This is a genomic window from uncultured Sphingopyxis sp. (assembly GCF_900078365.1).
Taxonomy (GTDB): domain Bacteria; phylum Pseudomonadota; class Alphaproteobacteria; order Sphingomonadales; family Sphingomonadaceae; genus Sphingopyxis.
The window spans coordinates 3,471,603-3,526,182 of the sequence record NZ_LT598653.1 but is presented as its reverse complement, the minus strand read 5'-3'; the positions used below and the strand labels follow the sequence as shown (position 1 = coordinate 3,526,182).

61 protein-coding genes (2 of these 61 only partly in view) are annotated in these 54,580 nt (G+C 66.8%); 21 read left to right on the top strand and 40 right to left on the bottom strand.

The genetic code is table 11. The features are described 5' to 3' along the window. The 3 genes in view from QZL87_RS16450 to ectA are tightly spaced (at most 17 nt apart) and all read right to left on the bottom strand, a layout consistent with a single transcriptional unit that may run on beyond the window. On the bottom strand, nt 1-256 hold the 5' portion of the coding sequence (locus tag QZL87_RS16450) for an ectoine synthase (RefSeq protein WP_295321482.1). Its footprint begins 146 nt before the window's first position; the window shows 256 of its 402 coding nt (coding positions 1-256); the start codon lies at nt 254-256; the stop codon falls past the left edge of the window. Between the two features lie 17 nt (nt 257-273). Next, nucleotides 274-1,578, bottom strand: coding sequence for a diaminobutyrate--2-oxoglutarate transaminase (gene ectB, locus QZL87_RS16445; protein ID WP_295321481.1), 1,305 nt, complete (start codon nt 1,576-1,578; stop codon nt 274-276). Nucleotides 1,579-1,582: 4 nt separating this feature from the next. Continuing rightward, nucleotides 1,583-2,086, bottom strand: coding sequence for a diaminobutyrate acetyltransferase (gene ectA / locus QZL87_RS16440; protein ID WP_295321480.1), 504 nt, complete (start codon nt 2,084-2,086; stop codon nt 1,583-1,585). Nucleotides 2,087-2,364: 278 nt separating this feature from the next. Here ectA and QZL87_RS16435 point away from each other — a divergent pair, with 278 nt between their 5' ends. Beyond that, on the top strand, nt 2,365-2,844 hold the full coding sequence (locus QZL87_RS16435; RefSeq protein WP_295321479.1) for a MarR family transcriptional regulator: 480 nt from the start codon (nt 2,365-2,367) through the stop codon (nt 2,842-2,844). Here QZL87_RS16435 and QZL87_RS16430 read toward each other — a convergent pair. Further along, on the bottom strand, nt 2,841-3,383 hold the full coding sequence (locus QZL87_RS16430; protein ID WP_295321478.1) for a winged helix-turn-helix transcriptional regulator: 543 nt from the start codon (nt 3,381-3,383) through the stop codon (nt 2,841-2,843). The genes QZL87_RS16435 and QZL87_RS16430 overlap by 4 nt on opposite strands. 109 nt (nt 3,384-3,492) lie before the next feature. Here QZL87_RS16430 and QZL87_RS16425 point away from each other — a divergent pair, with 109 nt between their 5' ends. The 3 genes from QZL87_RS16425 to QZL87_RS16415 are packed head-to-tail and all read left to right on the top strand — an operon-like array spanning nt 3,493 to nt 4,345. After that, nucleotides 3,493-3,867 (top strand): VOC family protein, encoded by a 375-nt coding sequence (locus QZL87_RS16425; RefSeq protein WP_295321477.1) that lies wholly within the window; start codon nt 3,493-3,495, stop codon nt 3,865-3,867. 14 nt (nt 3,868-3,881) lie between these two features. Then, a complete protein-coding gene (locus QZL87_RS16420; RefSeq protein WP_295321476.1) occupies nt 3,882-4,040 on the top strand; it encodes a hypothetical protein in 159 nt (52 codons plus the stop codon). A gap of 14 nt (nt 4,041-4,054) precedes the next feature. Continuing rightward, nucleotides 4,055-4,345, top strand: coding sequence for a hypothetical protein (locus tag QZL87_RS16415; RefSeq protein ID WP_295321475.1), 291 nt, complete (start codon nt 4,055-4,057; stop codon nt 4,343-4,345). Nucleotides 4,346-4,575: 230 nt separating this feature from the next. On the opposite strand, the gene QZL87_RS16410 is transcribed toward QZL87_RS16415, so the two are convergent. From QZL87_RS16410 to secB, 14 genes are all read right to left on the bottom strand, one after another. Next, nucleotides 4,576-6,969 carry a TonB-dependent receptor gene (locus QZL87_RS16410; RefSeq protein WP_295321474.1) on the bottom strand — a complete coding sequence of 798 codons (2,394 nt, stop codon included), beginning with the start codon at nt 6,967-6,969 and terminating at the stop codon, nt 4,576-4,578. 245 nt (nt 6,970-7,214) lie between these two features. Beyond that, on the bottom strand, nt 7,215-8,573 hold the full coding sequence (locus QZL87_RS16405; RefSeq protein WP_295321473.1) for an ammonium transporter: 1,359 nt from the start codon (nt 8,571-8,573) through the stop codon (nt 7,215-7,217). Nucleotides 8,574-8,590: 17 nt separating this feature from the next. After that, nucleotides 8,591-8,929 carry a P-II family nitrogen regulator gene (locus QZL87_RS16400; RefSeq protein ID WP_033074080.1) on the bottom strand — a complete coding sequence of 113 codons (339 nt, stop codon included), beginning with the start codon at nt 8,927-8,929 and terminating at the stop codon, nt 8,591-8,593. Nucleotides 8,930-9,130: 201 nt separating this feature from the next. Next, nucleotides 9,131-9,832, bottom strand: a complete 702-nt coding sequence (locus QZL87_RS16395) for an endonuclease/exonuclease/phosphatase family protein (RefSeq protein WP_295321472.1) — start codon at nt 9,830-9,832, stop codon at nt 9,131-9,133. A 128-nt stretch (nt 9,833-9,960) separates the two neighbouring features. After that, complete coding sequence (locus QZL87_RS16390) at nt 9,961-10,173, bottom strand: DUF2007 domain-containing protein (RefSeq protein ID WP_295321471.1); 213 nt, start codon at nt 10,171-10,173, stop codon at nt 9,961-9,963. After that, nucleotides 10,173-10,739 carry a pyridoxamine 5'-phosphate oxidase family protein gene (locus QZL87_RS16385; RefSeq protein WP_295321470.1) on the bottom strand — a complete coding sequence of 189 codons (567 nt, stop codon included), beginning with the start codon at nt 10,737-10,739 and terminating at the stop codon, nt 10,173-10,175. Before QZL87_RS16385 ends, QZL87_RS16390 begins: the two co-directional genes overlap by 1 nt. A gap of 28 nt (nt 10,740-10,767) precedes the next feature. Further along, nucleotides 10,768-11,334, bottom strand: a complete 567-nt coding sequence (locus QZL87_RS16380) for a DUF924 family protein (protein ID WP_295321469.1) — start codon at nt 11,332-11,334, stop codon at nt 10,768-10,770. A gap of 137 nt (nt 11,335-11,471) precedes the next feature. Continuing rightward, nucleotides 11,472-11,873 (bottom strand): hypothetical protein, encoded by a 402-nt coding sequence (locus QZL87_RS16375; RefSeq protein ID WP_295321468.1) that lies wholly within the window; start codon nt 11,871-11,873, stop codon nt 11,472-11,474. Nucleotides 11,874-11,954: 81 nt separating this feature from the next. Then, entirely contained in the window at nt 11,955-13,190 is a 1,236-nt protein-coding gene (locus tag QZL87_RS16370; RefSeq protein WP_295321467.1) for a hypothetical protein, read from the bottom strand. Between the two features lie 135 nt (nt 13,191-13,325). Further along, nucleotides 13,326-14,768 (bottom strand): metalloprotease TldD, encoded by a 1,443-nt coding sequence (tldD, locus tag QZL87_RS16365; protein WP_295321466.1) that lies wholly within the window; start codon nt 14,766-14,768, stop codon nt 13,326-13,328. 425 nt (nt 14,769-15,193) lie between these two features. Beyond that, nucleotides 15,194-15,886, bottom strand: a complete 693-nt coding sequence (locus QZL87_RS16360) for a DUF4136 domain-containing protein (protein ID WP_295321465.1) — start codon at nt 15,884-15,886, stop codon at nt 15,194-15,196. Between the two features lie 276 nt (nt 15,887-16,162). Further along, on the bottom strand, nt 16,163-17,170 hold the full coding sequence (gene trpS, locus QZL87_RS16355; RefSeq protein WP_295321464.1) for a tryptophan--tRNA ligase: 1,008 nt from the start codon (nt 17,168-17,170) through the stop codon (nt 16,163-16,165). A 20-nt stretch (nt 17,171-17,190) separates the two neighbouring features. Next, nucleotides 17,191-18,768 carry a murein biosynthesis integral membrane protein MurJ gene (murJ, locus tag QZL87_RS16350; RefSeq protein WP_295321463.1) on the bottom strand — a complete coding sequence of 526 codons (1,578 nt, stop codon included), beginning with the start codon at nt 18,766-18,768 and terminating at the stop codon, nt 17,191-17,193. 230 nt (nt 18,769-18,998) lie between these two features. Further along, nucleotides 18,999-19,514 carry a protein-export chaperone SecB gene (secB, locus tag QZL87_RS16345; protein ID WP_295321462.1) on the bottom strand — a complete coding sequence of 172 codons (516 nt, stop codon included), beginning with the start codon at nt 19,512-19,514 and terminating at the stop codon, nt 18,999-19,001. 241 nt (nt 19,515-19,755) lie between these two features. Here secB and QZL87_RS16340 point away from each other — a divergent pair, with 241 nt between their 5' ends. From QZL87_RS16340 to QZL87_RS16330, 3 genes are read left to right on the top strand one after another with little or no spacing between them, the layout of a single operon-like run. Next, nucleotides 19,756-20,418: a Tim44/TimA family putative adaptor protein gene (locus QZL87_RS16340; protein WP_295321461.1), complete on the top strand. Its 663-nt coding sequence runs from the start codon at nt 19,756-19,758 to the stop codon at nt 20,416-20,418. Nucleotides 20,419-20,422: 4 nt separating this feature from the next. Further along, a complete protein-coding gene (locus tag QZL87_RS16335) occupies nt 20,423-21,781 on the top strand; it encodes a murein transglycosylase A (protein ID WP_362987769.1) in 1,359 nt (452 codons plus the stop codon). A gap of 7 nt (nt 21,782-21,788) precedes the next feature. Beyond that, nucleotides 21,789-22,364 carry a Smr/MutS family protein gene (locus QZL87_RS16330; protein WP_295321460.1) on the top strand — a complete coding sequence of 192 codons (576 nt, stop codon included), beginning with the start codon at nt 21,789-21,791 and terminating at the stop codon, nt 22,362-22,364. A gap of 177 nt (nt 22,365-22,541) precedes the next feature. Here QZL87_RS16330 and dapE read toward each other — a convergent pair whose 3' ends face one another. Then, a complete protein-coding gene (gene dapE / locus QZL87_RS16325) occupies nt 22,542-23,678 on the bottom strand; it encodes a succinyl-diaminopimelate desuccinylase (protein ID WP_295321459.1) in 1,137 nt (378 codons plus the stop codon). Nucleotides 23,679-23,777: 99 nt separating this feature from the next. On the opposite strand from dapE, the gene QZL87_RS16320 reads away from it, so the two are divergent. The 4 genes from QZL87_RS16320 to sdhA all read left to right on the top strand — a co-directional run bounded on the left by QZL87_RS16320 (nt 23,778) and on the right by sdhA (nt 27,200). Further along, a complete protein-coding gene (locus tag QZL87_RS16320) occupies nt 23,778-24,245 on the top strand; it encodes a cupin domain-containing protein (RefSeq protein WP_295321458.1) in 468 nt (155 codons plus the stop codon). 289 nt (nt 24,246-24,534) lie between these two features. Beyond that, the gene (sdhC, locus tag QZL87_RS16315) at nt 24,535-24,984 is read left to right on the top strand and encodes a succinate dehydrogenase, cytochrome b556 subunit (protein WP_295321457.1); all 450 of its coding nucleotides are present in this window, start codon (nt 24,535-24,537) and stop codon (nt 24,982-24,984) included. After that, nucleotides 24,977-25,384 carry a succinate dehydrogenase, hydrophobic membrane anchor protein gene (gene sdhD, locus QZL87_RS16310; RefSeq protein WP_295321456.1) on the top strand — a complete coding sequence of 136 codons (408 nt, stop codon included), beginning with the start codon at nt 24,977-24,979 and terminating at the stop codon, nt 25,382-25,384. Before sdhC ends, sdhD begins: the two co-directional genes overlap by 8 nt. 1 nt (nt 25,385) lies before the next feature. Beyond that, complete coding sequence (gene sdhA / locus QZL87_RS16305) at nt 25,386-27,200, top strand: succinate dehydrogenase flavoprotein subunit (protein ID WP_295321455.1); 1,815 nt, start codon at nt 25,386-25,388, stop codon at nt 27,198-27,200. A 24-nt stretch (nt 27,201-27,224) separates the two neighbouring features. Here the strand turns inward: sdhA and QZL87_RS16300 are convergent, their stop codons facing one another. The 5 genes from QZL87_RS16300 to leuC form a co-directional block, all read right to left on the bottom strand. After that, nucleotides 27,225-27,518, bottom strand: a complete 294-nt coding sequence (locus QZL87_RS16300; RefSeq protein WP_295321454.1) for a hypothetical protein — start codon at nt 27,516-27,518, stop codon at nt 27,225-27,227. Between the two features lie 71 nt (nt 27,519-27,589). Continuing rightward, entirely contained in the window at nt 27,590-27,802 is a 213-nt protein-coding gene (locus QZL87_RS16295) for a DUF167 domain-containing protein (RefSeq protein ID WP_295321453.1), read from the bottom strand. Between the two features lie 65 nt (nt 27,803-27,867). Then, on the bottom strand, nt 27,868-28,863 hold the full coding sequence (locus QZL87_RS16290; protein ID WP_295321452.1) for an NADPH:quinone oxidoreductase family protein: 996 nt from the start codon (nt 28,861-28,863) through the stop codon (nt 27,868-27,870). A 31-nt stretch (nt 28,864-28,894) separates the two neighbouring features. Next, nucleotides 28,895-29,485, bottom strand: coding sequence for a 3-isopropylmalate dehydratase small subunit (gene leuD / locus QZL87_RS16285; RefSeq protein WP_295321451.1), 591 nt, complete (start codon nt 29,483-29,485; stop codon nt 28,895-28,897). After that, entirely contained in the window at nt 29,482-30,912 is a 1,431-nt protein-coding gene (gene leuC / locus QZL87_RS16280; protein WP_295321450.1) for a 3-isopropylmalate dehydratase large subunit, read from the bottom strand. The genes leuD and leuC overlap by 4 nt, the downstream gene beginning before the upstream one ends. Nucleotides 30,913-31,073: 161 nt before the next feature. On the opposite strand from leuC, the gene QZL87_RS16275 reads away from it, so the two are divergent. Further along, on the top strand, nt 31,074-31,589 hold the full coding sequence (locus QZL87_RS16275) for a sterol desaturase family protein (RefSeq protein WP_295321449.1): 516 nt from the start codon (nt 31,074-31,076) through the stop codon (nt 31,587-31,589). A 93-nt stretch (nt 31,590-31,682) separates the two neighbouring features. Here QZL87_RS16275 and QZL87_RS16270 read toward each other — a convergent pair whose 3' ends face one another. From QZL87_RS16270 to QZL87_RS16245, 6 genes are all read right to left on the bottom strand, one after another. After that, complete coding sequence (locus QZL87_RS16270) at nt 31,683-32,363, bottom strand: glutathione S-transferase family protein (RefSeq protein WP_295321448.1); 681 nt, start codon at nt 32,361-32,363, stop codon at nt 31,683-31,685. Further along, the gene (locus QZL87_RS16265) at nt 32,351-33,328 is read right to left on the bottom strand and encodes an NAD(P)-dependent oxidoreductase (RefSeq protein ID WP_295321447.1); all 978 of its coding nucleotides are present in this window, start codon (nt 33,326-33,328) and stop codon (nt 32,351-32,353) included. The genes QZL87_RS16270 and QZL87_RS16265 overlap by 13 nt, the downstream gene beginning before the upstream one ends. Nucleotides 33,329-33,397: 69 nt before the next feature. Next, nucleotides 33,398-34,678: a serine hydrolase domain-containing protein gene (locus QZL87_RS16260; protein ID WP_295321446.1), complete on the bottom strand. Its 1,281-nt coding sequence runs from the start codon at nt 34,676-34,678 to the stop codon at nt 33,398-33,400. A 10-nt stretch (nt 34,679-34,688) separates the two neighbouring features. Further along, a complete protein-coding gene (locus tag QZL87_RS16255) occupies nt 34,689-35,345 on the bottom strand; it encodes a CoA transferase subunit B (RefSeq protein WP_295321445.1) in 657 nt (218 codons plus the stop codon). Nucleotide 35,346: 1 nt separating this feature from the next. Next, nucleotides 35,347-36,210 carry an HAD family acid phosphatase gene (locus tag QZL87_RS16250; RefSeq protein ID WP_295321443.1) on the bottom strand — a complete coding sequence of 288 codons (864 nt, stop codon included), beginning with the start codon at nt 36,208-36,210 and terminating at the stop codon, nt 35,347-35,349. Further along, nucleotides 36,210-36,920, bottom strand: coding sequence for a CoA transferase subunit A (locus QZL87_RS16245; RefSeq protein WP_295321440.1), 711 nt, complete (start codon nt 36,918-36,920; stop codon nt 36,210-36,212). The genes QZL87_RS16250 and QZL87_RS16245 overlap by 1 nt, the downstream gene beginning before the upstream one ends. Before the next feature lie 90 nt (nt 36,921-37,010). Between QZL87_RS16245 and QZL87_RS16240 the strand changes: the two genes are divergently transcribed. Both QZL87_RS16240 and QZL87_RS16235 read left to right on the top strand, forming a co-directional pair. Further along, the gene (locus QZL87_RS16240; RefSeq protein WP_295321438.1) at nt 37,011-37,922 is read left to right on the top strand and encodes a LysR family transcriptional regulator; all 912 of its coding nucleotides are present in this window, start codon (nt 37,011-37,013) and stop codon (nt 37,920-37,922) included. A gap of 57 nt (nt 37,923-37,979) precedes the next feature. After that, nucleotides 37,980-38,783, top strand: coding sequence for a universal stress protein (locus QZL87_RS16235; protein ID WP_295321436.1), 804 nt, complete (start codon nt 37,980-37,982; stop codon nt 38,781-38,783). Here QZL87_RS16235 and QZL87_RS16230 read toward each other — a convergent pair. The 3 genes from QZL87_RS16230 to QZL87_RS16220 are packed head-to-tail and all read right to left on the bottom strand — an operon-like array spanning nt 38,780 to nt 41,039. Next, nucleotides 38,780-39,439, bottom strand: a complete 660-nt coding sequence (locus QZL87_RS16230; RefSeq protein WP_295321434.1) for an HAD-IA family hydrolase — start codon at nt 39,437-39,439, stop codon at nt 38,780-38,782. The genes QZL87_RS16235 and QZL87_RS16230 overlap by 4 nt on opposite strands. 55 nt (nt 39,440-39,494) lie before the next feature. After that, nucleotides 39,495-39,884 carry a hypothetical protein gene (locus QZL87_RS16225; protein WP_295321432.1) on the bottom strand — a complete coding sequence of 130 codons (390 nt, stop codon included), beginning with the start codon at nt 39,882-39,884 and terminating at the stop codon, nt 39,495-39,497. 48 nt (nt 39,885-39,932) lie between these two features. Then, on the bottom strand, nt 39,933-41,039 hold the full coding sequence (locus QZL87_RS16220; RefSeq protein ID WP_295321430.1) for a DUF2855 family protein: 1,107 nt from the start codon (nt 41,037-41,039) through the stop codon (nt 39,933-39,935). Between the two features lie 57 nt (nt 41,040-41,096). Between QZL87_RS16220 and QZL87_RS16215 the strand changes: the two genes are divergently transcribed. Beyond that, complete coding sequence (locus QZL87_RS16215) at nt 41,097-41,480, top strand: DUF488 family protein (RefSeq protein WP_295321429.1); 384 nt, start codon at nt 41,097-41,099, stop codon at nt 41,478-41,480. A gap of 118 nt (nt 41,481-41,598) precedes the next feature. Here QZL87_RS16215 and QZL87_RS16210 read toward each other — a convergent pair whose 3' ends face one another. Continuing rightward, nucleotides 41,599-42,288 carry a VIT family protein gene (locus tag QZL87_RS16210; RefSeq protein WP_295321427.1) on the bottom strand — a complete coding sequence of 230 codons (690 nt, stop codon included), beginning with the start codon at nt 42,286-42,288 and terminating at the stop codon, nt 41,599-41,601. An 11-nt stretch (nt 42,289-42,299) separates the two neighbouring features. Beyond that, on the bottom strand, nt 42,300-43,220 hold the full coding sequence (locus tag QZL87_RS16205) for an SMP-30/gluconolactonase/LRE family protein (protein ID WP_295321421.1): 921 nt from the start codon (nt 43,218-43,220) through the stop codon (nt 42,300-42,302). A gap of 111 nt (nt 43,221-43,331) precedes the next feature. On the opposite strand from QZL87_RS16205, the gene QZL87_RS16200 reads away from it, so the two are divergent. Both QZL87_RS16200 and QZL87_RS16195 read left to right on the top strand, forming a co-directional pair. Beyond that, entirely contained in the window at nt 43,332-43,931 is a 600-nt protein-coding gene (locus tag QZL87_RS16200; protein WP_295321418.1) for a TIGR02466 family protein, read from the top strand. Nucleotides 43,932-44,104: 173 nt separating this feature from the next. Next, the gene (locus QZL87_RS16195; RefSeq protein WP_295321416.1) at nt 44,105-45,538 is read left to right on the top strand and encodes an NAD-dependent succinate-semialdehyde dehydrogenase; all 1,434 of its coding nucleotides are present in this window, start codon (nt 44,105-44,107) and stop codon (nt 45,536-45,538) included. A gap of 202 nt (nt 45,539-45,740) precedes the next feature. On the opposite strand, the gene QZL87_RS16190 is transcribed toward QZL87_RS16195, so the two are convergent. Beyond that, entirely contained in the window at nt 45,741-46,502 is a 762-nt protein-coding gene (locus QZL87_RS16190; protein ID WP_295321413.1) for an SDR family oxidoreductase, read from the bottom strand. Further along, a complete protein-coding gene (locus tag QZL87_RS16185) occupies nt 46,499-46,882 on the bottom strand; it encodes a dihydroneopterin aldolase (protein ID WP_295321411.1) in 384 nt (127 codons plus the stop codon). The genes QZL87_RS16190 and QZL87_RS16185 overlap by 4 nt, the downstream gene beginning before the upstream one ends. Before the next feature lie 90 nt (nt 46,883-46,972). Here QZL87_RS16185 and QZL87_RS16180 point away from each other — a divergent pair, with 90 nt between their 5' ends. The 4 genes from QZL87_RS16180 (at nt 46,973) to QZL87_RS16165 (ending at nt 50,080) form a co-directional block, all read left to right on the top strand. Further along, complete coding sequence (locus QZL87_RS16180; protein ID WP_295321408.1) at nt 46,973-47,476, top strand: N-acetyltransferase; 504 nt, start codon at nt 46,973-46,975, stop codon at nt 47,474-47,476. A 242-nt stretch (nt 47,477-47,718) separates the two neighbouring features. Continuing rightward, nucleotides 47,719-48,303, top strand: coding sequence for a DUF1285 domain-containing protein (locus QZL87_RS16175; RefSeq protein ID WP_295321406.1), 585 nt, complete (start codon nt 47,719-47,721; stop codon nt 48,301-48,303). Further along, nucleotides 48,303-48,887, top strand: a complete 585-nt coding sequence (locus QZL87_RS16170) for a CoA pyrophosphatase (RefSeq protein ID WP_295321404.1) — start codon at nt 48,303-48,305, stop codon at nt 48,885-48,887. The genes QZL87_RS16175 and QZL87_RS16170 overlap by 1 nt, the downstream gene beginning before the upstream one ends. Beyond that, entirely contained in the window at nt 48,884-50,080 is a 1,197-nt protein-coding gene (locus QZL87_RS16165) for a CCA tRNA nucleotidyltransferase (protein ID WP_295321403.1), read from the top strand. The genes QZL87_RS16170 and QZL87_RS16165 overlap by 4 nt, the downstream gene beginning before the upstream one ends. Here QZL87_RS16165 and QZL87_RS16160 read toward each other — a convergent pair. The 3 genes from QZL87_RS16160 to QZL87_RS16150 form a co-directional block, all read right to left on the bottom strand. After that, nucleotides 50,053-51,735: an EAL domain-containing protein gene (locus QZL87_RS16160; protein WP_295321402.1), complete on the bottom strand. Its 1,683-nt coding sequence runs from the start codon at nt 51,733-51,735 to the stop codon at nt 50,053-50,055. The two genes, QZL87_RS16165 and QZL87_RS16160, sit on opposite strands and share 28 nt — an antisense overlap. Nucleotides 51,736-51,824: 89 nt before the next feature. After that, entirely contained in the window at nt 51,825-54,137 is a 2,313-nt protein-coding gene (parC, locus tag QZL87_RS16155; protein ID WP_295321401.1) for a DNA topoisomerase IV subunit A, read from the bottom strand. A gap of 287 nt (nt 54,138-54,424) precedes the next feature. Beyond that, a protein-coding gene (locus QZL87_RS16150) for a PspC domain-containing protein (RefSeq protein WP_037554940.1) crosses the window boundary here: on the bottom strand, nt 54,425-54,580 show its 3' portion. It continues 24 nt past the right edge of the window; 156 of the gene's 180 nt are visible here — the last part of the coding sequence; its start codon lies off the right edge, out of view; it ends in the stop codon at nt 54,425-54,427.

Sequence of the window (54,580 nt, the reverse complement as noted above, 5' to 3'; positions counted from 1 at the left end):
CGTACATCACGCCGGGTTCCAGCCGGTGGATTTCACCCGTTCCCAGATCTTCGATGGTGCCGGTGCCCTTGAGCACGAAGACCGCTTCCAGATGATTCTGATAGTGCATCTTGAGCTCGGTGCCCGCGAACATCGTGGTGATGTGGAAGGAAAAGCCCATGCCGTCGTCCTTGAGCAGCATGCGGGCGCTCGCCCAGCCATCCGAGCGGACGTTGCGGTCGGATTTGCGGATGTCAGTGAGGTTGCGAACGATCATGTGAATATCTCCTGTGACTATTCGGCGGCGACGGCGTAATCGGCGGCCATCGCTTCGCGGATCTTGGTTTCGAGGATGTCGAGCCCGGTGCCGAGGACCGCGTCGTCGATCACGAGCGGTGCCAGCACCTTGATCACCTCGTCGTGCGCGCCGCTCGTTTCGATGATGAGGCCGGCGTCGAAGCAGGCGGCGGTCACCGCCGCGGCCAGTTCGCCCGATCCGACATTGACGCCGCGCATCATGCCGCGGCCGCGCACCTCGAAGCCATGCTCGGCGGCGATGCGGGCGATCCGGGTTTCGAGCAGCGCGCCGCGCCGTTCGACGTCGCGCTGGAAGTCGCCGCCGCTCCAGAAATGGCGGAGTGCGGCGGTCGCGGTGACGAAGGCGTGGTTGTTGCCGCGGAAGGTGCCGTTGTGCTCGCCCGGCGACCATCGGTCGAGTTCGGGGCGCAGCAGGGTCAGCGCAAAGGGCAGACCCATGCCCGACAGCGATTTCGCGAGCGTGATGATGTCGGGCGTGAAGCCCATATCCTCGAAGCTGAAGAAGCTGCCGGTGCGGCCGCAGCCGGCCTGAATGTCGTCGACGATCAGCAGCGCGCCGTGCGCCTTGGCGATCTCCGCGATCCGGCGCAGCCATTCGGGCGACGCGGCGTTGAGTCCGCCCTCGCCCTGCACCGTCTCGACCAGGATCGCCGCGGGGGCATCGAGTCCGCTCGACGGGTCGGCGAGCCGTTGTTCGAGCAGGTCGGCGGTGTCGACGTCGGGGCCGTAATAGCCGTCATAGGGCTCATGTGCGACGTGCGACAGCGGCACGCCCGCGCCGCCGCGCTTGGCGGCGTTGCCGGTGCAGGCGAGCGCGCCCAATGTCATGCCGTGGAAACCGTTGGTGAAGGCGATCACCATTTCGCGGCCCGTGACCTTGCGCGCGAGCTTGATCGCGGCCTCGACCGCGTTCGTGCCCGTCGGTCCGGTGAACATCACGCGATGGTCGAGCCCGCGCGGCTTCAGGATCAGGTCCTCGAAGGTCGCGAGGAAATCCTGCTTGGCATCGGTGTGGAGGTCGAGCCCGTGCGCGATGCCGTCGGCGGCGACATAATCGAGCAGCGCCTGCTTCAGGATCGGGTGGTTGTGCCCATAGTTGAGCGTCGAACAGCCCGAGAGGAAGTCGAGGTAACGCCCGCCCTGATCGTCGTGCATCCACACGCCTTCGGCGCGGCCGAACTGGCGCGGCATCGAGCGGGAATAGCTGCGCACCGCGGATTCGCGGCGCTCATAGATCGTCCGGTCCGGAATCGCGCCGGACGGCTGGGGTGTCGTAATCATGTGTCTATCCCTGTTCTGCGTCTATCTTCGTGCGGTCGACCGGCCCGATCCGGGCCAGATATTCGGTGGCGTGGGCGCCCGCGAAATGGGTTTCGCGCTCGAACAGCGCGCTGCGTTCCAGTTCGGCGTCCCATTTGCGGGCAAGGCCGCGGAACAGCCCCCATGACGCCTGATTGTCGGCGGTGATCGTGGTGATCATGTGGGTCACGCCGTCTTGTGCCGGCCTCGTGAGCAGCTCCGCGATCATGCGGCTCGCAAGTTGCTTTCCGCGTCCCTCGCTGGAGACGGCGACCTGCCACACGAAAAACGCCGTTGGATCCGATGGCGGGCGATAGCCCGACACCCAGCCGACGATCCGTCCCGCCTTCTCGGCGATGACGCAATGGTCGGCGAAATGTTCGCACTGGAGCAGGTTGCAATAGCGGGAATTGCGATCGAGCGGCGGGCACGCCGCAATCAAGGCGGTGACGGCGGGGCCGTCCGCCGCGATGGGTCGGCGGAACCGCACATCGGCATCTGTGGCCGGAATCGCGTCAAAATCTTTCCCTGGAGGCAATGACTCTTCGTCTTTTTGCCGATCTAGTATCTTTCATCTCCTGAAATAAATTTCGGATTTTGGTGGCCTGGAAGGGCCATGATTCGCGCAAAATATAAGGATTGAGGCCGATCGTTCAACCCGCCGCCCCAATTTTATTTCATATATCGAAATATACGACATTGCCGTGTCACGGGCGGCGGCAGGGATAATGCGTTGGCGCGCACGGGACGGACGGCTAACAGGATGGCATGGAGTCCGAGATTGCGAATGCGACGTTGAAGGCCTTGCGGCGCGTCCTGCGCGCGACCGACGGCGGCACCCGCCGGCTTGCCGTGGCAACGGGGCTGACGCCGTCGCAATTGCTGGTGCTGCGCGAGATCGACGCGGGCGAGGCGGTGACCCCGGGCCTGATCGCGCGGCGGCTGCAGTTCAGCCACGCGACGATCACGGCGATCGTCGATCGCCTGGTCGCCCTCGATCTCGCGTCGCGGTCGCGAAGCGATCAGGACAAGCGCCGCGTGCTGCTGGAGGCGACCGCGAAAGGGCGCCGCTGCCTCGCCGAGGCGCCCGACATGCTGCAGGAAATATTCGCGGACCGCTTTGCCGCGCTCCCCGCATGGGAACAGGCGATGCTGCTGGCGGGTGCCGAGCGCCTGGCCGATTTGCTCGGCGCGGGCGACATGGACGCGGCGCCGCTGCTCGATGCTGGGGCGATCGACCGGGCTTAGGGTCTCGATCCCAAAAGACAGGCCTCCGCCAGCGTCCGCCCTCGTCCCGTCAGACCATAGCGGCTCGCCGGCGGGCGCATATCGAGCAGCTCGCGCGATACCAGCCCATGCTTGCTGAGTGCGCTCAGTCCCTGCGACAGCGCGCGCGGCGTTGCGGGGGCGAGCAGGCGCGCGAGCGCGTTGAAGCGGTCGTGCCCCGCGCCGATGCCGGCCACGAGCGGCAGGCCCCAGCGCGTCGCGGCGCCGGGGGGCAGGCCGAGCGCGCTCTGCGCTTCCGCGATCGTCGCGGCGCGCGCGGCGGCGGCCGCGCCCTCTTGGGTCAGGATATATTCGGGGCGGAGCGGGTGGCCGTGACCAGGGTTGCGCCGCACCCAGCCGATCGCCTGCGCGGACTCGAGCGTACGCGCGCAACTGTCGCGCGCGAGGCCGAGCCGGTGGATCAGCTCGACGAAGCGCGCGCCCTTGTGCGCCGCCAGATCGGCAAGCAGCGGTATCAGCCAGCGATGGGCGCCAAGCTGAACGAGCAGCGGATCGGGCATGGTTGACGGCATTTGCAACTAACTATACAAACCAGACTATCGAGGCAAGCGATATGGCGCGGGCGATTCTTCGTTGCGGCGGATCGCTTCGTGAAGAGGGAGACATCGCATGGCGTTGCAGATCGGATCCGAACTCACCTGTTCGATGGGGGTGAAGGACATGACCGCGGCGATCGCCTGGTACGAGCGGGTGATGCTGTGCGAACTGCTTTATCGCGCCGACGAGATCGGCTGGTGCGAGCTCAAGACCCCGATGGCGGGGGTCCATATCGGGCTGAGCGAGGTGGAGAGCGTGGGACAGGGCGGCGGTGCGACCAATGTCTTCGAGGTCGCCGACATCGAGGAAGCCAAGGCGCACCTCGATGCCGAAGGCGTAAGGCAGGACGGCGGCATCCAGCATATCCCGGGGCTGGTGAAACTGCTCACCTTCTACGATCCCGATGGCAATGCCTTCATGTTCTCGCAGTCCGAAATGGCGCCATGACGCCGTTCGGGTGGATGGCTGCGGCGCTCTTTGCGTCCGCGGCGCCCGCCGCCGAAGCACCGGCGCTGACCGCCTGGCACGGAAGCTGGGCCGGCGAGGGCGAGGCGTTCGGCAAGGAGGCGATCGCGACGCTCGAGATCGCCCCGGGCGAGAGGATGGCGCGACGACGCTGACCTATCGGCTGAGCGTGGCAGGAACGCCGCCTTTCGCCTACTCCGCCGCGGCGAGCTGTCGCTTCGATGCGAAGGGGCGGCTGCGCGGGAAATGGATCGACAGCACTGGCCGGACGCGCGCCATCGCGGGCGGAGCGAATGCGGCGAAATGGTGGACGCATTGGGGCGCCGCCGATGTCGAGATCGGCCGCTCGACCTATGTCCTCGATGCGGATGGAGGGCTCGTCGTCAGCGATTCGGTGCTGGAAGAGGACGGCAGCTGGCGCAGCTTTGCCGTGCTGCGCTACAAGCGCAAAAACCCCTGAAAACCGCCGATTTCTGACGGAAACCCTGTTGCGCACAAAAAAAGAGGGCCGGGACTTGCGTCCCGGCCCAGCCTTTCAGGCTCTCCCCTCCTGAAACTGTTGACCCAATGAATGCCATATTAATGTCATGTTGGAAAGGCAAAAATTGCGGCCATGCTGCACAAATTTCATGCAGCATTTCAGGGCGAAAAAGGGGCGGGAGCACAGCGCACCCGGCCCCTTCCCGCTCCTCAGAACCCCTTTCGCACCGTAACGCCGAAGGTGCGCGGCTGGTTCGTCGCGAAGCCGAGCCGCGCCCGCCCGCCGCGCTCGCGGTCGAAGGCGAGCAGCGCATTCTCGTCGAACAGATTGTTCACATAGACCGAGACTTCGAGCTCGTTCGGGAACTCGATTCCGGCGCCGAGATTGACCAGCTGATAATCGGGAAGCTTGAGGTCGAGCGTCGTCGCCGAGCCGACCGGCGCGCCGCCGAAGGTGAAGCCGTGGACGAAGGTCCGCGGGTTGTTCTCCTGATCGCCCGGCTGCGTATAGCGGCTGCCGACATGCTGGAAGGAGGCGGTGACGAAGGCGTTGGTGTCCGACGACGGGTCGATCGGAAAGCTGTAGGTCGCGTTCGCCGCCATCTGGAACTTCGGCACCGAGGGCAGGCGGTTGCCGTTGCGGATGCCCTCGATCACCGTGCCGTCGGGGCGGGTCAGCGTCGAGTCGAACTCGGCCTCGACATAGCTTCCCGACAGACCGAGATCGAACCCGGTGAAGGGGCTCGCCGATAGCTCGAATTCGAGCCCCATCGTGTGCGCGTCGGCGTTGAACACGATGCGTGACGAACAGCTTCCGGCATCGGCGGTGACCTGCAGATTGTTGATCTTGGTATAAAAGCCCGCGGCGTTGAAGGTGATGCCGCCGAACTGGGCCTTCACCCCGCCCTCATAGTTCCACAGCGTTTCGTCGTCGTAGCGCGGCCGCCCGCCGAAGGTCTCGGCATCGGGGCCGTTCGGCACGCCGCCGTCGCAGAGCGGCAGGTTCAAGGGATCGTTGACGCCGCCGAGGCGGAAGCCCTTCGACGCCTGCGCGTTGAGCGTGATGCCGTCGGCGACGTCGTAGCTCAAGAGCAGGCGCGGCGAAAAACCGGTCGATGAGGTCTTGTCGCGGTCATTATCGCCGTTCGTGAACAGCCCGCCCGATACGAAACGCCGCGTTTCGTCGAAGGCGTAATAGCGGCCGCCGACCGTCGCGGTGAGACGCTCGGTGAAATCATAGCTGACCTCGCCGAAGATCGCGATTTGCGACAGGTCATAGGGGATGTCGGCATTGTAGGGCGAATTGGGGCCGAAGCCGTTCGCCACTGCCGCAGAGGTTCCGTCGCCGAGCGTCGCATCGGTGACGGCATCGTAGCCCGGTGTCGGTAGGCGCTGCGTATAGTCGCGCTTCACATTCGCGTAATAGCCGCCGATCAGCCACTGGAAGGGGCCGCTGCCCGCCGAATTGACGCGCACTTCCTGCGTGAACTGCTTGACCCCGGTGGTGTCGACGAGGTTCGACGGGAGCAGGATGCCCGCGTCGGGGAAGCCGAGGTCGGCCGATACGCTGCCGGTGAGCGCGCTCGCGTCGCGGCTGACGAGAATGTCGCGGTCGGTATAGGTCGTGACCGAGGTCACGCCGATGACGTCGCCGGCATAGTTCATCGTGAGGTCGAACAGCTTGACCTCGTCCTCGAACGCCTCGTCGAGCAGCAGATATTGCTGGCGCTCCTCGAAGCTCACCTGCGGGCGGGTCGTCGTGAACTGGTTGGCGTAGAGGTTATAGACTTCCTGCCGGTTGAAACCGTCGGTCGTGACCTTCTGATAGAGGAAGCGCGGGGTGATCGAGAGATTCTCGGCGGGTTCCCAGCGGAGCGACACGCGCCCGCCATAGCGCTCGCCGTCGTTGACATCCTCGCTCTCGCCGCCGCCTTCGCGCAGCGCGTTGATGAAGCCGCCATAGCGCGTGTAATAGCCGACCGCGCGCATCGCGAGATTGGAGCTCAAGGGCAGGTTGATCGCGCCCTTCAAATGACCGCCGAAATCGTCGCCATCGACGAGGTTCACATTGCCCTCGACCTTGCCCTCGACGCGGTCGGTGGTCGGCTGGTTGGTGATATAGCGCAGCGTGCCGCCGACCGATCCCGAGCCGAAGAGCGTGCCCTGCGGTCCGCGCAGCGTCTCGACGCGGTTCAGATCGAACAGGTCGAGGTCGGGCGTGAAGAGCGAGAGCGAGATGACCGATTCGTCGAGATAGACGCCGACCTGTTCCTTGACGCCCGGCTGGTCGCGCGCGATCTGGCCTGCCGAAACGCCGCGCACCGACACCTGGCTCTGTCCGGGCCCGAGATTCTGGACGGTCAGGCCCGCGACGTTGCGCGACAGATCCTCGATCGTGCTCGCGTTGGCGCGCTCGATCGCCTGCTCGGTCTGGGCGTTGATCGAAAAGGGAACGTCCTGAAGGCTCGCGTCGCGCTTGGTCGCGGTGACGATGATCTCGTTGCCGTCATAGCTGCCCGATGGCGCGTCCTGCGCCGCCGCGGGGGCGGTCGCGGCGAGCGCGAGCAGCGACAGGCCGCCCAGCATGTGGGACCGTATAAGCATCCTTTTTTCTCCTCCTGTAAGCCGGTTCTTCGACCAGCCTGGCAGAGGAGTGCGCCTGCGGACCAAAAGTTGCACGAAACGCGGGAGGCGCAAAAATTGGCCGGAAGCTGTTGCCTCGCGGCCACAGTATAAAAAGAGGCCGGGACCCGTGTCCCGGCCAGTGGTTCGCAGGAGGAACCCCGTGAGGACCCCGCCGCCGCCGTTTGAAAGGAGAGAGAGCGTGCGGCGACGGGTGTCCTGTCTCGTCAATAGTTATAGGCGCGCTCGCCATGCTCGCCGAGGTCGAGGCCTTCGCGTTCGACCTCTTCGGTGACGCGCCCGCCGGTGATTGCCTTGGCGATCGTGAAGGCGATGGCCGAACCGGCCGCCGACCAGGCGACGGCGACGAGCACCGACTTGATCTGGATGCCGAGCTGCGCGCCGAGGACATAGTCGTCGCCCGCCGGACCGCCGAGCGCGGGCAGCATGGTGACCGCGGTCAGCACCGAGCCGATCAGGCCGCCGATGCCGTGGATGCCGAACACGTCGAGCGAATCGTCGAAGCCGAGCTTCGGTTTGATCTTCATCACGAACCAGCAGCAGACGATACCGGCGATCGCGCCGAGCAGGATCGCGCCGAACGGGCCCGAATTGCCCGCGGCGGGCGTGACCGCGACGAGGCCGGCGATCGCGCCCGAGCAGGCGCCGAGCAGCGAGCCCTTGTGACCGAGGGCGCGCTCGGTGAGCATCCAGAAGAGGACGCCGGCGGCGGTGGCGGTGAAGGTGTTGATCAGCGCAAGACCGGCCGAACCATTGGCCTCAAGCGCCGAGCCGGCGTTGAAGCCGAACCAGCCCACCCACAGGAGGCCGGTGCCGATCAGCGTCATGGTCAGCGAGTGCGGCGCCATGATGTCCTTCTGATAGCCGCTCCGCTTGCCGATGATGAAGCCGCCGACCAGCGCCGCGATGCCCGCGTTGATGTGGACGACGGTGCCGCCCGCGAAGTCGAGCGCCCCCCAGCCGAAGATCAGGCCGGTCGAGGCATCGTCACCGCCGAGATACCAGACCATGTGCGCGATCGGATAATAGACGATGGTCAGCCAGACGATCGCGAAGACCATCACCGCCGAGAATTTCATTCGCTCGACGAGCCCGCCGAGCACGAGCGCGACGGTGATCGCCGAAAAGGTCATCTGGAATGCGATGAAGACGAATTCGGGGATGACGACGCCGTCGGTGAAGGTCGCGACGGTCGAATCGGCGGTGACGCCGGCGAGGAAATATTTGCCCGACGAGATGAACTGGTTGGCGTCGCCGCCGAAGGCGAGGCCATAGCCGTAGATGACCCACAGGATCATCGCGAGCGCCGCTACGGCAAGCACCTGCGTCAGCACCGAGGCCATGTTTTTCGTGCGGACGAGGCCGCCGTAGAAAAGCGCGAGGCCGGGAACGATCATCGCCATGACGAGCACCGTTGCGACCATCATCCACGCGGTATCACCCTTGTCGGGAACCGGGTCGGCAGCCGGCGCGGCGGCGGCTTCTTGCGCCCAGGCGGGCAGCGCGGCGAACAGCGCGAGGCCCGCGGCCCCGGCGCCCGCCGCAATCTTGTTTGCGAACTTCATTGCTTCCCCCTTTGTCATTACAAAGCTGCCTCGCCGGTTTCGCCCGTGCGGATGCGCACGGCCTGACCGACGTCGAGCACGAAAATCTTGCCGTCGCCGATCGAACCGGTGCCGGCGCTTTGCTGCAGCGTCTCGACGACCCTTGCGGCGAGCGCGTCGTCGCAGACGAGTTCGATCTTCACCTTCGGCACCATGTTGGTCGCATATTCGGCGCCGCGGTAGATTTCGGTCTGCCCCTTTTGCCGGCCGAAGCCCTTGACCTCGGTCACGGTCATGCCGGCGATGCCGAGCCCGGTGAGTGCTTCGCGCACCTCGTCGAGCTTGAATGGTTTGATGATTGCCAGGATCAGCTTCATGACGCCCCCTTTTGCTAATGGCACCATGTTGCACTGCAACGGCCGTGCCAGATTACGGCGGGGCGGCGAAAGTTGACATTTTGTGACGGCTTGAGCGTCATGGACGCACCGGATCGTGCGTTTGGTGGGCAGGCGAGGCAGGGGATTGCCTAATTTTTGGGCAGCATTGTTCCCCTCCCGCTTGCGGGAGGGGGTAACCGTTTATTCGGAAGCCCTGGTGAACCGCGCCCAGATAGGCAAGTGATCGGACGCGCGCGCTGCGAGCGCGCTGCGGTGGACGCCCGCCTCGACCGCTTCGAGGTCGGGGGTCGCGAAAATCCGGTCGAGCTTCGCGACCGGGCGGCGGCTGTGGAAGCTGTGGCCGGTGTCGACGAGGCGATGCTGCGCGCCGAAATCGGCAAGGCAGCCGCCGGTCGCGCGCCATTCGTTGCAGTCGCCCATCAGGATGGTCGGCAAGGGCTCGCCCTCGGCGACATGGTTCAGGATCGCGCGCGCCTGCTGGCGGCGGCGCAGTCCCGAAATATCGAGGTGCATGCCGACGACGCGCAGCCGCGTATCGCCGATGCGCACCGTCGCCGCGACGGCGCCGCGCGGTTCGAGCGTCGGCAGGTGGAGCGCATGGCTTTCCTCGACCTCCGCCCCCTTGCGGACGAGCAGCGCATTGCCGTGCCAGCCGATCGCATAGGGGCGGCCGCTCAAGAGGTCGACGGGGACATAGTCGCTATGGTCCGCGAACATGTGCGGCGGGATCGCGCTCGCGCGGGTGCCGAAACGCCGGTCGGCTTCCTGCAGCGCGACGATGTCGGCGTCGAGTTCGCCGAGCACCGAAAGCACCCGGCCGGGATCGCGGCGGCGGTCGAGCCCGATGCCCTTGCGCATATTGTAGCTGGCGACTTTTATCATGGAAGAGTTTGGCACTACCCTCTTTGCCGTTCGTGCTGAGCTTGTCGAAGCACCGTCCTCTCTCCCTTCAAAAGGAAAAACGGTCCTTCGACAAGCTCAGGACGAACGGAAGAGGGATAGGGTTGCGCCTAATTGGCCTCGAACTCGGTCATCAGCGCGCGTGCTTCGTCCAGATCCTCGTCGAGCACCATCACGCGCACCGGAATGAGCAGCCCTACGCTTTCGGCGATATTCATGCCCGCGTCGAAACAGACCGCATGGACGCCCGCGCTTTCGAGCCGGCCGCGCAGCAATTCGGCTTCGGCCCCATTGGGCAGGCGGACGAGTTCGACGAGCGGCATCAGGCGGTCTCTCCGGCAATGAAACGGTCGGTCGGCCGCGTCGGCAGGCCGTCGATGCTCTGCGTGCGCTCCTTGAATTTCTCGACCCACAGGGCGCGGTCGGCCTGGCGGTGATATTTCTGCAGCGTGTCGCGCTCGTGCTGCAATTCCATCATCGGCACGCCCCAGCCGCAGCTCGTCTGCACGCTCGTCACGTCGATCACGAAAATCTGGCGCGTGCCGGGAAGCAGCGTGAAATGGACCGCGAGCGCGTCCCATTCCTCGTCCTGCGGCAATATCGGACGGCCGCGACCGTAGATGCGCAGGATCAGCGCGCTGCGGTCGAAGGCGCAGAACATGATCGTGATGCGTCCGTCGGCGGCAAGATGCGCGTGGGTTTCGTTGCCCGAGCCGCCGAGGTCGAGATAGGCGACTTGGGCTTGTGACAGGACGCGGAAGCTGTCGGCATAGCCTTTGGGCGACAGATTGATCCGGCCGTCGGCGGCGGCGGTCGCGGTGAAGAAGACGGGCTGCTTCGCGATGAAGGCGATATGCTTGTCGGTCAGCGTATCGGTGAATTCGGCCATGGCTGCTCTCCGGTTCGCGCCCGCCCTATCACCAATTCTTGCCCTCTTCTATCGCCGCTTCCTCGTCGGCACGGGTCGCGCGGCCGAGTGCTTCGTTGCGGTGCGGGAAGCGACCGAAGCGGTCGACGATATCGAAATGTTTCTGCGCATAATCCTGGAACATCGGATCGTCGAACGCCGCGAACAGGCGCAGCGATTCGCGCTGGTCCGCGAGATCCTCGCTGTGCTGAAAGGGCAGGCAGGCGAACTGGCGGCGCTCGTCGGGCCAATCCTCGTGCCAGCCGCGCGCGACGATGCCGCGCGCGATCGCGCGGGCAAGGCTGTCGGTCGCGAAGGCGTCGGCGTGGCCGCGATAGATGTTGCGCGGCACCTGGTCGAACAGGATCGTCGCCGCGAGCGCGGTGTCGGGATCGGTCAGGAAAGCCTCGGCGGGCTGCGAGCGGAGGACTTCGTGCCAGCCCTCGGCTAGCTCGCGGACCTCGGCGTCGAAATCGGGGCCGCCGCCGTACCAGTCGTCCATGCCATGGTCGTCGAACCAGAAGGCGAGCAATTGCTGCGCCCAGTCGGCGGGGGGAACATTTTCATTTTCAGCCAAAATCTTCGTTCCCTGTAAAACGTCATCCCGGCGCAGGCCGGGATCTCGACCTCGCGTTATCCCGCACCGGCGAGATCCCGGCCTGCGCCGGGATGACGAATGTAACCGGGATCGAACGGCGCGCAACCGCGCTGGATTCAATCCGCCTTCGCTTTCCGATAGGGAACGAATTCGCCGAGCGAGACGAAGCCGCTATACATATGGCTCGTCCGGTCGTGCAGTTCGAGCGTGTCGATGCTGCACAGCTGGCTGCCCGTCGTCTTGAGGACGAGAATATCGTCGTCGTCGAGCGATTCGGCGCCGCCTTTCGGCCGGTTGACCCAATAGGTGCTTCCGACCTTGTAGACGATCGCGGTCCTGTCGATGATCTGCGAACTGCGCGCGGTCGACAGCGGGATACAGTCCTGGGGCTCGCCCGCGACGCGGCCTTCGAGCAGCTTGGCAAGTTCGGCTTCGGGTTCGAGCTTTTCGCGCGCGGTGGCGGCGGGAGCGGCGGCTATGGCCGCCACGGCAATGAGCGCCGGGATGAGGTGACGCATGGTTCGACTCCTGTCTTCATCATAGCCTACCCGGCGCTTTTTTACGCGTTCATGCGTGAACAGGGGCTGACTCGCCCCTTGTCAGCAGGCTCCATCGGGAAGCGGGATGCCGAACGGGCCCTTGCACTTCTTTTTCTTCGGCTTTTCGGCGGAGGCCTCTTCTCCGCCCGCCCTGCCGCCCCTGCCGCCGAAATCGGCGCCGATCATCAGCATCGTGTGCGAGCGGAAGCGCACTTTCGCGGTCCAGTCGATGTTCCACACCGCCTTGCCGGCGGGCTTCGGCGGATAGGAGAAATTGGCTTCGGGCCCGAAGGCGTTGAGATTGCCGAACATCATCTCGCCCGATGCCTGCTTGACCTCGGCGGGGATCTGGCAGCTTGTCTGCGACGGCGGCATCACGATCCTTTGCGCGACCAGTTTCGCGACCGTCGCGGGCGGCAGCCAGTCCCAGAGGCCGCCGCCGAATTCGCGGGCGTTGCTGCTCGTCCACCACACCATGTCGCCGCCCGCGCCGCCACGGTCCATCCCGCCGAAGGCCCAGGCGACATAGCCCGTCGCGCCCTGGGGCTGGTTCCACCGGACCATCACCGACCCGTCGCCCTGCGGCGCGGTCGAGGCGGTCAGCGCGGGCATATAATCCTGCGCCAGCGTGAAATTGATTTCCGGCCCGGCATTGCTCGCGATGCGGTGCGCGCCGAGCAGCGAGCTGTCCTTCGGCACCGCCTTCGACGACTTGCCGTTCGGCCAGCCGGCGTAGGAGGCGCTGTTCGACGCCATCACCTCGCGGATGCGCGGGACGGTCGAGGTGAAAAGATTCGGCGGCATCTGTCCGGCGGCGACCTTCGCGAAATCGATCACCACGGGCTGCCCCGGCCCGGCCTTGGCGCCGCAGCCCCAGAACAGCAGCAGACGGCCCTTGGGCCGCTCGAAATTGCCGGGCATCTCGTTGCCGTCCTCGCGCGGGCGGGGCTTGCCGGGCTCGGGCCCCCAGAGCGGCAGCGACACGCCGAGCTTCGCCTGCGGCTGGAGATAATGGTCGCCGCGGACGGGCGGCTGTGTCGGGGGCTGGTTCGACCCCAGCCGCAGTTCGATCGTGCGCGCGACCTGATTGTCGGGACCGCCGCCGAACATCATCCCCATCACCCCGCCGACGCCGGGCTTGCGCCCGCCCGCGGCCATGGCGGCAAAGCCCGACGCGGTCGCGACGTCCATTTCATAGCGTTCCTTGGGGCCGGTGGTCCTTTGCGCCGACCCCGGAACGGCGGCGAGCATCGCGGCGATGGCCGCCGCGGAAACGAAACGCAGACTCGAACGCATAAATCCCTCCCTGTTGCGGAGAATGCCCCCGCGGATGATGCGACCGATTCTTGTTTCTGTTTGACCTTGCTATATGCGCGCGAAGGGGGTTCGCCAAGTGAGCGGGATCACAGCGGCAAAACGAAGGTGGCGCAGCTACGCCGTCCCGCCCACCGTCAGCCCGCTGACGAGCAAAGTCGGCTGGCCGACCCCCGCGGGGACGCTTTGGCCCGCCTTGCCGCAGATACCGATGCCCTCGTCGATCGCCATGTCGTCCCCGATGCCGGTGACCTTCGTCAGCACGCTCGGCCCGTCGCCGATCAGCGTCGCGCCCTTGATCGAGTCGCCCAATTTGCCATTCTCGATCTTGTACGCCTCGGTGCAGGAGAAGACGAACTTGCCCGACACGATGTCGACCTGGCCGCCGCCGAAGCTTTTGGCGAAGATGCCGTTCTTGACGCGCGACAGCAGTTCGGCGGGATCGTCGCCTCCGCCGCGCATGAAGGTGTTGGTCATCCGCGGCATCGGCGCGTGCGCGAAACTCTCGCGGCGCCCGTTGCCGGTGGGTTCGACCCCCATCAGGCGCGCGTTGAGGCGGTCCTGCATATAGCCCTTCAATATGCCGTCCTCGATCAGCACCGTCTCGCCGGTGGGCGTGCCTTCGTCGTCGATGCTGAGCGAGCCGCGGCGGCCGCCGCCGACCGGGCTATCCATCGCGCCGTCGTCGACCACCGTGACGCCCGGCGCCGCGACGCGTTCGCCGATCCGGCCCGAAAAGGCGCTGGTGCCCTTGCGGTTGAAATCGCCTTCGAGCCCATGGCCGACGGCTTCGTGGAGCAGCACGCCGGGCCAGCCGGGGCCGAGCAGCACGGTGAACTCGCCGGCGGGGGCGTCGACCGCGCGCAGGTTGACGAGCGCCTGGTCCAGCGCCGCGTCGATCGCGCGGTTCCACTGCGCCTCCTCGAACAGATGATCGTACATATAGCGGCCGCCGAGGCCGAAATAGCCGCTCTCGCGCCGCCCGTTCTCCTCGACGACGATCGAGACGTTCAAACGGACGAGTGGGCGGATGTCGGTCGCGAGGAAGCCGTCGGCGCGGACGATCTCGACCACCGACCAGCTCCCCGCGAGCGCGACCGATACCTGGACGACGCGCGGATCGCGCGCGCGGGCGGCGGCATCGACCTTCTGGCAAAGCTCGACCTTCTTCGCGAAGGGGACGAGGTCGAGCGGATTCGCCTCGTCATAGAGGTGGCGGTTGGTGCGCGGCGGCGGGCCGGCGGGGGCCTGCGTCGCGGGATCGAGCAAGGCGAGCGTCTCGGCGGCGCGGCGGATCGCGCCGGCGCTGATGTCGCTGGCGTGTGCAAAGCCCGTCATCTCGCCCGACACGGCGCGCAGGCCAAAGCCGGCGTCGGTCGAATAATCGGCGGTCTTGAGACGGCCGTCGTCGAAGCCGAAGCTCTCGGTCGCGCGATATTGCAGGTAAAGCTCGCCATCGTCGGCCTTCGCCAGGGCTTCGCGCGCGAGCTTCTGCGCCAGATCGGGGTCGAGCGCATCGGCGCGATAGAGGAAGCGGCGGGGATCGGTGGGGCTTGTCATTGCGCCGATATAGGGGCGCGGGTCATCCGCGCAAAGGCTAGTTCGTCGTGGGCCGATTGTCCGGGGGCGCTCGGATGTCGGCTTTGGGATGGGAAGTTGCCTTTCCCCACATTCGTCATTCCCGCGAAAGCGGGAACCCAGTGCAGGATCAGCCTACGCGCGCTCTGGGTCCCCGCTTTCGCGGGGGTGACGATGTAAGAGGCTGCAATCGGCCGGTCTCAGGCATTCGTCATCCCGGACTTGATCCGGGATCCATTCTTTCCACGCTGCGTGAATGGACCCCGGATCAAGTCCGGGGTGACGATGAAACATAGGTCCGCTACCGGCCGAAAGCGGCCGCAAGCCGACGATAGCTGTATTCAAACTAAAATGGCTCGCCGTCCTTCCGGATGGCGGGCCATTCGTTTTTCCGACCTTTAAATCGCTCAGCCCTTTTCGGGCGGTGCGACCGTGATCCGTACCCGCTCGCCCGAATTGCCCGGGAAGCCGGTGAACATCGCCTCGACGAGGTTGGGGACGAGCGTTTGCAGATTATTGTCGCGCGACTGCGCCTCGGCGTGACCTTCGAACAGCCGCGAGCCGTCGGCGGCGCGGTCGATCTCCAGCTTGAGGCCGCTGGTGTAGACGGTGTAGCTCGACACGTCGTTATAGCCCCAGCCGGGTCCGAAACCGCCCCACAGGAAGGGGTCGCGATAGCCATAGACATAGCGGCGCCCGCCGCGCCCCGTGACGATCACGGGGCGATAAAAGCCGCGCCCGTACCAGCCGCCGCCGTACCAGGGATCGCCGAAGCCGGGGCTCGACACGACGCGCTCGCGGCCCTTGTCGACGCCATAATCCATGCGGACGATCAGGTCGGCGCGTTCGCCGTTCGCCGCGGGGCGATAACCATAGCGCGTCAACTCACCCGCGACGATATTGGCATATTGGCCGAACTCGATGCCGCCCTGCAGCGCGGGATCGCTCGCCTCGACGACGAAGCTCTGGCCCTGCGGGGCGGGAAGCTGCGACTGGAAGCGCGCGACATCGGCCTTGAACGGCGTCGCGCAGCCAGCCAGCGCCAGCGCCGCGCCCGTCATGGCGGCAAGGCCCAGCCGCCGGAAGTTGATCTTGCTCATCGTCTTGGCTCCGTGATTCGGGTGCGCGGTCATGCCGCGCCTTCATACCATAGACTATGCCGACGCGACTTAACCTTGGTTGAACCCGTTTCGTCGCACGGACGTTCCAGACCCTGATATGGGGAAAGGAAACACAAAAACAAGAAATTCCGCTTGCCAAACAGCGCTCGAACGGGCGCGACGTTAGAGCGTGATCGGGCTAGACAGAAACACCGCCTTCTAATCTCGTCATCCCGGCCTTCGCCGGGTGACGATTCAGTCAAAAATGATCAGCGGCTAGCGGCAGAGCCCCAATGCGGCATAGGCCGCGTCGAGCGTCGGCTTGGCGAGCGCGCGTGCCTTTTCGGCACCCTTGTCGAGGATCGCGTCGAGCGCCGCGGCATCGTCCTTCAGCGCGACGAAGCGCGCGTTGATCGGCGCGAGTTTTTCGATCAGCAGTTCGCCGAGCGCGGGCTTGAACGCCCCGAACCCTTGCCCCGCATGGTCGCGCAGCACCGCATCGACGCTCGTGTCGGCGAGCGCGGCATAGATGCCGACAAGGTTGCGCGCCTCGGGGCGTCCTTCGAGCCCCGCGGCTTCGGACGGCAGCACCTCGGGATCGGTCTTCGCCTTGCGGACCTTTTGCATCATCGTGTCGGCGTCGTCGGTCAGGTTGATGCGGCTCATGTCCGACGGGTCGGACTTCGACATTTTCGCGGCGCCGTCGCGCAGGCTCATGATGCGCGCCATGCCCGCCGGGATGATCGGCTCGGGCAGCGTGAACACCGGCTTGTCCTCGCTGGCATAGTCGTTGTTGAACTTCTGCGCGACGTCGCGCGCCAGCTCGAGATGCTGCTTCTGGTCCTCGCCCACGGGAACGTGCGTCGTCTGATAGAGCAGCACGTCGGCCGCCTGCAGCACGGGATAGGTATAGAGCGCCGCCGACGCGCTTTCGCGATTCTTGCCCGACTTGTCCTTGAACTGCGTCATGCGGTTGAGCCAGCCGAGCCGTGCGGTGCCGTTCAGCAGCCATTGCAGTTCGGCATGCGCCGGAACGCGCGCCTGGTTGAAGAGGATCGAGCGGTCGGTGTCGATCCCGCACGCGACGAGCGCGGCGGTCATCGCGCGCGTGTTGGCGGTGAGCTCGGCGGGGATGTGCGGCATCGAGATCGCGTGCAGATCGGCGAGGAAATAGAGCTTGTCGCCCGCCATCTCGTCCTGCATGCGCACCCAGTTGCGGATCGCGCCCAGATAATTGCCGAGGTGCAAATTTCCGGTGGGCTGGATGCCCGATAGCGTCCGCATGTCGATAATCCCGTCTGAATCTAAAGTTTGCGCCGGCGCAGCTGGCCGACGGTGTCGCGATTGACCACGCCGAACAGGAAGGCGCAACCAAAGAATATGATCGCCCCCGTCGCCACCAGCGCGCCGAGCGCGGCGATCCGTTCGAACACCCCGCCGATGAAGGCGTCGCCCGCCAAGGGAATCGCATAATAGAGCGCCGCCGCCATCGCCGCCGCGGCGAGGATGATGCGCGCGATTCGTCCCGCCACCTGGCCGGTGAGACGGAAGAGCCCCTTGCGGTGCAGGATCGCATAGAGCATCGCGACGTTGCACCAGGCGGCGATCGAGCCCGCCAGCGCGAGCCCGACGATGCCGAGCCGCGGGATCAGCAGCAGGTTGAGCGCGATGTTGACCGCCAGCGAAATCGCCGCGGTCCATACCGGCGTGCGCGTATCCTTGCGTGCGAAGAAATTGGGGACGAGCACCTTGACCAGCACATAGGCGGGCAGTCCGACGACGAGCCCGCCGACGACCGCGCCGGTCGCGAGCCCGTCGGCGACGCTATATTGCCCGCCGACGTAGAAGGCGCTGGTGATCGCGGGCCCCGCGACGAACAAGGCGACCGCAGCGGGAACGGTGAGCAGCATCGCCAGCTCGACCGCATTGCTCTGCAGACGCGAGGCGCCGTCGCGATCGTCCTGCGCGACGAAGCGCGACAGCGCGGGCAGGATCGCAGTGCCGAGCGCGATGCCGATGATCCCGAGCGGCAGCTGGTTGAGCCGGTCGGCCATCGCGAGATAGGTGATGCTCTTGTCGGGCAGCGTCGCGATGAAGAAAAGGTCGATGAAGCGGCTGATCTGATAGACGCCGGCGCCGAACACCGCGGGCAGGATCAGCACCCCCATCTCGCGCACATCGGCGGAAAGGCGGGGGCGGCGGAGCGCGGGGCGAAACCCCGACCGCCGGATCCAGAAGTAGAGCCAGCCGAGCTGGAACAGGCCCGAAAGCGAAACCGAGATCGCGAGATAGAGCCCGGTCGCGGCCTTGGACGCTTCGCTGCTGTCGCCAGTGAACAGGCCGAGCAGCAGCGCGCCGATCAGGCAGATGTTGAGCAGGATCGGCGCGGCGGCGGCGGCCGCGAAGCGCGACAGGCTGTTGAGGATCGCCGCGAACAAGGTCGCGACGCTCATGAAAGCGAGGTAGGGAAAGGCGATGCGCGCCATCAGGACGGCGAGGTCGAAGGTTTCGCCGTCGGCCTGCAGCGCGTCGCTCGCGAACAGCCCCATCACCCACGGCATCACGATCAGCAGCAGCGCCGAAAAGACGATCAGGATCGGGATCAGCACCGCGAGCACCGCGTCGGCGAAGGCGCGCGCTTCGCCGTGATCGCCCTCTTTCGTCATCCGCTGGTTGAACAGCGGGATGAAGGCGGCGGCGAACGCGCCCTCGGCGAACAGGCGGCGGAAGATATTGGGCAGCTGAAAGGCGAGCTGCCAGGCGTCGGCGACGCCGCCCGCGCCGAGAATGCGGCTGAGCAGCATGTCGCGCGCGAAGCCGAAAATGCGGCTGACCATCGTCAGCCCGCCGATCGTTCCCACGCTTTTGACGAGGCTGCTCACTCTAAAGCCCCTCCCCTTCAGGAGTGTCAGGTCGGTCATGCCCCCGGCATGACCTAAACCGTCCGGGGGACGGTTTACCTGACACTGGGTTGGGGTGGGGGCTGTCGAGGTTGCGCAAGGCCGATGGCCCCCACCCCGCTCGACTAAGGCCCGGCTGCGCCGGACCAAGTCTCACTGCCCCTCCCCTAAAGTGGAGGGGGTGATTCATGATCGCCCCATATAGCAGTTAATCAGGCCTGGCCGACCGCGACTTCGCCGGCCGCTTCGGCCTGCGCCGCCTGCACCTGCTGCGCGAACAGGCCGTGGAAATCGATCGGCTCGAGCAGCAGCGGCGGGAAGCCGCCGTCCTGCACCGCATCGGCGACGACGCGGCGCGCGAAGGGGAAGAGGATGCGCGGCGCTTCGGCGAGGAAGAAGGGCTGCAACTGGTCGTCGGGGACGTTGCGGACGCCGAACAGGCCGGCATATTTGAGGTCGATCACGAAGCTCGTGCCCTGCTCGGTCTTCGAGGTGACGTCGATTTTCAGCGTCACTTCGTACAGATTCTCGCCGACATTGTCGGCGGCGATGTTGAACTGCACGTCGATCTGCGGCGCTTCCTGCCACTGATAGACGGCGGGCGCGTTCGGGTTCTCGAACGACAGGTCCTTCACATATTGCGAGATCAGGCCGATCGCCGGGCTCGTGTCTTCGCCGTTCGGCTGCAGGGCGGGGTTGTTGAGGTCGGGGCTCGTCTCGTCGGCCATGGTGGAAGGCGCTTTCACTGAAAAAGATGGACAATATCCGCATCCGCGCATCCGTGTCGGAACCGCGGCGGACGGTTGCCGCGGCGCTTAGCAGCGCCCGGCGGCAAGCACAATGGGGGCGGACCCCAAGGGCGAATCGTTGACCTGCCGCTCGCCAGCAGCCATGGTCATTTGAAACCGGGCCCCGTATCGCCTATGTATCAGCCAAGATGTTTCGCTTTTCCGCATTGGACTTTTGCCCGTGACCGCTTTTTCGATCGTCCTGCTCGCCATGATCGCCGCTTTCCTCGGAATGCGGCTCTACTCGGTGCTCGGCAAGCGCACGGGGCATGAGCAGGAACCTGTGCTGCCGCGCGAGCGCGCCGCCACGGCGCCGGTCCGCCTCGACGAGGGCGACAGCGCGTCGGCCGCGGCGCCCGCGCCCGCCGACACATCGGGCCTGGTCTATGAGCCCGCCGCCGAGGCCGGGCTGCGCCAGCTGCTCGCGACCGACCGCAATTTCGACGCCGGCCGCTTCATGGAAGGCGCCGAGGCGGCGTATCGCATGATCCTCGAGGCTTATTGGAAGGGCGACCGCGACACGCTGCGCGACCTGTGCGACGACGACAGCTACGAAGCCTTCGTCGAAGCGATCGCGGCACGCGAGGCGCGGGGCGAAACGCTCGACAACCGCCTGATCGGTATCGATTCGGCCAAGATCACCGCGGTCGAGATGAGCCGCGGCGAAGCGCGCGTCACCGTGCGCTACCATGCCGACATCAGCGCGGTGACGCGCGATGCGGAAGGCAAGCTGATCGCCGGGTCGATGAGCGACGCAGCGCAAGCCGACGACCTTTGGACCTTCCGCCGCCAGATCGGCAGCAACGACCCCAATTGGGTGCTCGACGAAGCCGAATCGGCCTGATTCCGTGATATTGACGGCGGGGGCGCCGCGCGCGCGGACTTTCGGATTCGCGCTGCTCGCTGCCCTGCCGCTGCTGGCTGCCCTGCCGCTGCTGGCGGGCTGCGCTTCGGTCGTTCCTGGGGAGGGCGGCAGCCGCCCGGCGACCGTCGCTCCCGCGCCAGCGCGTCCGCTCGGCACCCCGCGCCCCTATGTGCCGCGTCCGTCCGAGCGCCCCGGCGCCGCCGCGCAGCCGATCCCCGCTACCCCGCTTGCACCGCTTCCCGCCGCCGTGCCCCCCCCCGCCGACGCGACGACCGCCGTCGCCAGCGGCGTGATCGCGGGCCCCGATTTCGCGACGCTCGGCGTGACCGCCGAACAGGCGGCGGCCGCGCTCGCCGCCTTCCGCATCAGCTGCCCTTCGGTCCAGCGGCGCACCGATACGAGCGGGCTGACGCAGGGCGCCGACTGGACCGAAAGCTGCGGCGCGGCGAAGAACTGGACGGACAAGGACGCGCTCGCCTTCTTCACCCGCTATTTCGGCACGGTGCAGATCGGCGCGGGCACCGCCTTCGTCACCGGCTATTACGAACCCGAAATCGCCGCATCGCGTGACCGGCGGCCGGGCTACGACGTCCCCATCTATCGCCGCCCCGCCGATCTCGTCGAAGTCGACCTCGGGCAGTTCGCCGACGATTTGAAGGGGCGCAAGATCCGCGGCCGCGTCGAGGACGGCAAATTCGTCCGCTATTACGACCGCCTGGCGATCGAGAGCGGCGCGCTCGAAGGACGCGGGCTCGAAATCGCCTGGGCCGCCGACGCGGCCGAATTCTTCTTCCTGCAGGTGCAGGGCTCGGGCCGCCTGCGCCTGCCCGATGGCGGCATCATGCGCATCGGCTACGACACGCAGAACGGCCGCTCCTATGTCGGTATCGGCAAGCTGCTGCTCGACCGCGGCGAACTCCAGCGCGGGCAGGTGTCGATGCAGGGCATCCTCGACTATCTGCGCGCCGACCCGGTGCGCGGCGCGGCGGTGATGAACGAGAATCCGAGCTGGGTGTTCTTCCGCGAACTCACCGGCCCCGGTCCGCTCGGCGCTTTGGGCGTTCCGATAACCGGCCGCGCGAGCGTCGCCGCCGATCCCAAATATGTGCCGCTCGGCGCCCCCGTCTTCCTCTCGCTCGACCGGGCCGAGCCAAATGGGCTTTGGATCGCGCAGGATACCGGCGGCGCGATCAAGGGCGCCAACCGCTTCGACAGCTTCTGGGGCGCGGGTGAAGCGGCGCGCGCGCTCGCGGGCGGCATGGCGGCGCGCGGGTCGGCTTTGCTTCTGCTTCCGCGCGCGAGCGTCGCGCGGCTGATTCCGCCCCCGCTCCCGGCGCAGTGAGGCGGTAATGCCACGGCGCCTTGCTCCCGAAGAAAGCGCGTTGTGGAAAAAGGTCGCAGCGACGGTGACGCCGCTGCCCAAGGCGAAGGCGCCGCTTGCGCCCGCGTCGCCGCCGACCGTCAGGCCGCCCAAGCCGACGCCGCAGAGCGCCGCTGCTCCCGCTGCCGCGCCGCGCGCCGCGCCGGCGAAGCTGCCGCCGCCGCGCCGCACGCATCAGACCGCAACGCTCGACGGTCATTGGGACCGCCGCCTCCGCAAGGGGCTCGTCCGCCCTGACATGAGCATCGACCTGCACGGCCACACGCTCGCCTCGGCGCAGGCGCTGCTCGATGACGCGATCGGCCGCGCGTTGCTGCGCGGCGCGCGCGTGTTGCTCGTCGTTGCAGGAAGGCTGCGTCCGGGGGCCGATCGCCTGCCGCAAATGCACGGCGACCCGCGCCCGCGCGGCGCGATCCGCGCCTCGCTGCCCGACTGGCTCGCCTTTTCTCCCCATGCCGACCAGATCGTCGCGCTCCGCCCCGCGCATGTGAGCCACGGCGGTGCGGGCGCCGTCTATGTGATCCTGCGGCGGGGGCGGGAGTAAGGACATTTCGCACGAAGCCACAAAGCCACAAAGAGATTTTTCTCACATCCGTTCGTGCTGAGCTTGTCGAAGCACCGTCCTTCTTCCAGCATCCAAAAGAAAGAACAGCCCTTCGACAAGCTCAGGGCGAACGGGGGCTGGGGACTCTTTGTGACTTTGTGGCTTCGTGCGAGCCAATCAATCGAGCAAAGCCCGCATCAATATCCCGCGATAGATGGCGGTCAGCGTGCGCAGATCCGCCACCGCCACGGCCTCATCGAGCTTGTGCATCGTCGCATTGGTCAGCCCGAATTCGACCACCGGGCAGAGCGCGTGGAGAAAGCGCGCGTCCGACGTGCCGCCGGTCGTCGACATTTCGGGGCGGAGGTCGGTTTCGGCATGGATCGCCTCGGCGACGAGTTCGGACAACTCGCCCGGCGGAGTCAGGAAAGCCTCACCCGAAATCTTGCCGAGCACTTTCGCATTCGGTTCAACCTCATGCGCGATCCGCTCGATCATCGCGACGAGGTCGGCGCCCTTGTGCGCATCGTTGAAGCGGATCGAGAGCCGCGCGCGCGCCGAGGCGGGGATGACGTTGGTCGCGCCGTTGCCGACTTCGACGTCGGTGAATTCGATGTTCGACGGCTGGAACCAGTCGTTGCCTTCGTCGAGCGTCACCGCGTCGATCGCCGCCAATATCTTCACCAGCTTGGGGATCGGATTGTCGGCGAGGTGCGGATAGGCGACATGGCCCTGCGTTCCGGGCACGTCGATCCAGATATTGACCGAGCCGCGCCGCCCGATCTTCACCATGTCGCCGAGCCGGCCCACCGACGTCGGCTCGCCGACGACGATCATGTCGGGCTTCACGCCGCGGGCGTCCATATGCTCCATCAGCGCGCGCGTGCCGAAGATCGCGGGGCCTTCCTCGTCGCCGGTGATGATCAGGCTGATCGTGCCCGCGTCGGCGGGCGTCGCGGCGGCGGCGGCGACGAAGGCCGCGATCGCCCCCTTCATGTCGACCGCGCCGCGGCCATAGAGCAGATCGCCGCGCACTTCGGGCGCGAAGGCATCGCCGGTCCAGCCGACGCCCGGCGGCACGACGTCGAGGTGCCCGGCAAAGCCGAAATGTTTCGGCCCTTTTCCTTCGCGCACCGCGAGCAGATTCTCGACCGGCCCGTCGGGCTCGATCCCGTCGATGAACCGCTCGACGGTAAAGCCCAGCGGCGTCAGCGCGGCCTCGATCGCGTCGAACACGGCGCCGGTGGCGGGGGTGACGCTCGGCGCGGCGATCAGCGTCTTGGCGAGTTCGACGGGGTCGATGGCATGGGTCATGCCGCCCCCTTACTCCTTCGCTCGCGTGCAAGTCGAGGCTTTGCACACGGCGCGCTTTGTGCGAAACAAAGGAAGAACAAATTTCACGAGGACTGCCCCATGCCCAAGCTCGATCTCGATACGATCCCGCAGACCAACGCCACCGGCTATCCCGCGCCCTATGATGCGCCCGTGCAGGGCCGCTGGTACCGCCGCCTTGCGCCGCCGACGGGCCTCGGCGATTTCGCTGCGAGCCATGTCGTGCTCAAACCCGGCGCCTGGTCGTCGCAGCGCCACTGGCACGACGGCGAGGACGAGATGCTGGTGATGATCGCGGGCGAGGCGGTGCTGGTCGAGGATGACGGCCGGCACGCCATGCGCGCGGGCGACATCGCGGTGTGGCCGAAGGGCAGCACCAACGGCCATCATCTGATCAACGAATCGGATGCCGATTGCGTCTTCGTCGCCCTGGGCGGCGGCAAGGCGCGCGACACCGGCGGCGGCTATTCGGACATCGACATGCTGTTCACGCCCGACGGCTATTTCCACAAGGACGGCACGCCCTACCCGACCTCGCGGATACCGTGATCGGCCGGGCGGACGTGTGGATCCTCCCTGCGCCGAAGGCGTGGGGAGGGGGACCGTCGCCGCAGGCGATGGTGGAGGGGCAGCGACGTCGCGTAGTCGCCCCTCCGTCAGCGCTTCGCGCTGCCACCTCCCCATCGCTTCGCGACAGGGAGGATCGTGCGGCGGCAACCGGTCGAACACACCGCTCGGCCCAAGCTTTTATTCCCCCATGCTCCTAAGCAATTGCATATCGCGGCCGGAAGGCTTAACCGGCGGCGCATCGACCGTTTAGAGTCAAGACAGGGCTGATATGGCTGGCAACGAACCGAGTGCGCGTCCGCGCTCCCCGCATTTACAGGTGTATAAATGGACCCCCGCGATGGCGGTCTCCATCTTTCACCGCGTCAGTGGCGATGGTCTCGCGATCGTCGGCGGGCTGATGTTCCTCTGGTGGCTCGGCGCGCTCGCCGCGGGTCCCGACGCCTATGCGGCCTTCCTCGCCTGCGTGTGGCACGATCCGAGCCCCGAGATCGGCACCTTTCACCAGATCACCAATATCCTCGGCAAGGTCGTGCTGATCGGCCTGACCTGGGCCTTCTTCCAGCATCTCTTCTCGGGGCTGCGCCATTTCGTGCTCGACACCGGCGCGGGCTACGAGCTCAAGACCAACAAGCTCTGGTCGATCCTCGTTTTCGTCGGCGCGCTCACTGCGACCGCCGCCGTCTGGCTCACCATCTTCTCGGAGGCGCTCAATGGGTAACGGAACGCGTCTCGGCCGCGTGCGCGGGCTCGGCTCGTCGCACCATGGCTCGCACCACTGGCTGCAGCAGCGCTGCACCGCGCTCGGCAATGTCCTGCTCGTCGGCTTCCTCTTCGTCTCCTTCCTGCGCCTGCCGATGACCGACCATGGCGCGGTGCTGCGCTGGGCGTCGAATCCGATGGTCGCGCTCGCGCTGGTCCTGATGGTCGCCAACGTCTTCTGGCATCTGCGCCTTGGGCTGCAGGTGATGATCGAGGACTATGTCCATGGCGAGGCGACGCGCCTGTTCGCGCTCGTCCTTTTGAACTTCTACGCGATCGGCGGCGCCGCTTACGGCATTTTCGCCATTGTCCGCATCGCGCTTGCGCCCGCCGCCGGGCTCGCTCCGGGGGGCATGTAAGATGACCGACGCCTACAAGATCATCGATCATATCTATGACACCGTCGTCGTCGGCGCCGGCGGGTCGGGTCTGCGCGCGACGATGGGCAGCGCCGAAGCGGGGCTCAAGACCGCCTGCATCACCAAGGTGTTCCCGACGCGCAGCCACACCGTCGCGGCGCAGGGCGGCATCGCCGCGTCGCTCGGCAACAATTCGCCTGACCATTGGCAGTGGCATATGTACGACACCGTCAAGGGCTCCGACTGGCTCGGCGACCAGGACGCGATCGAATATATGGTGCGCGAGGCGCCGAACGCGGTCTACGAACTCGAACATGCCGGCGTGCCGTTCAGCCGCAATGCCGACGGCACCATCTACCAGCGCCCGTTCGGCGGCCATATGCAGAATATGGGCGAAGGCCCGCCGGTGCAGCGCACCTGCGCCGCGGCCGACCGCACCGGACACGCGATGCTCCATGCGCTCTATCAGCAGTCGCTGAAATATGACGCGGACTTCTTCATCGAATATTTCGCGCTCGACCTGATCATGGAAGACGGCCCCGACGGCAAGGTGTGCCGCGGCGTGATCGCGCTGTGCATGGAGGATGGCAGCATCCACCGCTTCCGCAGCCAGGCGGTCGTGCTCGCGACGGGCGGCTATGGCCGCTGCTATTTCACCGCGACCTCGGCGCACACCTGCACCGGCGACGGCGGCGGCATGGTGCTGCGCGCCGGCCTGCCCTTGCAGGACATGGAGTTCGTCCAGTTCCACCCGACCGGCATCTATGGCGCGGGCGTGCTGATCACCGAAGGTGCGCGCGGCGAGGGCGGTTACCTCACCAACAGCGAGGGCGAGCGTTTCATGGAACGCTATGCCCCGTCGGCGAAGGATCTCGCGTCGCGCGACGTCGTGTCGCGCTCGATGGCGCTCGAAATCCGCGAAGGCCGCGGCGTCGGCCCGCACAACGATCATATCTATCTGCACCTCGATCATATCGACCCCGCGGTGCTTGCCGAGCGTCTGCCGGGGATCACCGAGAGCGGCAAGATTTTCGCCGGCGTCGACCTGACGCGCCAGCCGCTGCCCGTCGTGCCGACGGTCCATTATAATATGGGCGGCATTCCCTGTAACTATCACGGCGAAGTCGTCACGCTCGGCAAGGACGGCCCCGACACCGTCGTCCCCGGCCTGTTCGCGGTCGGCGAGGCGGCGTGCGTCTCGGTTCATGGCGCGAACCGTTTGGGCTCGAACAGCCTGATCGACCTCGTCGTCTTCGGCCGCGCGACCGGGCATCGCCTCAAGGAAATCCTGACCCCCGGCGCGGCGCAGCAGCCGCTGCCGAAGGACAGCGCCGACCTCGCGCTCGCGCGCCTCGACCATTTCCGCAATGCGAACGGGGGTTCGCCGACCGCCGAAATCCGCACCGAAATGCAGCGTGCGATGTCGCAGCACGCCGCGGTGTTCCGTACCGACGAGTTGATGGCGGAGGGCAAGGAAAAGCTCACCAAGACCTATAATCGCATGAACGACGTTCATGTCACCGACCGCAGCCTGATCTGGAACACCGATCTCGTCGAAACGCTCGAGCTCGACAATCTGATCGCGCAGGCGACGGTGACGATGCACTCGGCGTTCAACCGCAAGGAAAGCCGCGGCGCCCACGCGCACGAGGATTTCCCCAACCGCGACGATGCGAACTGGATGAAGCACACGGTCGCCTGGTTCGACGGCTGGGGCGGCAAGGGCGGCGGCGTCCGCCTCGATTACCGTCCGGTCCACGAATATACGCTGTCGGACGATGTCGACTATATCAAGCCGAAGGCGCGGGTTTATTGATCCGCGCCGGGGCGTCGGCCCGCGTTAATCGCCGAACAGGCTGCGCACCGGGTTGATGTCGGAAAAGGGCACGTCGACGTCCTGGCCCATGATCCACAATTTCTGGCACGCGATGGCGAAGAACATCAGTGCGATCGTCCAGACGATGAAGGTTTTGCGCGCGATCAAGCGGCGCTCGGCCTCTTCGGCCTTGGCGCGGGTCTTGTAATCGATCCCGAGCTCGCCCTCGAACTCGGCGACGAGCTGCGCGCGGCGGGTCCGCGAAATATTCGCGATACTCGCGTCACCCTCGACGCTTGTCGCTCGGCGTTTTGCCATGATCCACCTTGGCCCAGCTAGTCCTGCTACCGGTCATAACGCCGAGCCCCTGCCAATTGGTTAATCCGGCGCTATCGGCCCGCCGCAATTCCGATCAGCTTGATGCGCGCGGTCGCGCCGCGCAGCAGCGTCAGGTCGCGCGGCGGGCGGCCGAGCGCGGCGGCGAGCAGGCGCAGCACCGCCTCGTTCGCGGCGCCGTCGGCGGGCGGGGACGTGACGCGAACCTGCACGGCGTCGCCTTCGACCCGGATTTCGTCGCGCCGCGCGCCGGGCGTTACCCGCACCTCGACCCGCCCCGACGCGGCGAGCGCGGCGAGCGCCTCGGTCAGCGCGGGATCGGGCCGATATTTCAGAGCGTGACGACCAGCTTGCCGACCGCGGTCCGGTCGCCGAGTTTGGCGATCGCCTTGCCGCCGTCGGCGAGGGCGAAGCTTTCGGTGACGCGCGGCTTGATCTTGCCCTGCTCCCACAGCTGGAACAGCCGTGCGATATTGGCGCGGTTGCGCGCCGGCTCGCGTGCGACGAAGGCACCCCAGAAGACGCCCGCGACGTCGCAGCTCTTGAGCAGGGTCAGGTTGAGCGGCAGGCGCGGGATGCCCGCGGGGAAGCCGACGACGAGATAGCGGCCCTCCCACGCAATCGAGCGCAGCGCGGGCTCGGCATAGTCGCCGCCGACCGCGTCGTAGACGAGGTTCGCGCCGTTCGGGCCGACAGCCTCCTTGAACCTGTTCGCGAGCTCCTTCGACTGGTCCTTGTCGAAGGGCTGGCGGCCATAGACGACCACCTCATCGGCGCCGGCCTGACGCGCGATTTCGGCCTTCTCCTCGCTCGACACCCCCGCGACGACGCGCGCGCCGAACGCCTTGCCCAGCTCGACCGCGGCGATGCCGACCCCGCCCGACGCGCCGAGCACGAGCAGGGTATCGCCCTCCTTGATATGGCCCCGATCGACCAGCGCGTGGATGCTGGTGCCATAGGTCATCAGCAGCGACGCGCCCTCGGCGAAGTCGTGCGCCTCGGGCAGATGATAGACATTATGCACCGACACCGCGACGGCTTCGGACATGCCGCCGTTGCCGCAGCCCGCGATCACCCGGTCGCCGACCTTGAACTCGGTCACGCCGTCGCCGACCTCGGCGACGAGGCCCGCGACTTCGCCACCGGGGGCGAAGGGACGTTCGGGGCGGAACTGATATTTATCCTCGATGATCAGCACGTCGGGGAAGTTGACCGCGCAGGCCTTCACGTCGATCACGATCTGGCCCTTGCCCGCCGTCGGGCGCGGCAGTTCGCCAAGGACGAGCGTTTCGGGGCCGCCGGTGGCGGTCGACAAGAGAGCCTTCATCATCTTCTCCTCTTATGGTGTGCGTTTGATCCTATGCGGCGGGGCGCATCCAGGGCCGCTCGGCGTCGAGCTTCGACTCATAGGCGCCGATCGCGGCGTCGCTCTTTTCGGTCAGCGAAATCTCGTCGAGCCCTTCGAGCAGGCACATCTTGCGGAACGGGTCGATCTCGAAGCTGAAGCGGTCCTGATACTGCGTCGTCACTGTCTGATGCTCGAGATCGACGAACACCGGATCGGTTTGGGCGACCTCCATCAGCCGGTCGATCGCTTGTTGAGGGAGCACGACGGGCAAGATGCCGTTCTTCACGGCATTGCCGGAGAAAATGTCCGAATAGGAGGGCGCGATGACGACGCGGATGCCGAGGTCGCCCAGTGCCCAGGCGGCATGTTCGCGGCTCGATCCGCAACCGAAATTATCGCCCGCAATCAGGATCGGCGCGCCCTTATATTCGGGCCGGTCGAACAGATTGTCGGGATCGGCGCGCAGGCTCTCGAACGCCCCGCGCCCCATGCCCTCGCGCGTGGTGGTCTTCAGCCAGTGCGCGGGGATGATGACGTCGGTGTCGACATTCTTGAGCCCGAACGGAATTGCGCGGCCTTCGACCTGATTCAGCGGGGTCATGCCATCAGCTCCCTGACGTCGGTGAGCTTGCCGGTCACCGCCGCCGCTGCGGCCATGGCGGGGCTGACCAGATGCGTGCGCGCGCCGGGTCCCTGACGGCCGACGAAATTGCGGTTGCTCGTCGAGGCGCAGCGTTCGCCTGCGGGCACCTTGTCGGGGTTCATCGCGAGGCACGCCGAACAGCCCGGCTCGCGCCATTCGAGACCCGCGTCGGTGAAGATGCGGTCGAGCCCCTCGGCCTCGGCCTGCGCCTTCACCAGCCCGGAACCCGGGACGACGATCGCCCATTTGACGCCCGGCGCCTTGTGGCGGCCCTTGATCACCGCGGCGGCGGCGCGCAGGTCCTCGATGCGGCTGTTGGTGCAGCTGCCGATGAAGATATTCTCGATCGGCACATCCTGCATCCGCGTGCCGGGTTCGAGGCCCATATAGGCAAGGCTCTTGGCGGCGGCGGTTTGCTTCGACGGGTCGGCGAAGCTGTCGGGCGCGGGGACGACGCCGGTGATCGGCACGACATCCTCGGGACTCGTGCCCCAGGTCACGCTCGGTGCGATGTCGGCGGCGTCGATGACGACACTCTTGTCATAGGTCGCGCCCGGATCGGTCGCGAGGCTCTTCCAATAGGCGACCGCAGCGTCCCAGTCGGCGCCCTTCGGCGCATAGGGGCGGCCCTTGAGATAGGCGAAGGTCGTCTCGTCGGGCGCGATCAGCCCGGCGCGCGCGCCGCCCTCGATCGCCATGTTGCTGACGGTCAGGCGACCCTCGATGCTGAGCGCGCGGATCGCGCTACCCGTATATTCGATGACGTGGCCGGTGCCGCCCGCGGCGCCGATGACGCCCGTGATATGGAGGATGATGTCCTTTGCGCTGACGCCGGGGCCGACCTCGCCCTCGACGCGCACTTCCATCGTCTTCGACGGCTGGAGCAGCAGCGTCTGCGTCGCGAGCACATGCTCGACCTCGCTCGTCCCGATGCCGAAGGCGAGCGCGCCGATGCCGCCGTGGCACGCGGTGTGGCTGTCGCCGCACACGATCGTCGCGCCGGGCAGCGAGAAGCCCTGCTCGGGGCCGACGACATGGACGATGCCCTGTTCGGGCGCGACCGCATCGATATAGCGGATGCCATATTCGGGCGCGTTCTTTTCGAGCGCGGCGAGTTGCGCCGCGCTTTCGGGGTCGGCGATCGGCAATTTGTTGCCCGCCGAGTCGAGCCGCGCTGTCGTGGGCACATTATGGTCGGGCACCGCGAGCGTCAGGTCGGGGCGGCGCACCCTGCGGCCGCTCGCGCGTAGCCCCGCGAAGGCCTGCGGGCTGGTGACTTCATGGACGAGGTGGCGGTCGATGAAGATCAGGCAGGTACCGTCGGGGCGCTGTTCGACGACATGCGCGTCCCAGATTTTCTCGTAAAGGGTGCGGGGCCGAGTCATGCGGTCCACTTACGCCAGTCGCATAACAATGCAAGCGAGTGGCGTTCGAAAACGCAATTTTCGGTCGCGATGCCTGTCATAACATATTTCGTCATCCCGGCCTTCGCCGGGATGACGAGGGGATAGTGGTCTCTTGCAGGTAAAGGGCCTATAATCCCCGCATGTCGCTGCCCGCCATCCTCGCGCTCATTCTCGCCACCGTCGCGGCGATGGAGGGCGTCGCCTGGGCGAGCCACAAATATATCATGCACGGTTTCGGCTGGGCGTGGCATCGCGACCATCACGAACCGCACGGGCATGTGCTGGAAAAGAACGACCTCTTCGCTCTTGTCGGCGCCGCGATGAGCATTTCGATGTTCATGGCCGGCAGCCCGATGATCATGGGCACCGCGGCGTGGGAGCCGGGGACGTGGATCGGGCTTGGCATCCTCGTCTATGGCATCATCTACACGCTCGTGCATGACGGTCTCGTCCACCAGCGCTATTTCCGCTGGGTGGCCCGGCGCGGCTATGCCAAGCGGCTGGTGCAGGCGCACAAGCTCCACCATGCGACGATCGGCAAAGAGGGCGGGGTCAGCTTCGGCTTCGTCTTCGCGCGCGATCCGGCGAAGCTGAAAGCCGAACTCAAGGCGCAGCGCGAAGCGGGGATCGCGGTGGTGCGGGACGCTTTGGACTGAACGTCGCCCCCGCGAAGGCGGGGGCCGCTGGAGGCTCAGACCGGTGGCGAAGCGTAAAACGACAGCGGCCCCCGCCTTCGCGGGGGCGACGTTTTATCTCGCCCGATAATCCGCCGTAATCACCCCCGCCGCCGCCAGCTCGGCTTCGTGGCTTTCCTCGCGCCATTCCTCGAGCAGCGCCTGCCGTTCCCATTCGAGCATCGCGGGGTGCGACAGCATATGGTCGACCCACGCCTGCGCCGCGCCGACGTCGAGATCATAGGTGCGGATGCGAAAGGCTATGGGTGCGTAAAAGGCATCGGCGGCGGTGAAGCGATCGCCCGCGAGATACGGCCCGCCAAACCGCGATAGCCCTTCGGCGAACAGCTCGCGAAGGCGCGCGATGTCGAGGCGGAGCGCGCCCGACGGCGGCTTCGGGGTCACGCGGACGCCGACGTTCATCGTGCAATCGCCGCGCAGCGCCGAAAAGCCGCTGTGCATTTCCGCGACAGCGCACTGCGCCCAGGCGCGCGCATCGGGATCGGCGGGCCAGACGCCGTCGTGCCGGTCGGCGAGATAGAGCGTTATGCCCAGCGAATCATAAACGGTCCGTCCCTCGTCGAGCAGCACGGGCACCTGCCCCGTCGGCGAAAAACTGCGAAACTCGTCATAGTTGATCGGGTTGGTGAAGGGCTCGATCTGCTCCTCGAAAGCGATGCCCAGGCCCTGCATCAGCATCCACGGGCGGAGCGACCAGCTCGAATAATTGCGGTTGGCGGTGATCAGCACATACATGCTTCGCGCTCCTGTGCGACGATGGGGGACGTATAATCGGGGTCGTGCGCAAAGGGCAGTTCGGTGCGGTCGCGGAGCGCCGCGAGCACGCTGCCGAAATCGGTTCGGGCGCGCCAGCCGAAGCGGCGCTCGGCGCGCGACGGATCATAGACGCGGTCGATGCGCGCGGGGAGCACCCAGCCTTCGGCGGCGTAAAGCTCGGCCGCCTCGGGATAGTGCCGCGCGATCACCGCGCGTGCGTCGCGGGCGAGTTCTTCGGCCTCTTCGCGCGCAAAGGGCGGCGGGGCAGAGAGGATGAAGGTGTCGCAGCCGAGCTCCGGGGCGGCCTCGAGCGCGGCGAGATGTGCAGCGGCGGCGTCCTCGACCGTCAGGCGGCGGTGAAGCAACTCGTTGGCCTTGAGGTTGGGACCGCTCGGGACCGCGTGCGTGTCGTCGTCCTCGGGGAAGAAGCGTCCGGTGCGCAGGATCGCGAGACCGATGCCATGTTCGCGATGGACGAGCTTGCAGGCCTGTTCCGCCGCGAGCTTGGTGATGCCATAGATGTTGCGCGGTTCTACGGGCGAGAAATCCTCGTCCATCCACCACGCGCCCGCCTCGCCCGCGCCTTCGCGGACATCGGCGCGGACCATCAGCGAGGTGGTTGAGGTGAAGAGGAAACGGTCGTTGCCCGCCGCGACCGCGGCTTCGATCAGGCCGAGCGTGCCCGTCACATTGACGTCGACGAACGCCTGGCGCGGATAGCGGACGATGTCGGGTTTGTGCAGCGCGCCGCCGTGGATCACCGCCTCGATCCCGTACTCGCCCATCGTGCGATCGATCAGCGCGCGGTCGGCAACGGTGCCAACCACCTGCGTAAACGGACTCGGCACGACGTCGAGCCCGGTGACGTCATGGCCGTTTTCGGTAAGCAAAGGAGCGAGAGTGCGCCCGAGCCAGCCCGACGATCCGGTCAGCAGCACGCGCATAGATGTTTCTCCTCCCGGCCGTGGACGCGCTGATACACGGGCGATGGATGCAGGGGCAAGGGGTCGCGTCTACCCCTTCGGAGGCCCCGGGATCGCTTTGGCTGCGGTGCGCGTGCCCGCCACCGGAGGCAGCTCGCCCAGATCGAGCCAGCCCGCGTCCGCGCGCTTGTGATAGCTGTCGATCGCCGCGAAGGGGATGCGGAACGGGAAGCCCCAATCGCTGTTCCACAGGGCGACGACGCCCGTGCGCGTCGCGGGCTCGAAAATCATCGTCGCGCGATAGCCCTCGACCGCGCCCGAATGGCCTTCGAGCCGGCGTCCGCCATAGGTGAAGCTCCGCCAGCCGAGGCCATAGGACGCATCGCTGGTGGCCTGGCGCAGCGCGCCGCCATAGAGCCGCCCCGTGCCGACGCGCGGGCGATGCGCAAGCTGCAACGCCGGGGCCGGCAGCACATCGGGGCGGCTGCCCATCATCGCCTGCATCCATGTCGCGAAATCGACGATGTCGCTTTCGACCCCGGCGGCCGCGGGAACGCGCCAATAGGCTTCCTTGATCGGGCGGACATGCGCGCCGCGGTGCGGCTTCGCCCAATCCTTTGCGCCGGTCAGCCGCGTCATCCCATATCCTGCGCTGACCATGCCGAGCGGGCGGAAAAACCGCGCTTCGACCATATCGGCGAAGGGCTCGCCCGCCGCCGCGCCCAATATCTCGCTCGCCGCGTCGAAGGCGACATTCTGGTAGCTGTGGCAGGTGCCGGGATCGCATTGCAGCGGCGCGGCGGCAAGGCTCGCGCGCAGCAGGGCGGGGTCCTTCCCTTCTTCCAGCTTCGTATCATAGGCGTGGCTGGTGAGGCCGGTGCGCTGCGCAAGCAGATCGTCCAGCGTGACCCGCGCTTCGGCGCCGCCCGGCAGGCGCAGCGACGTGCGCCAGTCGGCGACCGGGCGGTCGAGGTCGACGGCGCCGTCCGCGGCCAGCGCGCCCGCCAGCGCCCCCGTCGCGGTCTTGGAGACCGACGCCCAGCGGAACAGCGTATGCGGCGTCACCGGCGCGCCCGTCGCGGCATCGGCAACGCCATAGCTGCGCACGAAGCTCAGTTCGCCATCTTCGACCACCGCCACTGCCAGCCCGGCCATTTCGGGCCGCTGCGACAGGTCGGCGAGCTGCTGGTCGAGCGCGCGATAGTCGATTCGGCCGCGCCATTCGGCGGGCGTATCGGGCAGGTCTGCGGCGGCCTTGATCGGGATCGGGACGCTGGCAAGCGGTTCGCCGCCGCCGAAGGCGTGCAGGCCGAACCAGCCCGCCGATCCCAGCGCGGCGGCCGCGACGAGGCAGGCGAGAACCCGCTTCATCGATCCGTGATTAGATGGCGACCTCATAATTGGCTGTCGTCTTAGCCGCGACTTCGTCCGCCGTCACCCCCGGCGCGAGCTCTATCAGCCGGAACGGGCTTGCATGGTCGTCGCGCCTGAACACCGCGAGGTCGGTGATGATCATGTCGATGACATTCTTGCCGGTCAGCGGCAGCGTGCATTCGGGGATGAACTTCGGGCTGCCGTCCTTGGCGTTGTGCTCCATCACGACGATGATCTTCTTGACCCCGGCGACGAGGTCCATCGCGCCGCCCATGCCCTTGATCATCTTGCCGGGCACCATCCAGTTTGCAAGGTCGCCATTCTCGGCGACTTCCATGCCGCCCAGCACGGCCAGGTCGATATGGCCGCCGCGGATCATCGCAAAGCTCTGTTCCGACCCGAAATAGGCGGTCTGCGGCAGTTCGCTGATCGTCTGCTTGCCGGCGTTGATCAGGTCGGGGTCTTCGTCGCCCTCGAAGGGAAAGGGGCCGATGCCGAGCATCCCGTTCTCGGACTGCAGCGTCACCGTCATCCCCGCGGGCACGTGATTCGCGACCAGCGTCGGAATGCCGATGCCGAGGTTGACGTAATAGCCGTCCTCCAGCTCCTTCGCGGCGCGCGCCGCCATATCGTCTCGCGTCCAGCCTTTGGATTCTTGGGCCATCTTATTTGGGCTCCCATTGCTTGTCGGAGGGGAAGGCATCGTCCCAGCCCAGCTTTTCCCACGGGCCATAGACGGGGTTGGGGAAAAGGAACCAGCCCTTGTCCCATAGATTGGCGGCGGCGGCGCTCGTGGCGAGCGCCATGCGCTGCGCGGCGGGCAGGCCCTTGACGTTGAACTGCTGGCTGAAATCGCCGAGCTGGTCGCCGCCGAGGATGATGACGCAATATTTCGACGCGATCGTGGCGCGGCGGCCGTCCTTGCTCGACCCGCCGGCATCGTCGCCCATCAGGAAGAGCGTCTCGCCATGCTTGAACTCGCCGAGGCCCGCGGCGCGCAGCGTATCCTCGCTGCCCTTGGCATTGGCGGCGCTGCGGTTGGTGTTGGCGATGACGGTGATTCCCGCCGCGCGCAGCTTGTTCACCATCTGCGCTGCGCCGGGCATCGCGATCGCCTTGCCCGCGCCGGTCTTTTCCCACTGGTCCCAGATTTCCGGATCGAAGGCGGAGCCCTTCTCGGCGAAATAGCGCATCGGGCCGCGGTTCCAGATCAGCGTCTCGTCGGCGTCGAACACCGCCGCGAAGGGCTTGTCCCCGCACGGCTCGAACGCCGGCGCATCCATCGTCGCGCCGGGCGCGAGCACGACGCTGTCCTTCGGCCGCTGCTTGATCCGCCATACGCCGTAATCGGCAATACGCGCATTGGTCGCGCGCACCGCAACCGCCGCTTCGGGCGAGCCGTAGAGATATTGCAGTGCGACTGGAGGCTTGTCGGCTTCCGCAGGTGCAGGCGGCGTGGTAGCGACCTCGGCAGGCGCGCTCGCACAGCCTGCCAACAGCAGCGGCGCTGCAAGGGCGAGGCCGCGCATCACACGGTCTCGCGCGGACGCACGGTGCGGAATTCGATCTTCTTGTCGTAGGGCGCGCCGAGGACGAGGCGCTTCACATAGATGCCGGGCAGGTGGATGCTGTCGGGATCGAGGCTGCCCACCGGCACGATTTCCTCGACCTCGGCGACGCAGATCTTCGCGGCGGTCGCCATCGGCTGGTTGAAGTTGCGCGCGGTCTTGCGGAAAATCAGGTTGCCGCTCTCGTCGGCCTTCCACCCCTTGATGATGGCGAGGTCGGCGAAGATGCCGCGTTCGAGGATATAGTCCTGCCCGTCGAAATTCTTCACTTCCTTGCCTTCGGCGACGAGCGTGCCGACGCCGGTCTTCGTATAGAAGCCCGGAATGCCCGCGCCGCCCGCGCGGCAGCGTTCGGCGAGCGTGCCTTGCGGGCAGAATTCGACCTCGAGCTCGCCCGCGAGATATTGCCGTTCGAACTCCTTGTTTTCGCCGACATAGGAGGAGATCATCTTTCCGACCTGCTTGGTGCGGAGCAGCTTGCCGAGGCCCTCGCCGTCGATCCCGGCATTGTTGCTGGCGATGGTGAGGTTCTTGACGCCCGCGTCGCGAATCGCGTCGATCAGCCGCTCGGGAATGCCGCAAAGGCCGAAGCCCCCCGCGCAAATCTGCATCCCGTCGAAAAGGAGGCCGTCAAGCGCGGCTGCTGCGTCGGGATATTGCTTGTTCGCCATGAAGGGCCTCCTTGCCGGAATGTCGGGCGCGACCTTGGCGCATTTGATCCATCAATTCTAATTGTTCGATTTTTGGATTATACATAGATAATGTCTATTAATCGCGTCTCGCTCTATCATCTAGAAACCCTCCTCTGGATCGACCGGCTCGGCACTTTTTCTGCGGCGGCCGAGCGGCTCAACACCACCCAGCCGACGGTGTCGGCGCGGATGCGCGAACTCGAACAGCGATTGGGGACGGCGCTGTTCCGCCGCGAAGGCCGCGCGATGTCGCTGACGGCGGCGGGGCGCAAGCTGGTGCGCGATTGCGACCCCTTGCTGCGCGACATGCAATACGCGCTGCTCGGCAGTGGCGGCTATGGCGAGGCGAGCGGCGTGGTGCGCATCGGCGCGGGCGAGATAGCGGCGGCAAGCTGCCTTCCCGCTTTCGTCGCGGAACTCAAGGCCGACATGCCGGGCGTCGGGCTCGAGATCGAGATCGACCTCACCGCCAACCTGATCCAGCAGCTTTTGACCGGGCGCACCGACATGGCCTTCGCCGCCGGGCCGATCGCGCATCCCGCGCTCAAGACTAGTCCGATCGGCGAGGTCGAACTGCTCTGGCTTGCGAGCCCCGCGGTCGCATCGGCCTTCGCGAGCGGGGAGGCGGTGCTCCCCGTCTGGTCGCTCGCCAGCCATTCGCCGATCCACGGGCGGATGCGCGATGCGATCGCCGCGTCGCGCATCGCGCAGAAATCGGTGAATTTGTGCAATAATGCGCGTATGATGATCGACATCGCCAGAGTCGGCGGCGGGATCGGCATCTTTCCCGAACCTATGGTGCGCGGCGAAATCGCGAGCGGCGCGCTGGTCGAGCTCGATGGCATGCCCGCGCTCGTGCCGGTCGAATTTCACGTCGCCAAGCGCGTGTCCGACACCGAACCCGTGCTGGACCGGATTTATGCGCGCGCGGCGACGCTGCGTATCGCGGCGGCCTCGCGCGACTTTGACGGCGATCAATGACGCCGCGCCGGATCCGGCGCATCCCGCTTGCGACGCCATCGCGAAGGAGACGGAAAAATGCGCTCGATCCTGGTTCACGCCGACGATGAGGCCGCCTCGGAAGGCCGGCTGCAGGTCGCGCTCGACCTAGCCCGCCGGTTCGGCGGTCATGTCACGCTGATGATCGCGACGCCCTTTCAGCAATTCGTCAGCTTCGACCCCTTCGGCGGCAGCTATTTCGCGGCCGAGGCGCTGGCGAAGGCGCAGGCCGACGACCTCGCGCTCGAAGCGGGGCTCGCCGGCCGGCTGGAGAAGGAGGATGTGCCGTGGGACATCGTCGTCGCGAGCGGTGACATAGCGGGATCGCTCGCCGCGACCGCGACGCTTGCCGATCTGGCGGTGGTGAGCCTGCCGGGCGACGCTAAAGGCGCCGCGTCGCCGCTGCTCGCCGGCGACCTCGCGCTGGCGATATCGACCCCGGTTCTCGCCCTGCCGCAGGGAACGGCGCGCCTCGACCCCGATGCCCCCGCGATGGTGGCCTGGAACGGCAGCGCGCAGGCCGCCGCGGCGCTCCGCGCGGCAGTACCGCTGTTACGGGACCGGGCGGTGACTCTGGTCAGCGTCGGCGGGGAGGAGGGCGCCTTTCCCGCAACCGATGCGCTGCGCTATCTGTCGCGCCATGACATCCATGCGGACCTCAGGACCGTCTCGCGCGGGGGAAAGACGGCCGAAGAACGGCTGGAGGAGGAAGCGGCGGCGCTCGGCGCGGGCCTGATCGTCATGGGCGCCTTCGGCCGCGGCCGCCTGCGCGAGACGCTGTTCGGCGGGGCCACCCACTATCTGGTGACGAGCGGCCGCTTTCCGCTGCTGCTCGCGCATTAGGGCAGTTCTATCTCCAGCGCCGCCGACAGATCGGCGAGCGCCTGTTCGCCGCTCGTCACCTTGATCGCGTGCATGCCGAGCCGGCTCGCGGGTTTGCAGTTGATGCCGAGGTCGTCGAGATAGATGCAGTTCGCGGGCTGGGCGCCGAGCGCCTCGCACATCATCTCGTAGATTCGCGGGTCGGGCTTGCGCACGCCGACCTTGCTCGATTCGATCACATGGTCGAAGCGCGCCATGATCGCCGCGACCTCGGCGGCGAGTGCCTCGCTGCGCGCCATCCCCGCGCCCTTGCCGCTGGGGACATTGTTGGTGATGCACGCGATGCCGAAGCCGCCGGCCTTCAGCGTGTCGAGCGCTGCGACCATCGCGGGGCGCACCGCCCCGGCCAGCACCGCGAGCACCGCTTCGCCCTCGAGCGCGTGCCCGAGCGCCTTCGCCTCGGCCGCGAACAGCGCGTCGAACGCCGCCGCGTCGATTTCGGCGCGTTCGAAGCGGGCCCAGGCGTTGGTGTCGGGATCGGCGGCGTTGACGCGGCGCACGAAGTCGCGCGGCAGCCCGCGCTCTTCCTCGAGCCGGTTGAAGGCTTCGAAGGGCGAGGCGGTGATGACGCCGCCGAAGTCGAAGATGACATGCGTGTATCGGGACAATCGGGACATGGCGCGGCTAGAGCGCAGATTGACGTTAACGTCAACCGCGCCGCATGCGACGGCACTATTTCACGCGCGTGCCCGACCAGCTCGCATCGTCGATGGTGAGGTCGAGCCGGTCGGGCGAGCGCACCGTGTCGAGCAGGAACACCGACGGGCCGTTCGCCGCGAGGATCGCGTCCATCGCCTTCTCGAGCGATATGATGACGGTCGGGATGCGGGCATAGTCCGACTTGACCTCGACCTTGTTCGGGCCCGTGCGCGTCACAATGACCGTGACGCCGCTTTTCGACGCGCCGCGCGCATCGGAGATGACGTCGCCGCTGTAGGTGCCGGCGACGCGGTCGGCGAGGTCGGCTTTGCGCGCGGGCGCGGCCTGGGGCGTTTTGGCGAGCGCCGCGCCCGCCGGGAGCAGGAGCGCGAGCGAAGCGGCGGAGACGAGCGTGCGAAGCATGGCCTGTTCCTTTCCGGCGCGAGGAAAGGGACTGCTCCCCTGCGACCCTCATGGAACGACGACGATCCCCTTTCTGGGGTCGGCTTGTCCCGAGAGCATCTCCCGATAGGCGGCGAGCGCCGCGTCGCCGCCGCTGCGTTTATCGACCGAAGCCAGCCGCGGCGCAACGTCCATGAAGGCGAGCCAGGCCTCGGCGATTCTTTGCCCGAAGGCCGCCCCGCCCCAGTCGGCGATGCGCTTCTGGCTGCGCCCCGGCGCGAAAAAGCCCTGCCGCTCGGGCCCGGGCAGCGCCGCCCCGCCGGCATCGGCATCCCAATGCGATTTGCCGACGATGATCGAGGCCTTGAGATTATTCCCGAAATGGCTGTGTACGACGCGCGTCACCGCGCCGTTGCCCGCCATGTCGACGAAGGCCGAGGGCATGCCGGGATTGAGCGTCAATATATCCTCATAGGCGATGACGCGGTCGTAGATGCGCTGCGCGTCGAGATCGGCGACGTTCGCCTTGCTCGTCAGGCCGACCGTTTCGGGGCGATGCCCCGCGCGCCGCGCGAGTGAAAAGCCGAGCCCGATCGCGGTCTTGCTCGACGCGCTCGCGATCAATATCTGCCCCGCGCCATAATCGCCCTCATCCTCGAACTGGTCGGCGATCAGCCAGCCGGTCAGGAAGAGCGGGCGGAATATCGGCCAATAATCATGGTCGGCGGCGCGATAGCCCTCGAGCGCCTCGATCCGCTGATAATGATTGTAGATGGGGGGCAGGGTGGTGCGGCGCGGGGTGACGTCGGTGAAGCCGCCCGGGCCCGCCTTGCCGGCAGTCAGTATGGCGCTCTCCGCCATCGGATAATAGCCATAGAAACGGTCGCCCGCCGCGACGCCCTCGGCGGCGCTTTCGATCACCGTCGCGAAGCCCCAGACGGGCAGGCGGCCCGGTGTGTCGCGCTCCGAAAAGAAATCCCAATAGCCCTGGTCGTTTCCGAACAGGCCGGCAGGCTTGCCGAACACGGCGTAAGTGATGTTGTTCGCGGTCATCGCATAGCTGTCGAGGTGGACGCGAATTTGTCCCGGCGCGAGCAACTCGTCGGCATCGGTGACCAATTTTGCTTGCGTAATATCGTCGCGATCGATGTCGATCGCCCAGCTCTTTGCGCTCATGTCCGGACCCCTCCGATGGGCTTGCCCGCGGCCGCGGGATGGCCGATAGTCATACAGATGGCGACGCCCCTGACAATCGCGGTCAAGCGCATCTACGAACCGGCCGGTCCCGGCGACGGCGCGCGTTTCCTCGTCGACCGGCTGTGGCCGCGCGGCGTGTCGAAGGAAAAGGCGGCGCTGACCGCCTGGCTGAAGCCCTTGTCGCCGAGCGAAGCGATGCGCGAGGAATTTCATCACGCCGCCGCCCATTCGGACGCGGCCTGGTCCGCCTTCCGCAAGGAATATTTCGCGGCGCTCGACGCGGGCGGCGACGAGATTGCGGCCGCGCTCGCCGAACTCGATGCGGCGCGGAAGGCGGGGCCCGTGACCTTGCTCTACGCCGCGAAGGACGAGGAACGGAACAACGCCGTCGCGCTGCGTGAATGGCTGGCGCGGCGCTAGCTTGAAAAGCTTCCGTGTCCCCGCGAAGGCGGGGACCCATCTCCCGCCGGTTCAAAATGGCGACGACCGGAGATGGGCCCCTGCCTCCGCAGGGGCACAGGGAAATCATGCAATAATCTCAGCCCACCGCCGTTCCCAGCAGCGACCCGATCGCGATCGTCGCGGCCATGGCGAACGCTCCCCAGAAAGTCACGCGCACGACCGGGCGCAGCATCGGCGCATTGCCCGCCCGCGCCCCGAGCGCGCCGAGGATCGCAAGGAAGACGAGCGACGCTGCCGAGACGGTGAAGGGCAGCGATGTGCCCCGATCGACCAGCACCGTCGCGAGCGGCAGCGCGGCGCCGACCGAAAAGCTTGCCGCCGAAGCCGCCGCCGCCTGCACCGGCCGCGCCGCCGTGACGTCGGTCATCCCCAGCTCGTCGCGCAGATGCGTGTCGAGCGCATTATGCGCGGTGAGCTGCGCCGCGACCTCTTCGGCGAGCGCGCGGGTCAGCCCGCGCTCCTGATAGATTTGCGTCAGCTCCTCGAGCTCATACTCGGGGTCGGCGGCGAGATGGCGTTTCTCGAGTTCGACGTCGGCCGTCTCCGCATCGCCCTGCGAACTCACCGAGACATATTCGCCCGCCGCCATCGACATCGCCCCCGCGACGAGCCCCGCGCTGCCGGTGATCAGGATCGACGCCTCTGACGCGCCGGCCGCCGCGACGCCCGCGATCAGGCTCGCGGTCGACACGATCCCGTCGTTCGCGCCGAGGATCGCGGCGCGCAGCCAGCCGATCCGCGTGACGGCATGGGTTTCCTCGTGCATCGCGGACCCTTCTAATATTGCAGCTGCAGCCCCGGCCGCGCCCAGCGCGTCTTCACCAGCCGGCCCGTGCCCGACAGGGTGATATAGGCGTCCTGCCGGTCGGACCCGCCGAAGGCGATATTGGTGGTGAAGATGTCGTCGGTCGCGACGAATTCGACCAGCTCGCCCTGCGGCGAGACGACGCTGATGCCGCACTCGCCGATCGTCGCGACGCAGATATTGCCGTTCGCTTCCATCGCGAGGCTGTCGAAGAATTTATAGCCCGCGGGGCGATAGAGCGGGATGCCGGGGCCCCCGGGGCCCGCGGCATCGTCGACCTTGCCGGGGGCGACGATGTTGAACTGGGTCAGGCGGCAGGTGTAGGTTTCGGCGGCATAGAGTTTGGTCCCGTCGGGCGAGAGGCCGACGCCGTTCGGGTTATAGCTCGGGAAGATCACTTCCTCGATGAAGCTGCCGTCGGCCTTGGCGTAGAAGATGCCGACGATGTCGTGGCAACGCGCGGCATAATCGACCTTGCCGTGATCGGTGAACCAGAAGCCGCCGTGCGCGTCGAACATGATGTCGTTGGGACCGCGCAGGATGACGCCATGATCGCCGCTCTTGTACAGCACTTCGACCGCGCCCGTCGCGATATCGATGCGTTCGATCCGCCCGCCCGAATAATCGTCGGCGATGCCGTGCGGGGCGAGATAGCCGTTCGATTCGACATAGTTGAACCCGCCGTTGTTGCAGCAATAAAGCTTGCCGTCGGGGCCGATCGCGAGGCCGTTGGGACCGCCGCCGGGGGTCGCGATGACTTCCTTTTTGCCGCCCGGCCAGCAGCGCGTGATCCGCTTCGCCTCGATCTCGACGACGATGACGCTGCCGTCGTCCATCACCACCGGCGCCTCGGGGAAACGCAATCCGTCGGCGATCAGTTCAAACTCGGCCATATCCTCTCCCTCGTTGTTGTGCATTTCTATCTCGTCACCCCGGATCAAGTCCGGGGTGACGATGGCGGTGTATTCCTTGCTCTTGCGCTTATCCTATGCTTTGCGGCCATCATGCCCGTTCGCACGCTCTTCGCCACCCATTTTTACGAGGCCGACATCGGCACGCCCGACCTGCTCGAAGAGCTGGAGGAAAGCTGCCGCCTGTTCGCGGCGGAGGATGGCGCGGGAAAGGCGTGGAGCCGCGAGCATGGTTACAAGGGCTATACGAGCTACGCGAGCCTCGGCGACCTGCCCGAGCGCGATCCGGCCTTTTACGATTTGAAGAAACTGCTCGACAAGCAAGTGAAGGCCTTCGCCAAGGCGTGCCATTTCGACCTCGCCAAGCCGCTCAAGCTCGACAGCCTGTGGGTCAACATCCTGAAACCTGGCGGCACCCACAGCGGCCATATCCACCCGCACAGCATCGTCTCGGGCACCTTCTACGTCGCGGTTCCGCCGGGATCGGGCGCGCTCAAGCTCGAGGACCCGCGCCTGCCGATGCTGATGGCGGCGCCGGGACGCACCGGCGACGCGCCCGAGCATCTCCATCCCTTCGTTTATGCCGAGCCCGCCGCGGGGCGCGTCTTCCTTTGGGAAAGCTGGCTGCGGCACGAGGTGATGCCCAACGCGGGCAAGGGCGAGCGGATCAGCATCAGCTTTAACTATCGCTGATCGGTCCTATATGCACGGGCGACGGCGCGGCCATTTAAGCCCCTCCTCTTCAGAGGAGGGGTTTGGGGTGGTGGCGAGCTTGTGCAACAAGCTCGCTCGGGCATCGAGCCCGACCGAGCTTCACCACCCCCCTCCCCTCCTCTGAAGAGGAGGGGCTAAATGAAAGTCCCCCGATGACCGCGACCTACGACGCCGACCTCCAGCTCTTCATCAACGGCGCCTGGCGGAGCGGCGAGGGGCGTGACGCGCGGCCGGTCTATAACCCCGCGACGGCAGGCACGATCGCCGACCTGCCCGTCGCGACCGCCGCCGATCTCGACGAGGCGCTCGCGGCGGCGGAACGCGGCTGGCCCGCGTGGCGCGCCAGGACCCCCGACGAGCGCGCCGCGCTGATGCGCAAGGCGGCCGCGATCATCCGCGAGCGCGTCGATCATATCGCGACCCTCCTGACGCTCGAACAGGGCAAACCCATCGGCGAGGCGCGCGGCGAAGTGCTGTCGGCCGCCGGGCTGTTCGACTATTTCGCCGAGCAGGGCAAACGCATCGAGGGGCGCGTGCTCCAGCGTCCGGTCGGCCAGCGCGCGATGGTGACCAAGCATCCGGTCGGCCCCGTCGCGGGGTTCAGCCCGTGGAACTTCCCGGTCAATCTGATGGTCAAAAAAATCGCGCCGGCGCTCGCCGCGGGCTGCGTGGTGATCGCGAAGGCGCCCGAGGAGACGCCGGGCTGCACCAGCGCGGTCATGCGCTGCATCGCCGATGCGGGAATCCCGGGCGACGCCGTCCAGCTCGTTTACGGCGATCCCGACATGATCAGCCGCCACCTGCTCGCGAGCCCGGTGATCCGCAAGGTCAGTTTCACCGGCTCGACCGCGGTCGGCAAGCATCTGATGAAGCTCGCCGCCGACGGGGTGAAGCGGATCACGATGGAACTCGGCGGCCACGCTCCGGTGCTGATCTTCGACGATTGCGACCTCGAGGCGACGCTCGACAAGGTCGTGTGGCAGAAGTTCCGCAACGCGGGGCAGGTCTGCATCTCGCCGACGCGTTTCCATGTCCAGCAGGGCATCTACGACGCCTTTGTGAAGGGCTTTGCCGAGCGCACCCAGAAGGTGAAGATCGGCAGCGGCCTCGACGCCGACACCCAGATGGGCCCGCTTGCCAACGCGCGCCGCATCCCTGCGCTCGAAGCCTTGATCGCCGATGCCAAGGCCAAGGGCGCGCGCGTGATCGCGGGCGGCGAGGCGACGGGCGACGGCTATTTCTTCCAGCCCACCGCGATCGCCGACGTGCCGCTCGAGGCCGACGCGATGAACCACGAACCCTTTGGTCCGATGGCGCTGATCCGCCCGTTCGGGACCGAGGAGGAGGCACTCGAACAGGCGAACCGGCTGCCCTATGGCCTCGCCGCTTTCGCCTTCACCGAGAACGGCCGCCGCATCAACCGCATCGTCGATACCGTCGAAAGCGGCATGGTCGGGGTGAACAGCTTCGTCATCTCGGCGCTCGACGCGCCCTTCGGCGGGATCAAGGAATCGGGCTTTGGCAGCGAGAGCGGGCCCGAGGGGCTCGACGGCTATCTCGTCACCAAGGCAGTGCATATCTACTGAGCACCGCCCGGAGCCGAAGCGATGTCGGCTTTGGAGTGGCTTCCCGCCATTCCCAACATTCGTCATTCCCGCGAAAGCGGGAACCCAGAGCGTGCGTCGGCTGACCCCTCCCTGGGTTCCCGCTTTCGCGGGAATGACGAAGTTTTAAGGATGCGGAATGTCGGCCTTCGGTCGCTTTCGGCTATCGCCAGGACGGCGATGATCAATCCCGCTCCAGCGCCACGAAATCGCGCCCTAGCGGCGCCAGATGCGCGCCGCCGTCGACGAAGATCGTCTGCCCGGTCACCGCCTCGGCGCGCGCCAGATACACGACCGCATCGGCGATCTGCGCGGGCGCCGGCAGCGCGCCCAGCGGCATAAGCTTCGCCAGCCGCTCGACCTGCGCCGCCGAATAATCCCCGGTCGCCATCGTCAGCCCCGGCGCGACGGCGTTGATCCGTGCGCGACCCCCGAAGGCCACCGCCAGCGTTGCCGTCGCCTGCCACAAGGCCGATTTCGACAGGCTGTAGGCGATCTGGTCGGGGACCGGATTGCGCACGCGCTGGTCGACGATATTGACGATCGCGGGACGCCGGCCCTCGTCCGCCACGATGAGCGCCTTCGCGAGCATCACCGGCGCGGACAGGTTGATCTGCATCATTTCGCCGAGCGCGGCGGCCGACAAATCCTGCCATTCGCCCTCGGCGAACAGCGCGGCATTGTTGACGAGCAGGCCGGGCGCGCGGCCGAACTTGTCCGCGACCGCCGGGATCAGCGCATCGACCGCCGCCGGATCGGAAAGGTCGGCGGCGAAGCGGTGGCTGCGCGCGCCGGTTTCGGCGAGCGCCTCGGCAAGCACCGGATCGGCCTCGCCGCCGCTGTGGTGGTGCAGCGCCAGCGCATAGCCCTCGCGCGCGAGCCGCGCCGAGATCGCGGCGCCGACACGGTGAAGCCCGCCCGTGACGAGAGCGAGCTTTTGCGTCACTTGCGCACCCCCAAACGACTCCGGCGCATCGTGATGCCGATCTCTTCGCCTTCCTCGGCGATCGCGAGCTTGACGATCTTCACCTCGACCTCCTCGACCTTCTCGTCCTGCAGGAAGAGGGTGTCGATGATATGGTCGGCGACGCTTTCGATCAGCACGAAATGGACGTCCTTCGGGATGCCCTCGGTCGCCGCGAATTTCAGGTGCATGTAATTTTTCGAGCGGCTGAGCGGCGTCGTCGGCTCGTAATGATCGGCCATCGCCAGCCGCGCGCGAACCGAGATGCGCAGCGGCTGCGGCAGATGCGTCTCTTCGGAATAGATGCCGGTGAGCACCTGGACGGTCAGCCCGTCCACCTCCAGCCACAATGTATCGGTCACAAGAAAATCCTGTCGAACGAGCGCGACATTCGGCTTTGCAACGCCGGTGCCGGGCCCTAAAGCGCCGCCGCATTAGCGAAAGGGTGCGCGTTGGTCGAGTTACTTCCATTGTCCGATATCGAACCGCAGGCGGTCGAGGCGCTTCTCGACGCCGCTTTCGGAACGGATCGCTTCGGACGAACCGCCTATCGCATCCGCGAAGGGGTGGATGCGGTGCCCGCGCTGAGCTTCGCGGCGGTCGAGGACGGCGCGCTGATCGGCACGATCCAGTGCTGGCCGGTCGCGCACCGCGCGGCGGACGGCACCGCGACGCCGCTGGTCATGGTCGGCCCGGTCGCGGTGCGCCCCGACGTCCAGCGCGGCGGGCACGGGCGGGCGCTGATGGCGCATATGCTGGAGGTCGCGGAGGCGCAGGCCGACGGCGCGCTGATGATGATCGGCGATCCCGAATATTATGGCCGCTTCTTCGGTTTCGGCGCCGATGGAACGGGCGAATGGGACTTGCCCGGGCCGTTCGAGCGCCGGCGCCTGCTCGCACGGGCGATCAACGGGCACGATCTGCCGCGCGGTGCGGGGATGATCGGGCCGCGGTGAAATTGTTTCGCGCGAAGACGCGAAGGCGCGAAGAGGTCGCGTCTGCCGCGAAGCGGCCTTTCTCCTGATGCCTCCGCGCAAAACCGATCGTTTGCGGGAATAAGGGGCCTGACGGCCCGAGCCTTCTTCTTCGCGCCTTCGCGTCTTCGCGTGAAACAAATCAGCCCCCACCCGTCGAACATGCGATACGTCTCGCAGCGAAGCCGACTTGCGCGGCGCGCCCACCCCCTTATGTCGGTTGCATGGTCAGCCCCGCGCCTTCGCTTCCCAAGGATTTTGCGCAGCTTTCGCTCGCCGAGGCCGCCGAACTGCTCGCGGCGCGCAAATTGCCGCCGGTCGAGGAATGGCATCCCGAACGCAGCGGCGACAGCGCGATGGAAATTCGCGCCGACGGCAGCTGGTATCACGAGGGCGGCCGGATCAACCGGCCCGCGATGGTCCGGCTCTTCTCGACGATCCTGCGCCGCGAAGCCGACGGCAGCCACGTCCTCGTCACCCCGGCCGAGAAGCTCTCGATCGCGGTCGAGGACACGCCCTTCCGCGCGGTCGAGATGAAGAGCGAAGGCGAGGGCGAAGCGCGCAAGCTCGTTTTCCGTCTCGATACCGACGATCTCGTCATCGCGGGGCCCGATCATCCGCTGCGCTTCGGTCGCGACGCCGACAATCCCGACCCGCGGCTGCACGTCCGCGGCGCGATCGGGGGCGGGCTCGAGGCGCGTATCGACCGCGCGCTCTATTACGAGATCGTCGACATAGCGCTCGCCGAGGGGGGAGAGCCGCCCGCGATCTGGTCGGACGGTGCGCGCTTCCCGCTGGTGGACGCCTGATGCTTTCCGAGAAGCTGCGCGACGCGCTCGATAATCTGCTGCCCGATCCGGGCGAGGACGAGGCCTATCTGGGGACGCCGACGCTGCGCGACGCCGCGGTGCTCATCGCCTTCACCGACCGCCCCGACCCCGGCGTCATCCTCACCCAGCGCCCGCAATGGCTGCGCAGCCACGCGGGGCAGGTCGCTTTCCCCGGCGGCAAGATCGATCCGGGCGACCGCGACGCGATCGACGCGGCGCTGCGCGAGGCCGAAGAAGAGATCGGGCTCAATCGCCGCGACGTGATGATCGCCGGCGCGACCGAGCCCTATCGTTCGGGCAGCGGCTATCTGATCACGCCGGTGCTCGGCGTGATCCCGCCCGACCTCGCCTTCGATCCCAATCCCGACGAGGTCGACGACTGGTTCGAGGTGCCGCTCGACATATTGTTCGACCCCGGCAATTATGCGCGCCAGCATGCCAATTGGCAGGGACACGACCGCCATTATTATGACATGGACTGGCAGGGGCGGCGGATCTGGGGCGTGACGGCGGGAATCATCATCAATCTGGCGCGGCGTCTGCCCGCGGGCTGGCACCGGTGACGCGGCTTCCCGCCGCCGATTGGCGCGAGCGGCCGGGGCTGCGCCGGATCGTCGCCGCGCTGACCGCCGATGGCGGCGCGGTCAAGGCCGTCGGCGGCGCGGTGCGCGACACTTTGCTCGGCCTGCCCGTCGCCGACATCGATCTCGCGACTCCCCTCTTGCCCGAGGAGGTCAGGCGGCGGCTGGAGGCCGTCGACATCAAGATCATCCCGACGGGTATCGCGCACGGCACCGTCACCGCGATCGCCAGCGGCGACCATCACGAGATCACGACGTTGCGCCGCGACGTCGCGACCGACGGGCGCCGCGCGACGATCGCCTTTGCCGACGACTGGCGCGACGACGCCGCGCGCCGCGACTTCACGATCAACGCGCTCTATGCCGATCCCGGCACGGGGGAGATCGACGACTGGTTCGGCGGGCTCGCCGATCTCGCGGCGGGGCGGGTGGCCTTCATCGGCGACGCCGCGACGCGCATCGCCGAGGATCATCTGCGCATCCTGCGCTTCTATCGCTTCGCGGCGCGCTTCGGGCGCGGCGACCTCGATCCCGCCAGCCACGCCGCGGTGGTGACCGCGCGCCAGTCGCTCAAAAGCCTGTCGCGCGAGCGCATCGCCGACGAACTGCTCAAGATCCTCGCGCTTCCCGACCCGCGCGCGATCGTCGGCCGGATGGCGGCTGACGGTATTTTCGAAGTGCTGCTCCCCGAACTCGATGCCGGTTTCGCGGCCGCGCTCGACCGGCTTATCGCCAACGAACGCGCGGCGGCCGCCACCATCGCACCGCTCCGCCGCCTCGCGGCGCTGCTGCTGGCCGATGCCGGCGTCGCCGAGCAGGTCGCGAGCCGGCTCCGTCTCTCGACGCGGCAGCGCAAGCATCTGGCCGCGCTCGGCGGCCACCGCGCCGACGTCGCGCGCCCGATCCGTCAGCTCGCGCACGCGATCGGTATCGAGGCGGCGCGCGACGTCCACCTCCTCGCCGGCGATCCCGCCGCCGTCGAAGCCTTGTCGGGCTGGGCGGTTCCGCAGCTTCCGCTGAAGGGCGGCGACATCGTGGCGCGCGGGGTCGCCGCCGGACCCGAAGTCGCGCGCATCCTGAAAGCGGTCGAAGCGCAATGGGTGGCCGAGGATTTTCCGGACGCGGCGCGCGTGGCGCGGCTCGTCGATCAGAAGATCGGCCGCACCAGCGACTGACGCCAATAATCGAGCGCCGCCGTGCCATCCATCGGCCGTGCGAATAGGAAACCCTGCCCGAAATCGCAGCCGAGCGCCGACAGCAGCCGCGCCTGGTCGGTCGTCTCGACCCCCTCGGCGGTCGTTTTCATCCCCAGCACTTCGGCGAGACTCTGGATCGTGCGGACGATCGCCACCTTGTCGCGGTCGTCGACCATATGCTCGACGAAGCTGCGGTCGATCTTGAGCACGTCGATCGGCAGGCGCTGGAGATAGGCGAGGTTCGAATAGCCGGTGCCGAAATCGTCCATCGCGACGCGCGCGTCGAGCGCCTTCAGCTCGCTCAGCACCGACAACGCGAGGTCGGGGTCGCCGATGATCGCGCTTTCGGTGAGTTCGATCATCAGCCGTTCGCCGCCGATCTTGTGCTTTTCGAGCGCCTGGCGGACGACCCCGGCGACATCGTCGCGCACCAGCTGGATCGCCGAGACATTGACCGAGAAATAGGCATCGACGACTTCGCCGCCGTTCAGCCGGTCCCATTCGGCGAGCACCGCCGCCGCCTTGCCGATCGCCCATTGGCCGAGCGGGACGATCAGTCCCGAATCCTCGGCGATCGGGATGAATTCGGTCGGCGGCACCGCATGGCCGCTGCTGTTGTCCCAGCGCGCGAGCGCCTCGAAACCCGCGACGCGGCCGCTCGACAGCTCGATCAGCGGCTGGAAGGCGAGGTGGAGCCGGTCCTCCTCGATCGCGTTGCGCAGCTCGGTCTCGAGCCCGAAGCGATTGTCCGAGAGCATCGCGGCTTCGGGTTCGTAGATTTCGATGCGGTCGGTCTGCTTCGCGCGCTTGAGCGCGATCTGCGCGTGGCGGATCTGGTCGGCGATATCGGTGTCATGTCCGGGCTGAATCGCGCAGCCGAGCGCGCAATCGACGCTGACTTTCAATTCGCCGATGCGGAACGGATGATCGAAGCAGCCACGAATGCGCCGCGCCATTTCGCGCACATCGGCGCGCCCGCCCGCGATGCGGGTCGAAATGGCGAATTCGTCGCCGCCGGTGCGCGCCAATATGTCGCCGGTGCGCAGGCTCGATTTCAACCGCCGCGCCACGGTGATGATCAGCTCGTCACCCGCCATCGGGCCGATATGTTCGTTGATGCGGCTGAACCGGGCAAGGTCGAGCAGCAGGATCGCATGGTCGCCGCCCGGACCGTCGGTGCGGCCGCGCTGTTCGACCAGTTCCTCGAATCCGGCGCGGTTTGGAAGCCCGGTGAGGCTGTCGGAGACGAGTTCGCGGCGCAGATTGCGCTCGGTCATCATCTCCTGCGTCCGGTCGATCAGCGTCAGCAGGAACAGCTCGTCGTCGCCCGATTCGGTCGGCAGCGGGCCGATCGAGCCGCGCAGGTCGCGCGCCGCCGGCCCTTCGCCGAGCTGGCACGAGAATTCTTGCGATTCCTCGGGATATTGGGAGGCGCGCTCGATCGCGCGCAGCAGTTCGATCGGCGCGTCGGCGCCGACGGGCGACAGGCCGAGCCGGTCGAAGGCGGCGTTGCTCGCATGAAGCCGGAAATTGCCGCGCGCCATCGGTCTGATCAGCGCGGCCGGAACGGGCAACGCGTCGATCCAGCCGACGAACAACAAGGGCCGGTCTTCGCCGGTTCGATCAATAGGCATAACAGAGGGTTTTGTGCGACCTTTCCCCATTGCCCAATGCCTAGGTCACGGGAAGTAAAGAAGGGATTTACGGCTACCTATAAATACGTTCAGCCAAAGCGATTGTTCCGCGGAAAACCCGTCGGCGGCATGCGGCCCGCCGCACCGCGCGCGACGCGCCAGGGGGCGAGGTCGGTTTCGGTGCGCGTGCGGCCGGTATCGCCGCCCATCGCCCAGCTCAACCCCTCGGCAAAGGCGAAGCTGACGGCGTCGGACAGCCCGCCGTCGCGATAGCGTTGCAGCATCACGCCCTGGCCGCGCGCCATCACCGGCACTTCGGCGAGCGGGAAAACGACGAGCTTGCGATTTTCGCCGACCGCCGCGACGCTGTCATCGCCCGGCGCGACCGGCCGCACGACGGCGAGCGCCGCCTTGGGTTTCAGATTGACGACGCTGCGGCCCTTGCGCGTCTCGGCGACCACCTCGCTCATCTGGACGACGAAGCCGTGGCCGCTCGTCGAGGCGAGCAGAAGGCGGCCCTCGGCGCTCGCGGGGATCATCGCGACGATTCGCGCCTCCGGGTCGATATCGACCATCAGGCGCAGCGGCTCGCCGAAGCCGCGGCCGCCGGGCAATTTGTCGGCGCCGACGGTGAAGAAGCGCCCGTCGCTCGCCGCGATCAGCAGCTTGTCGGTCGTCTGCGCGTGCGCGGCGAAGAGCAGTTCGTCGCCTTCCTTGAACTTGAAATCGCCCCATTGATCCGCCGCGACATGGCCGCGCTGCGCCCGGATCCAGCCGCGCTTCGACAGGATCACCGTCACCGGCTCCTTCTCGATCATCGCGTCGAGCGGGATTTCGCGCGTCGGCGCTGCCTCGGCGATCGTCGTGCGCCGTGCGCCGAGCGTGGTTTCGAGCCCATAGACGGTGCGCAGCTTTTCGAGGTCCTTGCGCAGCCGCGTCTTCTGCATGCGCGGGCTTTCGACGAGCTTCGCCAGCTCCTCGCGCTCGGCGGTCAGGTCGGCCTGCTCGCGCTTCAGCTCCATTTCCTCGAGCTTGCGAAGCGAGCGCAGGCGCATGTTGAGGATCGCTTCGGCCTGCCGGTCGGTCAGGGTGAATTCCGCGATCATCACCGGCTTCGGCTCATCCTCGGTGCGGATGATCTCGATGATCCGGTCGAGGTTCAGGAAAGCGATGATATAGCCCGCGACGAGTTCGAGCCGGTCGTCGATCTTCGCGATCCGGTGCTGCGCGCGGCGGACGAGCACGATGATCTGGTGCTGCAGCCATTCGGTGAGCAGTTGTTTCAGCCCCATCACCTTCGGCGTGCGCGTCGCATCGAGGACGTTGAGGTTGAGCGCGAAGCGGCTTTCGAGGTCGGTGAGCCGGAACAGGCTCTCCTTCAGCACCTCGGGGTCAACGTTGCGGCTCTTGGGTTCGAGGACGATGCGCAGATCCTCGGCGCTTTCGTCGCGGACGTCTTCGAGGATCGGGAGCTTCTTGTCGGCGATCAGCTGCGCGATCTGTTCGATCAGCTTGCCCTTGGCGACGCCGTAAGGAATTTCGCTGATGACGAGCTGCCAGGTGCCGCCCGACAATTTTTCGATTCCGCTGTCTTCCCAGCTGCCGTCGGCACCCTTGCCGGTCGAAAAACGCGCGCGGACGCGGAAGCCGCCGCGCCCGGTTTCATAGGCATGGAAGATCGTCTCGGGGCTGTCGACGACGATGCCGCCGGTCGGGAAATCGGGCCCCTTCACATGTTCGAGCAGCTCGGACAGTTCGGCGTTCTGATTCTCGATCAGCAGCAGCGCGGCGCCGATCACCTCGGCGGCATTGTGCGGCGGGATGTTCGTCGCCATGCCGACCGCGATCCCGCTCGCGCCATTGGCGAGCAGGTTCGGGAACAGCCCCGGCATGATCTCGGGCTCTTCGTCCTCGCCATTATAGGTCGGGCGGAAATCGACCGTGCCCTCGTCGAGCCCCTGCATCAGGTTGATCGCGACGCGCGTCAGCCGCGCCTCGGTATAGCGATAGGCGGCGGCGTTATCGCCGTCGATATTGCCGAAATTGCCCTGCCCGTCGACGAGCGGATAGCGGAGCGAGAAATCCTGCGCGAGGCGCACCATTGCGTCATAGACCGCGGTGTCGCCGTGCGGGTGGAATTTGCCGATGACGTCGCCGACGACGCGCGCCGACTTCTTGTAGCCCTGCGACGGGTCGAGCCGCATCGCGCGCATCGCCCACAAGAGGCGGCGGTGGACGGGCTTCAGCCCGTCGCGCAGGTCGGGCAGCGAGCGCGCGGTGATCGTCGACAGCGCATAGACGAGATAGCGTTCGGACAGCGCGCTGTCGAACGGGGTATCAATGCTGTCACCCGGGGGATTTGGGGGCTCGGAAGGGGGAAGATCGTCTGTCGTACTAGCCATTGTCCGCAGCCGATAGCAAGGCTGGCGCGCCAAGGCAAAGGCTTGCGTGGACGGTTGCCTCCCGGCCCGTCGCCCCCGCGAAGGGCGTTTCAGAGTCACGCGCCTCTGAACGCGGCCGCCGTCGGCCTTGCGCTACGTCTCCAGCGGCCCCCGCCTTCGCGGGGGCGACGGTTCCGTCCGAGCCCGCACAAGGAAAAGGGCCCACCGGTCCGGCCGGTGAGCCCTTGGTCTTTGGGAATATATGGGGCCGGTGCGACTGCGCTTCGAAAGCGTCCGGCCGGGCTGTCCTATGGCGCGAGGATCGCGACGGCGAGATACAGCAGCAGAGGCAGGCCGAAGCCCAAGAGCGTCAGGGCGACAAAGGCGATGCGCGTCCACAAGACATCGATGCCGAACTGGTCCGCCATCCCGGCGCAGACGCCGAAGATCATCCCGTTACGGCG

Bases quoted from the DNA above. Each gene is read 5' to 3' on its own strand.
- parC (WP_295321401.1), bottom strand. From the start codon at position 54,137: ATGGCTAGTACGACAGACGATCTTCCCCCTTCCGAGCCCCCAAATCCC.
- QZL87_RS16320 (WP_295321458.1), top strand. From the start codon at position 23,778: ATGCCCAAGCTCGATCTCGATACGATCCCGCAGACCAACGCCACCGGC.
- QZL87_RS16300 (WP_295321454.1), bottom strand. From the start codon at position 27,518: ATGGCAAAACGCCGAGCGACAAGCGTCGAGGGTGACGCGAGTATCGCG.
- QZL87_RS16210 (WP_295321427.1), bottom strand. From the start codon at position 42,288: ATGCACGAGGAAACCCATGCCGTCACGCGGATCGGCTGGCTGCGCGCC.
- QZL87_RS16265 (WP_295321447.1), bottom strand. From the start codon at position 33,328: ATGCGCGTGCTGCTGACCGGATCGTCGGGCTGGCTCGGGCGCACTCTC.
- ectB (WP_295321481.1), bottom strand. From the start codon at position 1,578: ATGATTACGACACCCCAGCCGTCCGGCGCGATTCCGGACCGGACGATC.
- QZL87_RS16385 (WP_295321470.1), bottom strand. From the start codon at position 10,739: ATGGCCGAATTCACCGATACGCTGACCGACAAGCATATCGCCTTCATC.
- QZL87_RS16370 (WP_295321467.1), bottom strand. From the start codon at position 13,190: ATGCGTTCGAGTCTGCGTTTCGTTTCCGCGGCGGCCATCGCCGCGATG.
- QZL87_RS16400 (WP_033074080.1), bottom strand. From the start codon at position 8,929: ATGAAGCTGATCCTGGCAATCATCAAACCATTCAAGCTCGACGAGGTG.
- QZL87_RS16200 (WP_295321418.1), top strand. From the start codon at position 43,332: ATGCCCGTTCGCACGCTCTTCGCCACCCATTTTTACGAGGCCGACATC.
- QZL87_RS16375 (WP_295321468.1), bottom strand. From the start codon at position 11,873: ATGCGTCACCTCATCCCGGCGCTCATTGCCGTGGCGGCCATAGCCGCC.
- QZL87_RS16195 (WP_295321416.1), top strand. From the start codon at position 44,105: ATGACCGCGACCTACGACGCCGACCTCCAGCTCTTCATCAACGGCGCC.
- QZL87_RS16270 (WP_295321448.1), bottom strand. From the start codon at position 32,363: ATGTATGTGCTGATCACCGCCAACCGCAATTATTCGAGCTGGTCGCTC.
- QZL87_RS16390 (WP_295321471.1), bottom strand. From the start codon at position 10,173: ATGCCGCTCGTCGAACTCGTCCGCCTGCCCAATGGGGCCGAAGCCGAA.
- QZL87_RS16225 (WP_295321432.1), bottom strand. From the start codon at position 39,884: ATGCTTCGCACGCTCGTCTCCGCCGCTTCGCTCGCGCTCCTGCTCCCG.
- dapE (WP_295321459.1), bottom strand. From the start codon at position 23,678: ATGACCCATGCCATCGACCCCGTCGAACTCGCCAAGACGCTGATCGCC.
- QZL87_RS16435 (WP_295321479.1), top strand. From the start codon at position 2,365: ATGGAGTCCGAGATTGCGAATGCGACGTTGAAGGCCTTGCGGCGCGTC.
- leuC (WP_295321450.1), bottom strand. From the start codon at position 30,912: ATGACTCGGCCCCGCACCCTTTACGAGAAAATCTGGGACGCGCATGTC.
- leuD (WP_295321451.1), bottom strand. From the start codon at position 29,485: ATGACCCCGCTGAATCAGGTCGAAGGCCGCGCAATTCCGTTCGGGCTC.
- QZL87_RS16260 (WP_295321446.1), bottom strand. From the start codon at position 34,678: ATGAAGCGGGTTCTCGCCTGCCTCGTCGCGGCCGCCGCGCTGGGATCG.
- QZL87_RS16245 (WP_295321440.1), bottom strand. From the start codon at position 36,920: ATGGCGAACAAGCAATATCCCGACGCAGCAGCCGCGCTTGACGGCCTC.
- QZL87_RS16220 (WP_295321430.1), bottom strand. From the start codon at position 41,039: ATGAGCGCAAAGAGCTGGGCGATCGACATCGATCGCGACGATATTACG.
- QZL87_RS16330 (WP_295321460.1), top strand. From the start codon at position 21,789: ATGCCACGGCGCCTTGCTCCCGAAGAAAGCGCGTTGTGGAAAAAGGTC.
- QZL87_RS16430 (WP_295321478.1), bottom strand. From the start codon at position 3,383: ATGCCCGATCCGCTGCTCGTTCAGCTTGGCGCCCATCGCTGGCTGATA.
- sdhD (WP_295321456.1), top strand. From the start codon at position 24,977: ATGGGTAACGGAACGCGTCTCGGCCGCGTGCGCGGGCTCGGCTCGTCG.
- QZL87_RS16395 (WP_295321472.1), bottom strand. From the start codon at position 9,832: ATGATAAAAGTCGCCAGCTACAATATGCGCAAGGGCATCGGGCTCGAC.
- QZL87_RS16235 (WP_295321436.1), top strand. From the start codon at position 37,980: ATGCGCTCGATCCTGGTTCACGCCGACGATGAGGCCGCCTCGGAAGGC.
- QZL87_RS16175 (WP_295321406.1), top strand. From the start codon at position 47,719: ATGGTCAGCCCCGCGCCTTCGCTTCCCAAGGATTTTGCGCAGCTTTCG.
- secB (WP_295321462.1), bottom strand. From the start codon at position 19,514: ATGGCCGACGAGACGAGCCCCGACCTCAACAACCCCGCCCTGCAGCCG.
- QZL87_RS16360 (WP_295321465.1), bottom strand. From the start codon at position 15,886: ATGAGCAAGATCAACTTCCGGCGGCTGGGCCTTGCCGCCATGACGGGC.
- QZL87_RS16240 (WP_295321438.1), top strand. From the start codon at position 37,011: ATGTCTATTAATCGCGTCTCGCTCTATCATCTAGAAACCCTCCTCTGG.
- sdhA (WP_295321455.1), top strand. From the start codon at position 25,386: ATGACCGACGCCTACAAGATCATCGATCATATCTATGACACCGTCGTC.
- QZL87_RS16170 (WP_295321404.1), top strand. From the start codon at position 48,303: ATGCTTTCCGAGAAGCTGCGCGACGCGCTCGATAATCTGCTGCCCGAT.
- QZL87_RS16215 (WP_295321429.1), top strand. From the start codon at position 41,097: ATGGCGACGCCCCTGACAATCGCGGTCAAGCGCATCTACGAACCGGCC.
- trpS (WP_295321464.1), bottom strand. From the start codon at position 17,170: ATGCGGACGCTATCGGGCATCCAGCCCACCGGAAATTTGCACCTCGGC.
- tldD (WP_295321466.1), bottom strand. From the start codon at position 14,768: ATGACAAGCCCCACCGATCCCCGCCGCTTCCTCTATCGCGCCGATGCG.
- QZL87_RS16425 (WP_295321477.1), top strand. From the start codon at position 3,493: ATGGCGTTGCAGATCGGATCCGAACTCACCTGTTCGATGGGGGTGAAG.
- QZL87_RS16205 (WP_295321421.1), bottom strand. From the start codon at position 43,220: ATGGCCGAGTTTGAACTGATCGCCGACGGATTGCGTTTCCCCGAGGCG.
- sdhC (WP_295321457.1), top strand. From the start codon at position 24,535: ATGGCTGGCAACGAACCGAGTGCGCGTCCGCGCTCCCCGCATTTACAG.
- QZL87_RS16250 (WP_295321443.1), bottom strand. From the start codon at position 36,210: ATGCGCGGCCTCGCCCTTGCAGCGCCGCTGCTGTTGGCAGGCTGTGCG.
- QZL87_RS16420 (WP_295321476.1), top strand. From the start codon at position 3,882: ATGGCTGCGGCGCTCTTTGCGTCCGCGGCGCCCGCCGCCGAAGCACCG.
- QZL87_RS16410 (WP_295321474.1), bottom strand. From the start codon at position 6,969: ATGCTTATACGGTCCCACATGCTGGGCGGCCTGTCGCTGCTCGCGCTC.
- QZL87_RS16230 (WP_295321434.1), bottom strand. From the start codon at position 39,439: ATGTCCCGATTGTCCCGATACACGCATGTCATCTTCGACTTCGGCGGC.
- QZL87_RS16255 (WP_295321445.1), bottom strand. From the start codon at position 35,345: ATGGCCCAAGAATCCAAAGGCTGGACGCGAGACGATATGGCGGCGCGC.
- QZL87_RS16405 (WP_295321473.1), bottom strand. From the start codon at position 8,573: ATGAAGTTCGCAAACAAGATTGCGGCGGGCGCCGGGGCCGCGGGCCTC.
- QZL87_RS16290 (WP_295321452.1), bottom strand. From the start codon at position 28,863: ATGAAGGCTCTCTTGTCGACCGCCACCGGCGGCCCCGAAACGCTCGTC.
- QZL87_RS16160 (WP_295321402.1), bottom strand. From the start codon at position 51,735: ATGCCTATTGATCGAACCGGCGAAGACCGGCCCTTGTTGTTCGTCGGC.
- QZL87_RS16275 (WP_295321449.1), top strand. From the start codon at position 31,074: ATGTCGCTGCCCGCCATCCTCGCGCTCATTCTCGCCACCGTCGCGGCG.